At 48.7% G+C, this 55,994-nt stretch carries 61 protein-coding genes and 1 other RNA gene (2 of these 62 cut by a window edge); 36 read left to right on the top strand and 26 right to left on the bottom strand.

The window, feature by feature from the left end:
- The 14 genes from ACFQNF_RS19845 to ACFQNF_RS19780 all read right to left on the bottom strand — a co-directional run.
- Positions 1-221, bottom strand: partial view of a Mu transposase C-terminal domain-containing protein gene (locus ACFQNF_RS19845; protein WP_380189944.1) — the 5' end (the start) only. Its footprint begins 1,708 nt before the window's first position; the window shows 221 of its 1,929 coding nt (coding positions 1-221); its start codon is at positions 219-221; the stop codon falls past the left edge of the window.
- Positions 218-928, bottom strand: a complete 711-nt coding sequence (locus ACFQNF_RS19840) for a PDDEXK family nuclease (protein ID WP_380189942.1) — start codon at positions 926-928, stop codon at positions 218-220. The genes ACFQNF_RS19845 and ACFQNF_RS19840 overlap by 4 nt, the downstream gene beginning before the upstream one ends.
- 255 nt (positions 929-1,183) lie before the next feature.
- The gene (locus ACFQNF_RS19835) at positions 1,184-1,606 is read right to left on the bottom strand and encodes a helix-turn-helix domain-containing protein (protein ID WP_380189940.1); all 423 of its coding nucleotides are present in this window, start codon (positions 1,604-1,606) and stop codon (positions 1,184-1,186) included.
- Between the two features lie 407 nt (positions 1,607-2,013).
- On the bottom strand, positions 2,014-3,027 hold the full coding sequence (locus ACFQNF_RS19830) for a hypothetical protein (RefSeq protein ID WP_380189938.1): 1,014 nt from the start codon (positions 3,025-3,027) through the stop codon (positions 2,014-2,016).
- Positions 3,028-3,310: 283 nt separating this feature from the next.
- Entirely contained in the window at positions 3,311-4,393 is a 1,083-nt protein-coding gene (locus tag ACFQNF_RS19825) for a ribonucleotide-diphosphate reductase subunit beta (RefSeq protein ID WP_046350665.1), read from the bottom strand.
- An 82-nt stretch (positions 4,394-4,475) separates the two neighbouring features.
- A complete protein-coding gene (locus ACFQNF_RS19820; protein ID WP_380189936.1) occupies positions 4,476-5,030 on the bottom strand; it encodes a hypothetical protein in 555 nt (184 codons plus the stop codon).
- Between the two features lie 8 nt (positions 5,031-5,038).
- Complete coding sequence (locus ACFQNF_RS19815; RefSeq protein WP_380189934.1) at positions 5,039-5,596, bottom strand: hypothetical protein; 558 nt, start codon at positions 5,594-5,596, stop codon at positions 5,039-5,041.
- On the bottom strand, positions 5,593-6,621 hold the full coding sequence (locus ACFQNF_RS19810) for an adenosine deaminase (RefSeq protein ID WP_380189932.1): 1,029 nt from the start codon (positions 6,619-6,621) through the stop codon (positions 5,593-5,595). Before ACFQNF_RS19810 ends, ACFQNF_RS19815 begins: the two co-directional genes overlap by 4 nt.
- Positions 6,622-6,852: 231 nt before the next feature.
- Entirely contained in the window at positions 6,853-9,714 is a 2,862-nt protein-coding gene (locus ACFQNF_RS19805; RefSeq protein WP_380189930.1) for a ribonucleoside-diphosphate reductase subunit alpha, read from the bottom strand.
- 475 nt (positions 9,715-10,189) lie between these two features.
- The gene (locus ACFQNF_RS19800) at positions 10,190-10,870 is read right to left on the bottom strand and encodes a hypothetical protein (RefSeq protein WP_380189928.1); all 681 of its coding nucleotides are present in this window, start codon (positions 10,868-10,870) and stop codon (positions 10,190-10,192) included.
- Between the two features lie 62 nt (positions 10,871-10,932).
- Positions 10,933-12,330 (bottom strand): alkaline phosphatase, encoded by a 1,398-nt coding sequence (locus ACFQNF_RS19795; RefSeq protein WP_380189926.1) that lies wholly within the window; start codon positions 12,328-12,330, stop codon positions 10,933-10,935.
- 26 nt (positions 12,331-12,356) lie between these two features.
- Positions 12,357-13,766 (bottom strand): alkaline phosphatase, encoded by a 1,410-nt coding sequence (locus ACFQNF_RS19790; protein WP_380189924.1) that lies wholly within the window; start codon positions 13,764-13,766, stop codon positions 12,357-12,359.
- A gap of 274 nt (positions 13,767-14,040) precedes the next feature.
- Positions 14,041-14,520: an FKBP-type peptidyl-prolyl cis-trans isomerase gene (locus ACFQNF_RS19785; RefSeq protein WP_046350657.1), complete on the bottom strand. Its 480-nt coding sequence runs from the start codon at positions 14,518-14,520 to the stop codon at positions 14,041-14,043.
- A 4-nt stretch (positions 14,521-14,524) separates the two neighbouring features.
- Positions 14,525-14,992 carry a peroxiredoxin gene (locus ACFQNF_RS19780; RefSeq protein ID WP_046350656.1) on the bottom strand — a complete coding sequence of 156 codons (468 nt, stop codon included), beginning with the start codon at positions 14,990-14,992 and terminating at the stop codon, positions 14,525-14,527.
- Between the two features lie 51 nt (positions 14,993-15,043).
- Here ACFQNF_RS19780 and ACFQNF_RS19775 point away from each other — a divergent pair, with 51 nt between their 5' ends.
- The 7 genes from ACFQNF_RS19775 to ssrA all read left to right on the top strand — a co-directional run bounded on the left by ACFQNF_RS19775 (position 15,044) and on the right by ssrA (position 20,699).
- Entirely contained in the window at positions 15,044-16,153 is a 1,110-nt protein-coding gene (locus ACFQNF_RS19775; protein ID WP_380189921.1) for a JmjC domain-containing protein, read from the top strand.
- Positions 16,131-16,622 carry a DUF7931 domain-containing protein gene (locus ACFQNF_RS19770; protein WP_380189919.1) on the top strand — a complete coding sequence of 164 codons (492 nt, stop codon included), beginning with the start codon at positions 16,131-16,133 and terminating at the stop codon, positions 16,620-16,622. The genes ACFQNF_RS19775 and ACFQNF_RS19770 overlap by 23 nt, the downstream gene beginning before the upstream one ends.
- A 121-nt stretch (positions 16,623-16,743) precedes the next feature.
- On the top strand, positions 16,744-17,028 hold the full coding sequence (locus ACFQNF_RS19765; RefSeq protein ID WP_380189917.1) for a hypothetical protein: 285 nt from the start codon (positions 16,744-16,746) through the stop codon (positions 17,026-17,028).
- A gap of 245 nt (positions 17,029-17,273) precedes the next feature.
- Complete coding sequence (locus tag ACFQNF_RS19760) at positions 17,274-18,581, top strand: TRZ/ATZ family hydrolase (protein WP_380189915.1); 1,308 nt, start codon at positions 17,274-17,276, stop codon at positions 18,579-18,581.
- The gene (gene ubiG / locus ACFQNF_RS19755; protein ID WP_380189913.1) at positions 18,581-19,291 is read left to right on the top strand and encodes a bifunctional 2-polyprenyl-6-hydroxyphenol methylase/3-demethylubiquinol 3-O-methyltransferase UbiG; all 711 of its coding nucleotides are present in this window, start codon (positions 18,581-18,583) and stop codon (positions 19,289-19,291) included. Before ACFQNF_RS19760 ends, ubiG begins: the two co-directional genes overlap by 1 nt.
- A gap of 38 nt (positions 19,292-19,329) precedes the next feature.
- Entirely contained in the window at positions 19,330-19,983 is a 654-nt protein-coding gene (locus ACFQNF_RS19750; RefSeq protein ID WP_380189911.1) for an HAD family hydrolase, read from the top strand.
- A 351-nt stretch (positions 19,984-20,334) separates the two neighbouring features.
- Positions 20,335-20,699, top strand: a transfer-messenger RNA (tmRNA) gene (ssrA, locus tag ACFQNF_RS19745).
- A gap of 502 nt (positions 20,700-21,201) precedes the next feature.
- On the opposite strand, the gene ACFQNF_RS19740 is transcribed toward ssrA, so the two are convergent.
- From ACFQNF_RS19740 to ACFQNF_RS19730, 3 genes are all read right to left on the bottom strand, one after another.
- Positions 21,202-23,001 carry a hypothetical protein gene (locus ACFQNF_RS19740; protein ID WP_380189909.1) on the bottom strand — a complete coding sequence of 600 codons (1,800 nt, stop codon included), beginning with the start codon at positions 22,999-23,001 and terminating at the stop codon, positions 21,202-21,204.
- A gap of 327 nt (positions 23,002-23,328) precedes the next feature.
- Positions 23,329-23,562 (bottom strand): hypothetical protein, encoded by a 234-nt coding sequence (locus tag ACFQNF_RS19735; RefSeq protein ID WP_380189907.1) that lies wholly within the window; start codon positions 23,560-23,562, stop codon positions 23,329-23,331.
- Between the two features lie 100 nt (positions 23,563-23,662).
- On the bottom strand, positions 23,663-24,799 hold the full coding sequence (locus ACFQNF_RS19730) for a competence protein CoiA family protein (RefSeq protein WP_380189905.1): 1,137 nt from the start codon (positions 24,797-24,799) through the stop codon (positions 23,663-23,665).
- Between the two features lie 310 nt (positions 24,800-25,109).
- On the opposite strand from ACFQNF_RS19730, the gene ACFQNF_RS19725 reads away from it, so the two are divergent.
- Entirely contained in the window at positions 25,110-26,465 is a 1,356-nt protein-coding gene (locus ACFQNF_RS19725; RefSeq protein ID WP_380189903.1) for a hypothetical protein, read from the top strand.
- 135 nt (positions 26,466-26,600) lie between these two features.
- On the opposite strand, the gene ACFQNF_RS19720 is transcribed toward ACFQNF_RS19725, so the two are convergent.
- Genes ACFQNF_RS19720 through ACFQNF_RS19700 form a run of 5 tightly spaced genes read right to left on the bottom strand, consistent with a single transcriptional unit; the run spans position 26,601 to position 29,457 of the window.
- Positions 26,601-27,080: a hypothetical protein gene (locus ACFQNF_RS19720; RefSeq protein WP_380189901.1), complete on the bottom strand. Its 480-nt coding sequence runs from the start codon at positions 27,078-27,080 to the stop codon at positions 26,601-26,603.
- Positions 27,081-27,088: 8 nt separating this feature from the next.
- Positions 27,089-27,448, bottom strand: a complete 360-nt coding sequence (locus ACFQNF_RS19715) for a site-specific recombinase resolvase (RefSeq protein ID WP_380189899.1) — start codon at positions 27,446-27,448, stop codon at positions 27,089-27,091.
- Positions 27,445-28,815: a recombinase family protein gene (locus ACFQNF_RS19710; RefSeq protein WP_380189897.1), complete on the bottom strand. Its 1,371-nt coding sequence runs from the start codon at positions 28,813-28,815 to the stop codon at positions 27,445-27,447. The genes ACFQNF_RS19715 and ACFQNF_RS19710 overlap by 4 nt, the downstream gene beginning before the upstream one ends.
- Positions 28,812-29,267 carry a DUF2924 domain-containing protein gene (locus tag ACFQNF_RS19705; RefSeq protein ID WP_380189895.1) on the bottom strand — a complete coding sequence of 152 codons (456 nt, stop codon included), beginning with the start codon at positions 29,265-29,267 and terminating at the stop codon, positions 28,812-28,814. The genes ACFQNF_RS19710 and ACFQNF_RS19705 overlap by 4 nt, the downstream gene beginning before the upstream one ends.
- A 10-nt stretch (positions 29,268-29,277) precedes the next feature.
- Positions 29,278-29,457 carry a hypothetical protein gene (locus ACFQNF_RS19700; protein WP_380189893.1) on the bottom strand — a complete coding sequence of 60 codons (180 nt, stop codon included), beginning with the start codon at positions 29,455-29,457 and terminating at the stop codon, positions 29,278-29,280.
- A gap of 1,110 nt (positions 29,458-30,567) precedes the next feature.
- Between ACFQNF_RS19700 and ACFQNF_RS19695 the strand changes: the two genes are divergently transcribed.
- The 12 genes from ACFQNF_RS19695 (at position 30,568) to ACFQNF_RS19640 (ending at position 41,297) form a co-directional block, all read left to right on the top strand.
- Positions 30,568-31,050: a hypothetical protein gene (locus ACFQNF_RS19695; protein ID WP_380189891.1), complete on the top strand. Its 483-nt coding sequence runs from the start codon at positions 30,568-30,570 to the stop codon at positions 31,048-31,050.
- An 891-nt stretch (positions 31,051-31,941) separates the two neighbouring features.
- Entirely contained in the window at positions 31,942-32,445 is a 504-nt protein-coding gene (locus ACFQNF_RS19690) for a hypothetical protein (RefSeq protein ID WP_380189889.1), read from the top strand.
- On the top strand, positions 32,442-33,326 hold the full coding sequence (locus ACFQNF_RS19685; protein ID WP_380189887.1) for an ATP-binding protein: 885 nt from the start codon (positions 32,442-32,444) through the stop codon (positions 33,324-33,326). Before ACFQNF_RS19690 ends, ACFQNF_RS19685 begins: the two co-directional genes overlap by 4 nt.
- Positions 33,323-33,949 carry a hypothetical protein gene (locus ACFQNF_RS19680; RefSeq protein ID WP_380189885.1) on the top strand — a complete coding sequence of 209 codons (627 nt, stop codon included), beginning with the start codon at positions 33,323-33,325 and terminating at the stop codon, positions 33,947-33,949. The genes ACFQNF_RS19685 and ACFQNF_RS19680 overlap by 4 nt, the downstream gene beginning before the upstream one ends.
- Before the next feature lie 9 nt (positions 33,950-33,958).
- A complete protein-coding gene (locus tag ACFQNF_RS19675) occupies positions 33,959-34,414 on the top strand; it encodes a DUF6511 domain-containing protein (protein WP_380189882.1) in 456 nt (151 codons plus the stop codon).
- Positions 34,411-35,148, top strand: coding sequence for a hypothetical protein (locus tag ACFQNF_RS19670; protein WP_380189880.1), 738 nt, complete (start codon positions 34,411-34,413; stop codon positions 35,146-35,148). Before ACFQNF_RS19675 ends, ACFQNF_RS19670 begins: the two co-directional genes overlap by 4 nt.
- Positions 35,145-35,459, top strand: a complete 315-nt coding sequence (locus ACFQNF_RS19665; RefSeq protein WP_380189878.1) for a hypothetical protein — start codon at positions 35,145-35,147, stop codon at positions 35,457-35,459. Before ACFQNF_RS19670 ends, ACFQNF_RS19665 begins: the two co-directional genes overlap by 4 nt.
- The gene (locus tag ACFQNF_RS19660) at positions 35,456-37,729 is read left to right on the top strand and encodes a phage/plasmid primase, P4 family (protein ID WP_380189876.1); all 2,274 of its coding nucleotides are present in this window, start codon (positions 35,456-35,458) and stop codon (positions 37,727-37,729) included. Before ACFQNF_RS19665 ends, ACFQNF_RS19660 begins: the two co-directional genes overlap by 4 nt.
- Positions 37,730-38,184: 455 nt before the next feature.
- The gene (locus ACFQNF_RS19655; RefSeq protein ID WP_380189874.1) at positions 38,185-38,643 is read left to right on the top strand and encodes a crossover junction endodeoxyribonuclease RuvC; all 459 of its coding nucleotides are present in this window, start codon (positions 38,185-38,187) and stop codon (positions 38,641-38,643) included.
- Positions 38,640-39,035 (top strand): DUF6362 family protein, encoded by a 396-nt coding sequence (locus ACFQNF_RS19650; RefSeq protein ID WP_380189872.1) that lies wholly within the window; start codon positions 38,640-38,642, stop codon positions 39,033-39,035. The genes ACFQNF_RS19655 and ACFQNF_RS19650 overlap by 4 nt, the downstream gene beginning before the upstream one ends.
- Positions 39,036-39,748: 713 nt before the next feature.
- The gene (locus ACFQNF_RS19645) at positions 39,749-39,988 is read left to right on the top strand and encodes a hypothetical protein (RefSeq protein ID WP_380189870.1); all 240 of its coding nucleotides are present in this window, start codon (positions 39,749-39,751) and stop codon (positions 39,986-39,988) included.
- Positions 39,981-41,297, top strand: a complete 1,317-nt coding sequence (locus ACFQNF_RS19640) for a DNA modification methylase (protein WP_380189868.1) — start codon at positions 39,981-39,983, stop codon at positions 41,295-41,297. The genes ACFQNF_RS19645 and ACFQNF_RS19640 overlap by 8 nt, the downstream gene beginning before the upstream one ends.
- An 81-nt stretch (positions 41,298-41,378) precedes the next feature.
- On the opposite strand, the gene ACFQNF_RS19635 is transcribed toward ACFQNF_RS19640, so the two are convergent.
- The 4 genes from ACFQNF_RS19635 to ACFQNF_RS19620 all read right to left on the bottom strand — a co-directional run bounded on the left by ACFQNF_RS19635 (position 41,379) and on the right by ACFQNF_RS19620 (position 43,337).
- The gene (locus tag ACFQNF_RS19635; protein ID WP_380189866.1) at positions 41,379-41,672 is read right to left on the bottom strand and encodes a hypothetical protein; all 294 of its coding nucleotides are present in this window, start codon (positions 41,670-41,672) and stop codon (positions 41,379-41,381) included.
- 267 nt (positions 41,673-41,939) lie between these two features.
- Positions 41,940-42,425, bottom strand: coding sequence for a DUF3489 domain-containing protein (locus ACFQNF_RS19630; protein WP_380189864.1), 486 nt, complete (start codon positions 42,423-42,425; stop codon positions 41,940-41,942).
- 67 nt (positions 42,426-42,492) lie between these two features.
- Positions 42,493-42,807, bottom strand: a complete 315-nt coding sequence (locus ACFQNF_RS19625; RefSeq protein WP_380189862.1) for a hypothetical protein — start codon at positions 42,805-42,807, stop codon at positions 42,493-42,495.
- Between the two features lie 284 nt (positions 42,808-43,091).
- A complete protein-coding gene (locus tag ACFQNF_RS19620; RefSeq protein WP_380189860.1) occupies positions 43,092-43,337 on the bottom strand; it encodes a hypothetical protein in 246 nt (81 codons plus the stop codon).
- 279 nt (positions 43,338-43,616) lie between these two features.
- On the opposite strand from ACFQNF_RS19620, the gene ACFQNF_RS19615 reads away from it, so the two are divergent.
- From ACFQNF_RS19615 to ACFQNF_RS19540, 16 genes are all read left to right on the top strand, one after another.
- On the top strand, positions 43,617-44,189 hold the full coding sequence (locus tag ACFQNF_RS19615; protein WP_380189858.1) for an elements of external origin: 573 nt from the start codon (positions 43,617-43,619) through the stop codon (positions 44,187-44,189).
- Positions 44,189-46,150: a phage terminase large subunit family protein gene (locus ACFQNF_RS19610; protein WP_380189856.1), complete on the top strand. Its 1,962-nt coding sequence runs from the start codon at positions 44,189-44,191 to the stop codon at positions 46,148-46,150. Before ACFQNF_RS19615 ends, ACFQNF_RS19610 begins: the two co-directional genes overlap by 1 nt.
- An 85-nt stretch (positions 46,151-46,235) precedes the next feature.
- Complete coding sequence (locus tag ACFQNF_RS19605; RefSeq protein ID WP_380189854.1) at positions 46,236-46,592, top strand: hypothetical protein; 357 nt, start codon at positions 46,236-46,238, stop codon at positions 46,590-46,592.
- A 22-nt stretch (positions 46,593-46,614) separates the two neighbouring features.
- Entirely contained in the window at positions 46,615-47,406 is a 792-nt protein-coding gene (locus tag ACFQNF_RS19600; protein WP_380189852.1) for a hypothetical protein, read from the top strand.
- A 12-nt stretch (positions 47,407-47,418) separates the two neighbouring features.
- Positions 47,419-48,018: a hypothetical protein gene (locus tag ACFQNF_RS19595; protein ID WP_380189850.1), complete on the top strand. Its 600-nt coding sequence runs from the start codon at positions 47,419-47,421 to the stop codon at positions 48,016-48,018.
- Between the two features lie 14 nt (positions 48,019-48,032).
- Positions 48,033-48,251: a phage head-tail joining protein gene (locus ACFQNF_RS19590; protein ID WP_380189848.1), complete on the top strand. Its 219-nt coding sequence runs from the start codon at positions 48,033-48,035 to the stop codon at positions 48,249-48,251.
- Positions 48,251-49,723, top strand: coding sequence for a phage portal protein (locus ACFQNF_RS19585; RefSeq protein WP_380189846.1), 1,473 nt, complete (start codon positions 48,251-48,253; stop codon positions 49,721-49,723). The genes ACFQNF_RS19590 and ACFQNF_RS19585 overlap by 1 nt, the downstream gene beginning before the upstream one ends.
- A gap of 4 nt (positions 49,724-49,727) precedes the next feature.
- The gene (locus tag ACFQNF_RS19580) at positions 49,728-50,996 is read left to right on the top strand and encodes a S49 family peptidase (RefSeq protein ID WP_380189844.1); all 1,269 of its coding nucleotides are present in this window, start codon (positions 49,728-49,730) and stop codon (positions 50,994-50,996) included.
- Positions 50,997-50,999: 3 nt separating this feature from the next.
- Entirely contained in the window at positions 51,000-51,377 is a 378-nt protein-coding gene (locus ACFQNF_RS19575) for a head decoration protein (RefSeq protein ID WP_380189843.1), read from the top strand.
- 11 nt (positions 51,378-51,388) lie between these two features.
- Complete coding sequence (locus ACFQNF_RS19570) at positions 51,389-52,399, top strand: major capsid protein (RefSeq protein WP_380189841.1); 1,011 nt, start codon at positions 51,389-51,391, stop codon at positions 52,397-52,399.
- Positions 52,396-52,701, top strand: coding sequence for a head-tail joining protein (locus ACFQNF_RS19565; RefSeq protein ID WP_380189839.1), 306 nt, complete (start codon positions 52,396-52,398; stop codon positions 52,699-52,701). The genes ACFQNF_RS19570 and ACFQNF_RS19565 overlap by 4 nt, the downstream gene beginning before the upstream one ends.
- A gap of 171 nt (positions 52,702-52,872) precedes the next feature.
- The gene (locus ACFQNF_RS19560; protein ID WP_380189837.1) at positions 52,873-53,295 is read left to right on the top strand and encodes a hypothetical protein; all 423 of its coding nucleotides are present in this window, start codon (positions 52,873-52,875) and stop codon (positions 53,293-53,295) included.
- A gap of 1 nt (position 53,296) precedes the next feature.
- Positions 53,297-53,479, top strand: coding sequence for a DUF7210 family protein (locus ACFQNF_RS19555; protein WP_380189835.1), 183 nt, complete (start codon positions 53,297-53,299; stop codon positions 53,477-53,479).
- Positions 53,457-54,191 (top strand): phage tail tube protein, encoded by a 735-nt coding sequence (locus tag ACFQNF_RS19550; protein ID WP_380189833.1) that lies wholly within the window; start codon positions 53,457-53,459, stop codon positions 54,189-54,191. Before ACFQNF_RS19555 ends, ACFQNF_RS19550 begins: the two co-directional genes overlap by 23 nt.
- Positions 54,192-54,506, top strand: coding sequence for a hypothetical protein (locus tag ACFQNF_RS19545; RefSeq protein ID WP_380189831.1), 315 nt, complete (start codon positions 54,192-54,194; stop codon positions 54,504-54,506).
- Positions 54,507-54,615: 109 nt separating this feature from the next.
- Positions 54,616-55,994, top strand: the 5' end (the start) of a protein-coding gene (locus ACFQNF_RS19540) for a phage tail tape measure protein (protein WP_380189829.1). Its footprint extends 1,942 nt past the window's final position; the window shows 1,379 of its 3,321 coding nt (coding positions 1-1,379); its start codon is at positions 54,616-54,618; the stop codon falls past the right edge of the window.

Below are 55,994 nucleotides of genomic sequence, written 5' to 3'. Positions count from 1 at the left end.
GAACAACCATTCTCAGAAATACCTTCAATATCTTGATTCTTAATTAATAAAGTTTCACTTTCCTGCATCTCGATAAACCGATCATGTGAGATACGAAATGCTTTTCCTCCAATAGCTGCTGCATACCGAACGATTCCAGCATAGATATAAGTCACTTCAAACTCACATCCATGCATGTGAAAACGCAGCCCCACTTTAGGAGAGTAGTAACGCGGCTTCATTGAAGAAACCCCACAGGCATATCCAAGCACACAGGGCGACTTAGATCAACGGCTAACACCCCGTGAAACAGCAAGTAGTCTGCTAAAAAAGGAGACAGAGCAGCCTCAGTTAAAGCTGCATAAACACCCCCCAAGGACATGGGGTTTGATAAGGCAGCAAGCAACTGGCGAGCTAAGGCAAGCTCTTGACTTGACCAAGCGCGAATACTCGAGCGAGAGTAAAAAAGGTAGAGGTTTTCCAAACACTTTTCCGATGGTAAAGCGTTTGAATCAACAATAGAGAAATCAAAATCACACATATTTAATAAATTTTCAATCTCTAAAAAACATAATATATTTTCTTTATCCAAATACTGTTGATTAGGTTTAATTTCACATACTAGCCACTGTTGATTAGCCATTGAAATCAAAAAGTCAGGCGTATATTTCTTACCTTGTCCATGTTGAATATTAATGGCTTGGCAACGATAGCCAATCACCTCGGTATCCCTCTCTAATAGAAGGCAATATGCCAATTCAAGCTGACTTTCCAGCGCAACTGTAATGCCATTTTTTCGGCTAGGGAATAAAGCAGTGCGTCTACCACGCGCACCTTGAGCAATCCGGCGGTGTCCATGCACAACGCCTGATAAATCGGGTAATTTGGCAAATGCATCTTGAACCTGTTGTAAAAGATCTGCTCGCAGATTGAATTGAATACTATTCATACACACCTCATGTCCAACTAATCCCACATTTAGGCGAAGCAGTCCCCTATTGGAATCATTAACCAATTTAAATAGCCCTGTTTTTAGGCGTAAAAAGCCCCGCTAAGAGTGTTTTCTCTCAGAGTCACAGGAAGAAAAAAGATAAATGGGCTTGACGCTGGAGCGCGTGTTGACGATACTCGAACTGTCTATTTTCCAAGTATTAGCCGTTAGGCACGTACGCTCACGGGACAAGCCGCAAGGTTTGTCCCGTTTTTACATTGGTCTATCCTCCTTTTGCTGCATATGCAAATACTTAGGTTTTAACAAAGCATTCTTTGCAAATTCATCCTTAATTCCAATAATTTCTTGAATTAAGCGCACTTGAGCTGGATGTAAAGAATCAAGATGCCTGTGAAGATTCAGCAGCATCCAATGAATGTCCTCAGAAAGGTCAGTAGGGATAATAAACTTACGCTGCGAGGCCTCAACCACCTCATGTAGCTCTGCCTGCTGAAGATCAGATAAAGACAAAGCTTGGATCAACCGCTCGATAAATTCAGATGTCGGCGGGCCTTTGGTTCCTATTTCCAAGGCAGAAATATAACTCTGCTCATACCCTAACAGCTCTGCTAACTCAATTTGACGAATACCATGGGCAACTCGAAGCTGATAAAAGTATTTTGAAAATGGCCTCACAAAAACCCACCAATTAATAAAAATAATCAGATAGAGTAATTAAATTAAAATAAAAAGTCAAAACAAACAAAAACAAAAACATTGTAATATTATTAAATAACACAAAAAATATAGCAATTAAAAAACATCACTTAATTTTTTCTAAAAAATACAAAATGTTTTTCTAAATTTCCAACGTCAGAATAGTTACATTTATATTTCATAGAGAAGGTCACAAGAGATAAGCGTGTAAAATGAATACTACTGGCGTATGACGTTCTGAACAGTTTTTTTACCAGTAGGCTTCTCAGAGGGAATACCCATACGACTGGTACACCATTTTACAGATCCGGAGTATTATAAAACCTATTTAATTAGTGGGTTTATTTTTTTACTGCACACTACAAACCAACAACCATTAGTTGTACTTAAAATATACTTTTCACTTCTTTATTATCAATACATTCACCTTTTTTAGTATATTTTTTCCCATCCAAAGTAAAGACAACAAAACAATTACCTGACTGATAATTGCCTATTTTCAGCCCCTTCAAAACATATGGATAAAAATAAGGAACCACAAACATTGACAACATAAAAACAGTAATAAACACTATCAACAAAGAAACTTTTACACTCCTACTTATTGCCAATCCTTTTTCTACAACTCTATTTACAACCATAGTAAAAAAAGCCAACAAATGAAAAACAAATACTATAAAAAATGGCTTATCTGAACCAACTTCTTTCACAATAAAATCTACCATATAAAATATTGGCAAAAAGGGCAGAATCAACGTAAAACCAGATAAAACAGAGGCTGGAAAGGATTTTTTTCCATAACAGATAAAATCAACATAGGCCAAAGAAAATATACCGATAACGACGCCAGCATTATAAAAAAAAACTTCTGAATTGTTATTTGAAACCAATCCCATTTCGATAAAAAAAACCACACATAAAAACCCAATGGAATTCATGCCAAAAATCTTTAAATACTTCATAGCCAGAGACAAAAAAAGAACAAACAAAGAATATATAAAAAGAAAAATATAATCATTAAAATCATAATTTTTATACAAAAAAATTAAAAAAGCAGCGATACTGACACCGCCTATCAAAGCTAGAGCATACCTATCATTTATTTTAGTTGGCCGATAAATATTATAATTAAATATGGAAGAGCGACACAATGAAGGAATAAAAAAAACAAACGCCAAAGAAAAATAAAGAAAGAAAGATAAAAAAATCGTTGCAATTAAAACTCCACCATTTGAGATTGCCTGAGAAAATAGATCAACACGCTTCTGATCAGACAGAAACTTAAGCAGAGCCAAACTACTAAAAGCAATTGAGAGCGTCACTGATATAGTGATAAAAAATGTAGTCATTTCCATTGCTTTATAAACAAAATCTAATCTTTCTTTTTGAATTTTTTTCATAAATTTCACATATTAAAATTAAAATAAACGCATATGAAAACTAGCTTGTTATTAAGCACTACCCATCTTTTTCTATACGACAAGTGTCATAGCAATGCTCCTCCTATAGTACGCCAATACAACATATTCCAAAGATAATTAACTAAAAAATAAGCCCTGCAGTTGCAGGGCTTATTTTTTAACACGAAATTCAAACACTGCCATTGAATGACAAACTATTCGTCGTTGAATGAAAGACTATCTGTCGTTTTGGAAGAACTATGTGTCGTTCGACGATCAAACACTAATCCCAGCTCAAAGCCCCACCCGTCTGATACTCCGTCACCCTCGTTTCAAAGAAATTCTTCTCTTTCTTCAAATCAATCATCTCACTCATCCATGGGAATGGATTAGTCACGCCCGGGAACATTGGCTCCAAGCCGATTTGTTGCAAGCGGCGGTTGGCGATAAAGCGTAGGTATTCTTTGAATTGCGATGCATTGAGGCCGAGCACGCCGCGGGGCATGGTGTCTTCGGCGTAGGCGTATTCCAGCTCTACACCGCGCTTGAATAGACCGTAAATTTCGGCTTTGAATTCTTCAGTCCAAAGCTGTGGGTTTTCCATTTTAATGGTGTTGATCAGATCAATACCAAAATTACAGTGCATGGATTCATCGCGCAGGATGTATTGGTATTGCTCGGCAGCGCCAGTCATTTTGTTCTGGCGGCCCAACGCCAGAATTTGCACAAAGCCCACATAGAAGAACAGGCCTTCCATAATGCAGGCGAATACGATGATGGAGCGCAGCAGTTGCTGATCTGTTTCCAGCGTGCCGGTTTTAAAGCTTGGGTCGGTCAGGATATTGATAAAAGGAATCAGGAATTCATCTTTATCGCGGATCGAGGCCACTTCGTTGTAGGCGTTAAAGACTTCGCCTTCGTCCAAGCCTAAAGATTCAACAATGTATTGATAGGCATGGGTATGGATGGCTTCGTCGAAAGCTTGGCGCAGTAAAAACTGACGGCATTCTGGCGAAGTGATTTGGCGGTAAGTGCCCAAAACGATGTTATTAGCCGCAAGGCTGTCCGCGGTAACAAAGAAACCCAGATTGCGTTTTACCAAACGGCGCTCGTCATCGGTCAGGCCGTTTGGGCTTTTCCACAGCTCAATATCGCGCTGCATGTTGACTTCTTGCGGCATCCAGTGGTTTGCACACTGCGCCAAGTATTTTTCCCAAGCCCATTTGTGCTTAAACGGCACCAGCTGATTCACGTCGGTGGTACCGTTAATCACGCGTTTGTCTGAGGCATTTACACGCTTAGCGGTGGCCGCTTCAAGGTTGATGGCTACGGCCGGTGTGCTGATTTCATCGTCAAAGTTGAGCATTACTAGTCCTGTCTTACTGATGTTGATACTTACTGATTTAAGGCACTCAGTAGGCGAGTTTTAATATGACTGATATGAATGTTTACTGAGCTGGGCTGCTGAGTAAATGGGTTTTAATATTGCTGGTGTCGGTGATGCCGTACTTCTGGCCTAGGGCGTAAAAATCGCGTTCGTGCTGATCGCTCATTTTTAGGCTGGATTGAAAACTCAGCGCCAGATGGACTTCACCGAGATAAATCACCTCACCCGCTTTTACTTCAAAACTTTGCCCGATTGGCATTTGATCACGGCGCTGCTGTGGCCAGCCTGCGGCGATGTAGCTCCAATCGCCTACCGCGTGCTGTGCGGTATATTGGCCGGGGGCTAAGCTTAATAGATGTAGCTTGCCAATGGCATTTTTATTAGGTGCGGCAATGGTGTCGTGCAAAATGCTGGCGTTTAAATCAATCGGCCCCTTGGAGCCTTCCAGACGCAGCCATGCATTTGCGCCATCCTGATCAAAGGAATTGAGCGTTAGGGCCACAAGCACATAGCCTTGATCCGCTGGCGGAGTCAGCTTGCCTTGCACCACGGCCACAGGTGCGGTGGCGCAGGCGCTTAAAAATAAGACGGTGCTGAGAATTAAACTTTTAAACATCGGAAGACCTAGTGCAGTAAGCGGGTGGTAACAAGGCTGGTGTCTTGCACTCCCCACTGCTTTAGTTGATAAAAATCGCGCGGTGTTTGATCGCTATATGTCAGGGCTGAGGCAAAATTAAGCTGGGCGTTGATCTCGCCTAAATACAGCACTTCGCCTGCGGCAATTTGAAAACGCCGCTCTATTTTAAAGTGTGGCTGCCCGCCCCGTCCGTTCGATCCGTTTACCGCCCATTCTCCCCACGCTTCACTCACCGTATAGCTGCCCGCTGCCAGCGGCAAAACCCATAATCGCCCACGTGTTTCGGCATCTGGCCCGCTAATCACATCGCGGCTGATATCGGCACGCAAGCTGTGCTTACTGTTTGCGCCCACCAATTCCACTTGCAGCTGGGCCCGATCCGATGACAAAGATTGCACGCTTAAAGCCAGCACCACATAGCCCTGCCCTGCGGGTGGTTGCAGGCGGCCGTTTTCAATTTGCAAGGCGGGCTGCGCGCTACAAGCAGCAACAAGCGCACTCGCCACACCGGCTACGCCCCGCACACATCGCGATAAAAAGCTCATTTGGCGATACAGGCGATGCGTAATACTTCGGCACGCCAGCGCGCTTTATCGGCGTCTGGCAACCAAGATGCTTCAAAACTGTGATTCACTAATTGCACCACTTCGCTGGCTGATAAATCCATGGCGGCGCGGCAAGCTAATAAGTTAGCGTTGAGATAGCCGCCAAAATACGCTGGATCATCAGAATTCACCATCGCGCACAGGCCTGCTGCCAACAAATTACGTAAATTATGTTTGGATAGATCATCCACCACGCAAAGCTTTAAATTAGAAAGCGGGCAAACGGTGAGTGGGATCCGCTCGGTAGCAAGGCGTACCACCAAAGTGGCGTCATCGGTGCAGCGCACGCCATGATCGATACGAGACGCGCCGAGCAGATCTAGCGCCTCAGTAATATAAGCAGCGGGGCCTTCCTCACCGGCATGGGCCACGGCAGGCAAGCCCAGATCGCGGCAACGCTTAAATAATTTTTGGAACTTGGCTGGCGGATGCCCCAACTCGCTGGAATCCAGCCCCACGCCGTCAATTTGCGCCAAGTATGGCAACGCCGCATCCAAGGTGGCTTTGCCATCGGCTTCGGATAAATGACGCAAAAAGCACAGAATCAGCTTGGAGCTAATGCCCAGCTTATCGGTGGCATCTTGCAGTGCACGGGTAATGCCACTAATCACCGTGCCAATATCAATGCCACGCGCAGTATGCGTTTGCGGATCAAAAAAGATCTCGGTGTGCACAATATGGTCGGAATAAGCGCGTTCACAATAGGCCCAAGTCAGATCGTAAAAATCTTCTTCGGTAACCAGCACGCTGGCACCGGCGTAGTACAGATCGAGAAAGGATTGCAGATTATCAAAGGAATACGCGGCACGAACTTCTTCTACATTGGCGTAAGGCAGGGTGATGCCATTTTTTTGCGCCAGCTCGAACATCATTTCAGGCTCTAAAGTGCCTTCGATATGCAGATGCAGCTCGGTTTTGGGTAAAGCGAGGATCAGTTGATCGACAGGGTGCAGGGCTTCGGTCATTTGACTCTCAAGGTGTTTTTTTTGGGGGCATTGAAGTGTGTAGGATGGGTGGAGCCGGCCTTTTGGCGATACCCATCATCGGCGAATATTGATGGGTATCGCCGCAAAACCTCGGCTCCACCCATCCTACATATCTCGTTCGCAAGCATTGCATCATTCGTAGGGCGGGTGGAACCCGCCGATTTCATAACATTTCATATCCATAAAGGCGGGTTCCACCCGCCCTACGTTTTACTGACAGCTCTCGCACTCTGGGTTGTCAATCGAGCAGAATTTCATATCTGTTGCAGGTAATTCAGCGTCGATTGCGGCCATGGTTGGCGCGGCGCTGATCGAGTTTGCACCTGCTGCAGAAGCTTGGTTGTACACCCCATCAACCGCAACCGCGTTCAACTCACCACCGCTACCGGTGGATTTTTCTGCTGCTGTGGCGGCCATCGTGCGTAGGTAATAAGTGGTTTTCAGACCACGTAACCATGCGAATTTGTACAGCTCGTCCAGCTTCTTGCCCGATGCGCCAGCAAGGTAGAGGTTGAGCGATTGGCCTTGGTCGATCCACTTTTGGCGGCGCGATGCGCATTCAACCAGCCAGTTTGGATCCACTTCAAACGCGGTGGCGTAGAGATCACGCAGGTCTTGCGGGATGCGTTCTACTTTAGACACCGAGCCGTCAAAGAATTTCAGGTCGGAGATCATCACTTCATCCCACAGACCACGCGCTTTTAGATCACGCACGAGGTATTCATTCACCACGGTGAACTCACCCGACAAGTTCGATTTTACGAACAAGTTTTGGTAAGTTGGCTCGATACACGCCGATACGCCGATGATATTGGCAATGGTCGCGGTTGGCGCAATGGCCAAGCAGTTTGAATTGCGCATGCCGTGGGTGCGAACGCGTTCACGCAGCTGGGTCCAATCCAAGCGTGAGCTGGTATCCATTTCCAGATAGCCACCGCGCTCTTCTGCCAGCAATTTAATCGAATCTTGTGGCAATACACCGCGATCCCACAGGCTGCCTTTGTAACTAGGATAAGTGCCGCGCTCTTGCGCAAGCTCAGTGGATGCCCAGTAAGCGTGATAAGCCACGGTTTCCATCGATAGATCGGCAAACTCAACCGCCGCATCCGAGCCGTAAGGCAGGCGCAACATATGTAAGCAATCCTGGAAGCCCATAATGCCCATACCCACCGGGCGATGCTTCAGATTGGATTCACGCGCTTTACGCACTGGGTAAAAGTTAATGTCGATCACGTTATCCAACATGCGCATCGCTGTGGTGATGGTGCGCGCCAGTTTATTGGTATCGAGTTCGCCATTCTTAATGTGGTTCACCAAGTTGACCGAGCCCAAATTACATACCGCAATTTCGTTCTCGTTGGTGTTCAGGGTGATTTCTGTACATAGGTTTGAGCTATGCACCACGCCAACGTGTTGCTGCGGGCTGCGGATATTGCAAGGATCTTTAAAGGTAATCCAAGGATGGCCTGTTTCAAACAGCATAGAAAGCATCTTGCGCCATAGACCCAGCGCAGGGATTTTCTTGGCGATTTTCATTTCGCCACGCGCGGCTTTCGCTTCATAGGCCACGTAAGCCTGTTCAAAATCTTTACCAAACTTATCGTGCAAATCAGGCGCTTCGGATGGGCTGAATAATGTCCACTCGCCGCCCTGCATCACACGCTTCATAAAGAGATCTGGAATCCAGTTGGCGGTATTCATATCGTGCGTGCGGCGACGATCATCACCGGTGTTCTTACGCATTTCGAGGAATTCTTCGATATCTGCATGCCAGGTTTCAAGGTAGGCACACACCGCGCCCTTACGCTTGCCGCCTTGGTTTACCGCTACGGCGGTGTCGTTAACTACTTTAAGGAAAGGCACAATCCCTTGTGACTTGCCGTTGGTGCCCTTGATATGGCTACCGAGGGAGCGCACAGGCGTCCAGTCGTTACCCAAACCACCCGCGTATTTAGACAGCAGCGCGTTTTCTTTCAGCGCTTCGTAAATGCCTTCCAGATCATCGGACACGGTGGTGAGGTAGCAGCTGGAAAGCTGGCTACGGCGGCTACCGGCGTTAAATAAGGTAGGCGTGGAGCTCATAAAATCAAAGCTGGATAAGACGTTGTAGAACTCGATCGCACGCTCTTCGCGGTTGATTTCATTCATCGCCAAGCCCATCGCCACGCGCATAAAGAAGCTTTGTGGCAGCTCGATGCGGCTGTCTTCGATATGCAGGAAATAACGGTCGTACAGGGTTTGCAAGCCAAGGTAGCCGAATTGGTAATCACGGCTATGATCCAGCGCCGCGCCCAGTTTGGCTAAATCGTATTGGGAGAGGTTTTCATCCAAAAGCTCGGCATCAATACCGCGCTTGATAAATTGCGGGAAGTAATCGGCATACTTAGATGCCATTTCTTCGTGGCTGACTTCTTTGCCTAATACTTCTGAGCGCAAGTTGTTTAGCAATAAACGCGCAGTTACAAAGCTATAGGCCGGGTCTTTTTCAATCAGCTGACGTGACGACATAATCAGCGCACGGCGAACTTCTTCTGCCGGTACGCCGTCGTAAACGTTTTTCAGTGTTTCAGCCAGCATGGCAGCTTGATCTGTGGTGCCTTCCAAGCCTTTGCAGCAAGAAGCGATCAGCTCTTTTAATTGCGCTAAATCGAGGGGGCGGCTGCTGCCATTCGGATACAACACATTGATCGCGTGGTGATGCTCTGGCTCAAAGCGGGAATGACGCTCTTTGCTACGCTCTTCGCGGTATAAAACATAAGCGCGGGCCACATCGTGCTCACCAGCGCGCATCAGCGCCAGCTCAACCTGATCTTGGATATCTTCAATATGAATCGCGCCGCCTTCTGGCTTACGACGCATCAACGCCGATACAACGGATTCAGTCAGCTGCAAGGCTTTTTGACGCACGGCAGCGCTGGAAGCGGCATCACTGCCTAATACGGCGATAAACGTTTTGGTCACTGCTACGGTGATTTTATTCGGTGCAAATGGCACCACAGATCCATCACGGCGAATGGTTTTGTAATCAGCATAGCTGCTGTGCTGCTGAGCAGTGTTAACGCTATCGGTCATAGGGCTCTCATTGAGTTGCGCGTGCGGCTAAGTGGGCACGTCTCGCTGTGGATAATTCTGTGGATTTCTTGTGGAGAAACACTATATGTAGTGTTTAACAAGAAGAGTTAACACAAATACTAGTGTCTTTCAGCGAGATAGGCAAGTGACGGATAGGGATGAAAAGAGAGAAGGTAAAGACTAAAAAAACGAGCTTAAGCAAAGCGAGTATTTATGCGGTTTGGGCGCTGTTGTGCATAAGTAACAAGACAAAAAAGCCGATTATTTACATCGTCAAAAACGGCTAAAAAAGCCTGAAACAAGCCCTTGCTACGGGGCGGGCCTTCAGCCGTTCTTACGATGGCCAATTGCCTAATAAACAATCATTCTGCATTTTATGGCATTTTATGATGCAGCAGATCAGCTAGTAAGCTGGCAAAAAAATGAGCTTTGTTCGCCGAAGAACAAAGCTCTTTTTAATGAAGCACTGCGCTGCTTAATCCAGCAAATCAATATAATCTTTTCGGCTAAAACCAGCCGACTTCAGCCAAGGCATCTCTTTAGGCATGGCTTGCGGCTCCACCGTTACTCGGCTCCAGTTCGCGCCGTTTTCATTGCCTGTTTCAATGATTTTAGGCAGCTGCAATTTCTCTGACCACAGCACCATGGTATACATGCCGCCCTTGCGGCTCTCTAGCCAGACTTCACCGGCAGGCGCAGGCGTGCTGCGTTTTTTCATATTTTTAAGCTGCTTGCGATCGAGCATATAGGCGGTGCTTTCCCAACTGCCATCAAAGCCAACTTCGCGGTAATCGCTTTTGCTCATTTCTACTATCTGCTGCAGCTTGCTCCGCACCAGCTCAAATTTAAGCTCGCCCTTGGCATCCAGCTGGATGGATTTGGCCGCCAGTGCAAAATTCATATTATGGCTATGACCTTCGTGGCCTTGGGGCGCTTTGCTGGCTTCGGGCGCGGCATTCTTTGGCAAGACACGTTCGCTCCAAACCCGCTGGCTAGTACGCAACCATGCTTCCTGAAACCGGGTCGATTTACTCACACCCTCTGGCGTGACTACCCGCGTTTCATAGGTCACCAAAGCGGCAACATCGGGCGTGCCCACCGCACTGGCTGGCCCGACATATACAGCCATCATCAAGACCGGTAGCAAATACTTCATTCATTTATTCCTTACAAAAAACAAGCCGGCAATTGCCGGCCTGTTTTACCAATCAGTACACATTAAAAACCGGCAGCTTGCTTTACCAAACCAAAGACCTTGGTGTTATCCAGTGTGCCTTTAAATGCTTTAGAGCCTGCACCCGCAGCAAACAGCATGACATCTCCGCCGCCGTGCGTTTCATTACCATTGCCTACTTTCACCGCGCCTTCCTGCTGATAATCATCGTGCAAGACCTGTGATTTATCTGCATTGCCCTCAACCAGCATGGTGCGTGTTACCGGGCGATTTGAGCTATTACCAAACACCAGCGCCGTATAGTTATTACCGTCGGCATCTTTCATTTCCTTGCCATCACGATAATTTTTTACCGTGCCCATAATGTCGCTGCCTTTCTTGCCATAGCCATTAATGGTTAAGGTATGGTCGTGATCGGCTGTCACCACGATCAGGGTGTTTTTAAGCTCTGGATCGGTTTTTCTGACTTCAGTGAGTGCGGCTTTAATCGCATCATCAAAAGCAATCGTGTCGTCCATCACCCGCTTGGCGTTATTGCCGTGCAGAGCGTGATCGATGCGGCCACCTTCTACCATCAGGAAGAATCCTTCAGGCTTTTTAGCCAGCACAGCAATCGCTTTAGTGGTCATTTCGCTGAGGCTAGGCTGATCGATGGATTTTTTTACGCGATCAAGCTCGTACTCCATATGGCTGGAAGCAAACAGACCTAATAATTTGTCTGTTTTGCTGGCATCCACATTTTTTAGCTCGCTGCCCTTTTCGGCAAACACATAGCCTTTGGCTTTTAATTCAGCGATCAAATCGCGGCCATCGGTCCTTGCTCCTTTCGCACTACTTGGCAAAAAGTGCTTACTGCCGCCGCCCATCAAAACATCCAAACCATTGCCCAGCTTGGCATTAAAGCCTTTACCGCCCGGCACAGCCTGCTCGGCAATGCTGTTTTCTGCATCACGATGGCAAATATGCGAGAAAGTCGCCGCAGGTGTAGCGTGCGTCACCCTTGTGGTAGTCACTGCGCCAACAGCCTTTCCTTTGGCTTTGGCCAGCTCCAGCAGGGTGTCCACTGCCTTACCATTATTGTCGCCACACTGATTGCTGCCATCTTTGCCCGGCTCTTTGGCCTGTGTATCTGCGCTCATCGAGATGACTTCGTTATTCATCTTAACGCCGGTCATATAGGCAGCCATCGACGGCGCGGAATCGGTGGTTTGGGCGTCGTTAGAAAACGTTTTGATTCGTGCGGTGCGGGACCTGCCCGCATCCAGCGCTTCCATCGTTAAAGCGCCTTCTTCTTTGTATTTATAAATACGCGCGGCAGTGACTGTAGCTGGGCCCATGCCATCGCCTAAGAAGAAAATAACATTCTTGGCTTCACCCGCTGCCTGGGCAGCCTGAGCAAAAGCGAGCAAGCAAGCGCTTGCAATAAGAGTTTGTTTCATCATGATTTTTCCCTTGATTCTACGGTGGCTTACAGGCCAACAGCGTCGCGAATGAGCTTGAACACATTGGTGTTGTCCATCACCCCGTAAAACTGATCGCTGCCCTTGCCCACTGCCCCCAGAAATACATTGGTGCCGCCGTGGGTTTCACTGCCGGCGGCAGTGCGAATCGCAGCTTCCTGATGGTAGCTATTGGCAAACACTACGCTTTCATCCAGCGCTGTTTTTCTATCACCACGGCTTTCACCATTACCAAAGCCAATGATGGTGTAAGGCATGCCGTCTGCGTCGGTCGATAATTTGCCGCTAACCACATCTTTGACTAGCCCCAATACGCCAGGATTAGCCGCAGAAGATTTGCCTGTGCGCTTGGCATAGCCGTTCAACACGAGGGTGTGATCATGATCTGCGGTCACCACGATCAAGGTGTTTTTTAGCTCTGGATCGGTTTTCTTTATTTCAGCCAATGCCGCTTTGATGGCATCGTCAAAGGCAACGGTATCTTGCAAGGCTTTTTTAGCCGTGGTTTCGTGCAGCGCGTGATCGATGCGGCCTCCTTCTACCATCAGGAACATGCCCTTATCGTTTTTCTTCAGGCCTTGGATTGCTTTCACGGTCATTTCAGCCAGACTTGGCTCTTTTGCTGAATCACGATCGAGGTCGTAGCTCATATGGCTAGGTGTAAACAAGCCTACAAATTTGGCCGTTTTACTGGCATCCAGTGCATCAAATTCGGCACGCGTGCCCGCAAATCCATACCCTTTCGCTTTTAATTCAGCCACTAAATCACGGCCATCGGTGCGTTTACCTTTTGCTGCTGTCGGATAGAAAAACTGGCTGCCACCACCCAGCATCACATCCACACCATCGGCCAGTGCTGGGTTATAGCCCTTGCCGCCCGGCACAAACTGCGCAGCAATATCGTTTTCTGCATCACGGTGGCAAATGTGCGCATAGGTGGCTGCGGGTGTGGCATGGGTAACACGGGTAGTGGTAACTACGCCGGTTGCCAGGCCTGCTGCCTTAGCGATTTCTAGCATGGTAGCCACGGGCTTGCCATTATTGTCCCCACAACCATTGCTGCCATCTTTGCCCGGCTCTTTGGCCTGTGTATCTGCGCTCATCGAGATGACTTCGTTATTCATCTTAACGCCGGTCATATAGGCGGCCATCGACGGTGCAGAGTCGGTGACTTGTGCGTCATTTGAATAAGTTTTGATAAATGCTGTTTCTGGCAACGTATCGATAGTGAGCTCACCGTCTTCGCCTACTGCATAAGTGCGTGCAGCAGTTAAAGTGGTCATCCCCATCCCATCACCCAAGAAGAAAATCACGTTTTTAGGCGCTACAGCCACTGGTGCGGCCACAACCGCATTACTCGTGGTATTACACGCAGATAAAGCGCTCGCCAACAGGCCCGCGATAAGAATAATTTTCATTTGCATCTCCCTAAGAGGAAGAATGCACGATAGATGAATTACTTTGCACTTATGTTACATCTAAACTAATTATTTATGACAAGCGCAACTCTGTTTCAATAAGGCTCGTCAAAAAAATATAAAATACCAAAAAGATAAAGAAATTAGCATAAATTAAAACAGCTCATGTCAGCCTGCTTAGGCAGCCATATATTTAAAATGGCAGCACGGCTTTACCCCAACGCAAAAAAAGCGAGCCTAAGCTCGCTTTTCTTCAAATCAAACCCTAATCATCTTAGTGATCGTGGCCGTGCTCACCATGTACATGGCCGTGCTCAAGTTCTTCTTCACTTGCTTCACGAACCGCAGCAACAGTACCCACAAAGCGAATAGTCATACCCGCGAATGGATGGTTTGCATCCACTACTACACGGTTGCCTTCGATTTCAGTCACGCGGAATAACAATACTTCGCCGGTTTCAGGATCATCGGCTTCGAACATCATGCCGGCTTCAACTTCCATCGGGAATGAAGATTTTTCTTCTTCACGAACTAAATCTGCATCGTGTTCACCGAAAGCATCTTCTGCTTCCATAGTCACATCAATGCTGTCGCCAACGTTTTTGCCTTCCAGTGCTTCTTCAACCAAAGGAAGAACATTGTCATAACCGCCGTGCAGATATTCAATCGGCTCTTCGGTTTTGTCGATTTGTTTGCCAGTGGCATCGAACATTTCATAGTTTAAAGTTACAACGGTATTTTTTGCAATTTGCATGGGTTCACCCTAGCTGTTTCACGAGTTTAAGAATTTCCGCCGCATGGCCCTTGGGGACAACGTGATAAAACGCATGGCGGATCACGCCGTCCTTATCGATTACAAACGTGGAACGGTCTATGCCGTATCTTACCACGCCATGTGCCTCCCACTCATGTAGAGCGTAATAGAGCCGGCTTACTTCGCCTGTTGGATCGGCTAATAAATCGAATTCTATCCCCTGCTCGTCTTGAAATTGCTCGTGTGACAAGCAATCATCCATGCTGACGCCAAGGATAACTGTGTCATATTGCCGAAATGCTGCGCAGCGATCACTAAACTCAACCGCCTCGGTAATACCACCGGGCGTGTGATCTTTATTAAAGAAATACAACACCACATGAGACTTCCCACGCAGCTGCGCCAATTGCACATCATCCATTTGAGCATCAGACAAAATAAAATCAGGCGCAATATCTCCAACGTTCAGCATGTGTTCTCCATGCGATAATTGTTGTAATCCATTTTGTTATAGAGCAAAAACATGCAACTTTTAGGCGGGCTCAGTCCCGAAGAATTTTTAAAAGAATACTGGCAAAAAAAACCATTACTGATCCGCAATGCCTGGAGCAACTTTCCCGAGCTGATCGATTACGCACGTTTGGCCGAGCTAGCTCAACATGAGGATGTCGAATCCAGACTCATCGAGTATAAAGGCGGCCACTGGAAAGCCGAATCCGGCCCTTTCCGCCCATCACGCTTTGCCCGCCTTGCCGAAACCGACTGGACCATCTTAGTTGGCAACGTGAATCACCTCGTCCCACATATTGCAGATCTACTCTATCAATTCAATTTCCTGCCTTACACAAGGCTGGATGATTTAATGATCTCTTACGCACCACCGGGTGGCAGCGTAGGCCCACACTATGATTCTTACGATGTGTTTTTATTGCAAGTTGGCGGAAAGAAACGCTGGCAGATCTCGAGCGACGACGCGAGCGGTTTTATTGAAGACGCGCCAATTCGGGTATTAAAAGAGTTTCATCCAGAGCAAGAATGGGTGCTGGAGCACGGCGATATGCTGTATCTGCCGCCGATGTACGCCCATCACGGCGTAGCGCTTGAACCAGGCATGACCTATTCAATAGGCTTTAGAGCGCCAAAAACACAGGAAATCGCCGGTAAGTTTTTAGAATTCTTGCAAGACGAGCTGTGCCTCGAAGGTATGTATAGTGACCCACAGCGCCAGCCCACCGCTAAGCCCGCCGAAATTGATAGCGAATTTGTCGGACAAATCGGCGAAATGCTGAAAAACATCACCTGGAACGATGAAACCATCCGCCGCTTTGTCGGCAGTTATTTCACCGAACCTAAGCCTCATGTATTTTATAATCAGCCTGATGAGCCACTTGATTTTGATGATTTTGCGGCAGAAATCGCCAAAGGCGGCATTATGATCGATGCCAAAGCGCTGATGCTGTACGAAGCTGATCGTGTTTACGCCAATGGCGAAGCACTTGAATTTGAGCCAGAAGCGCTGCCTTGGCTACAAAAACTAGCCGATCAGCGCAAACTGCCAGCCGCAAATTACCCAGAAAGCCTCATTACTATTCTTTATGAATGCTACGAATATGGCTATTTACAGCTCTCCTGAAGCACAAACTTTTGACGCCTACGCGGCTTATCCGCAAGCCGTGGCGCAAATCATGGGCTCGGCGCAACAAGAATTGCTCCTTTGCGAACGCAACTTTTCACACTGTGATCTGGGCAGCCGGGCTATTTTTGATGCCTTATGGGCGTTTTTTACAGCTAATCCACCGGGGTATTTGCGCCTGATTTGCTTTGATATTCACTACCTTAGCCAGCGCTGTCCGCAATTTTTACAATTGACAGAAAGGTTCCCACAAAGAATTGAGTTACGGCTTGCACATGAATCTTGTTCTAACTGGCAACAAGGCTTTATTCTTGCCGATAAAACATGCTTGTTACATCGTTATCATTTTGATTGGCCAAGAGGCGAAATAACCACTGATTCACGCATTGTTGCGATGATGCAACAGCAATTTAATGCCCTTTGGGAGCAATCCAGCCCAAGCAATGAATGGCAGCGCTTATATTTATAGATATTTAACATGTTGTTACATGGCGTTGCAGAATTCTTGCCTAAATAGCAGTATTCATAATCTGTTGGACTGTTCTTTCAAATAAAACGTGATATTATTTGCGCTGTCGGTCGGTCACTGAATGATTGCAGTTTTTCAGCATCGATCCACGGTTGATTGCACCTATTTAATTTCGTTTGTCCCATTCGTCTCTGTCAAAGGTAAGTTCATAATGAAAAAGTCCCTGCTAGTTGCTGCTCTGATCGCTGTTGCTCTGTCTGCTTGCGGCAAAACTGAAGCTCCTGTTGAAGCAGCTTCTGCTGTTGTTGAAGCAGCATCAGCTGTTGTTGAAGCAGCTTCTGCTGTTGTTGAAGCAGCTCCAGTTGCTTCCGAAGCTGCTGCTTCCGAAGCTTCTGCTGCTAAGTAATTTGCAGGCAGTACCGCTTTAAAAAAAGCCGACCGCAAGGTCGGCTTTTTGTTTTTCTAAATCAAACAATTCAAAAGTCATATAAAAAATATCAATTGCAAAAAATGACAAGCAGATTACATACGCTTAATTAAATTAACTATACCTTTATAATCAATGCTTAAAGCAGATTCAGCGACTGCAATTATGGCTATTCAATAAAAAATAAAAACCACTATTCTGATCGATTAATTCGAGATCATTCCATGCAGATTATTGCTCCGCGCTGGCTTATTCCAATCGAACCTCATGCTACTGTACTCAGCGATCATGCTGTTATTACTGATCATGAACGCATTGTGCAAATTATGCCGCTCAGTGCCGCGCGTATCGCCTACCCTAGCGCCAAAGAAACCTTACTCGCAGAACATGTGCTACTACCCGGCCTGATTAATACCCACACCCATTCGGCCATGAGCTTATTGCGCGGCTATGCCGATGATCTAGCGCTTATGACCTGGCTGCACCAGCATATCTGGCCCGCCGAAACCGCTCATGTTTCTGATGATTTTATTTTTGATGGCACCACGCTCGCCATTATGGAAATGATTGCTGGTGGCACTACCTGTGCCAACGATATGTATTTTGAGCACAGCGCCGTAGCCCGCGCCGCCGTTTCTTGCGGATTTCGGATGGGCATTGGTTGCAGCATTTTAGAATTTCCCACGCCCTACGCCTCTGATGCGGATGGCTATATCAAAAAAGCGCTCGCCTCACGCGCCGAATTTAGCGGCGAGCCCTTGGTGCATTTCACCCTAGCCCCCCATGCGCCCTATACGGTGAGCGACGACACCTTTAGCCGAGTCATTACGCTGGCCGATGAGCTTGATCTAGGCTTGCACAGCCATATCCATGAAACGCAGGATGAAATCAAAAATAGCCTGAAACAATACGGGGTGCGCCCGCTAGAACGACTCGCTGCGCTGGGTTTTTTAGGATCAAATTTAGTTGCGGCACACATGGTGCACACCAGCGATACAGAGATTGCCCTACTTGCTAAGCACGGCGTGAATATTGCACATAATCCAGCCAGTAATTTAAAGCTCGCCTCCGGCATCGCCCGTATTCATGCCATGCAGCAAGCAGGCATCAATGTAAGCATTGGCACCGATGGTGCCGCCAGTAATAATAAAATCGATCTATTTGCCGAAATGCGCCTTGCTGCACTACTCGCCAAAGCCCAGGCAAATAATGCCGAAGCTATCCCCGCTTGGCAGGCTTTAGAAATGACTACCCTAAACGCTGCCAAAGCCATGCGCCTCGATGATAAAATAGGCAGCATTAAAGTAGGCAAACAAGCAGATCTGATCGCCGTTGATCTATCTGCAGCTGCAACCCAGCCCTGCTACGACCCCATTTCACAACTTGTCTATGCAGCAGATCGCTCACAAGTTAGCCATGTATGGATTGCCGGACGCTGCGTTTATCAAGCCGGACAACACCTCAGCTTAAACACTGGCGAAACGCTAAACCGCGCTCGCCGCTGGCAACAACGCATCAAAAAGGAAGCCTGATGACTGAAGCAAATATCAATGTTGACCCTTCCGAGATCGCCAAATTCTCTGCCCTTGCCCATAAATGGTGGGATACCGAGAGCGAATTCAAACCTCTGCACGAGATCAACCCGCTACGCATCGATTTTATGCAAAAGCACGTTGAGCTGGCTGGCAAAAAAATCCTCGATGTAGGCTGCGGCGGCGGCATTCTAGCCGAAGGCTTAGCTCGCCATGGCGCGAACGTCACCGGCATTGATCTGGCAGAAAAATCGCTAAAAGTCGCCAAACTGCACTTATTTGAATCAAAACTGGAAGTCGATTACCGCTGTGTGCCAGTGGAGCAGCTCGCCACGGAAGAGCCGGAAAGTTACGACATCGTGACCTGCATGGAAATGCTAGAGCACGTACCCAGCCCGGCCAGCGTAGTAGCAGCCTGCGCCCGCCTCGTCAAACCCGGCGGCTGGGTGTTCTTTTCTACCCTAAACCGCAATGCCAAAAGCTATCTGCTGGCCGTGGTGGGCGCTGAATACGTCTTAGGCATGCTGCCACGCGGCACGCACGACTACGCCAAATTTATCAAGCCGTCCGAGCTTGCCCGCATGACTCGAAACGCAGAAATCGAAACCGTATCACTGAGCGGCCTAAGCTATAACCCGCTCACCAAAATCTATAAGCTCGATGACGATGCTGCCGTGAACTACCTGATTGCCACAAGGAAAGCCCCTTAAATCAAGCAAATCCATTTAAACCTCACAAGGAAAACTCCATGATTACCGCAGTCCTGTTCGATCTTGACGGCACGCTGGCTGACACCGCACCTGATTTAGGCGCCGCACTCAACCGTCTGCTTGCCGAAGAAGGCCGCAAACCGCAGCCTTACTCCGCCATCCGCCCACTGGCATCTCACGGCGCACGCGGCCTGATCGAGCTGGGCTTTGGAGTTATTCCGCAAGACGAGCAGTTTGCCGCGCTGCGTGAGCGTTTTCTAGCCCTGTATGAAACCGGTCTCTGTGAAGAAACCGCCCTCTTTGAAGGCATTCACGCCCTGATCGAAAAAATTGCCGCCCGTGGCCTGCAATGGGGCATCGTCACCAATAAGCCCGCCCGCTATACCGACCCGCTGATCGCCCAACTCCCCTTCCCCAGCCGCCCCGGCGTAGTGGTTTCGGGGGACACCGTCGGCGTGGCCAAGCCAGACGCCAAACCCATGTATTTTGCAGCCGCCCAACTCGGCGTTGATCCGGCCCACTGCATCTATGTAGGGGACGCCGAGCGCGATATCGAAGCAGGCCGCAAGGTAGGCATGCGCACCGTATTGGCCGATTATGGCTATATCAGCGACAACGACAAACCCCATGAATGGGGCGCAGACCACCGCATCGCCCACCCGCTTGATCTACTTCAACACCTGCCAAACTAATTTAAATAAAGGGCGGCAATACGCTACGCCCTAATCCCGTTCACCTAAGGTTTTTGACCTTAGCCTTCCCCTTGATAAAAGGGGATTGAGGTAATGCCGTTCACCTAAGGTTTTTTGCCTTAGCCTCCCCCTTTGTAAAAGGGGATTGAGGGGGATTTAACACTGTTTCAGCGACAACAATCGCCCCAATAGTACAAACTCCCCTAACCCCCTTTATCTAACCCCACATAAGCCTTTGTTATCTCTAGAAAATTAAGCAATCACAGACAGCAAGCTTCACTAGAAACAAGCGGTAACAAAGGCAATCGTTGTGCAAGAGCAGGCTTACGCGTATAATCAGAGATCTTCATTGGGGCCGCCATGGTTTCGACGGGGGTTGCAAAGTGGATGAGGGCATACCGGGGTCTCAGATTCCCGTAAAACACTGAATTTATATAGTCGCAAACGACAATAACTACGCTCTAGCCGCTTAATCGCGCTAGACTCTGCACTACAGGGCCCATCGGGTAGGTCGCCTAAAAACGATACGCAGAGTCATTAAGATGGGATCGCTTTTGCTCGGGTTACTTGGGCAGAGGCTAAATCTAAGGTAACTCGTTCTCTCCAAGCCTGTCGGTCGGCGTGGTCGGGAATTAAAACCAAATGACATGACTAAGTATGTAGAACTCACTATAGAGTGCTTCCGGACGCGGGTTCGACTCCCGCCGGCTCCACCAGTACACGAAGCCCCAACAGTTATCTGTTGGGGCTTTTCATTGTCCGTAAACCCAACAACGGAGCGGCTTTCAGGCTTTTTACCTCACGACCTACCCCCCATACTTCAAGCCCATTTTGGCCTATTTCTCTCTGTTTTTCTCCCTTTTTCTCTCTCTGTTCTCTGCTACCCTCAGGACCGATCCTGAGGCAGGCCCCAGCATTTATGCGGGTTTGCGGGGAGGTGGTTCGAAAAGTAAATCACTTAGCATTCTGCGACTGAGAACAGAGAGACTATCCGACCAATGGTTACTCTTCGAAACAGAACCCTGTGTTTATGAGGGTTTATGCCCTAATTGGCTAAAGAGACCCCATTCAGCCCTAGCCATCAGATTTACGATATCCAGCCAAAACGGCCATGACGTCTACTTAAATATTAAGCACAGAGAATAAATTTTCGCTTATAAATACCCTATTTCCAAGCACGTGACCTTCCCCATGAGTACATAATTTTACTCAGCAAACTCAATCATTACTGTTTAAACGTGCTCTAGCTGCAATAGCATATTCAACCAACGTATCGATCCGCCAATCTCCATACTCCTCAGCTAGCTCACGTAAAACCTCATCTGGAGCTAATGGATATCTTTCCATGAATATTTGTTGTGAATGATCAGCGTTACGAGCAAGATGCTTATTAAGTAATTTTTTCCATGTCTGTCTAGGAATATGGTTAAAACCTGCATCATTTTCGCTAGGAAGTATGATGTCGAATAGTGCTTGGGTCACCGCACTCTGAGGAAGGTTCTTGATTCGACCCCATGATTTAATTTTGCTTCGTGGTTGCTTGGCTAAGTTCACGATCTTAGATGGGATAATGTTAGTTGCATGTGATTTAGAATTACACGCTTTGGTCTTGCTAAATGCAGCAGCATTCATATAGGCCACTGAAATCATGTACCAGATTTCAGCTACGCTAAAATCATCCAATAATCCAAGAAAAATTTCTCGCAATTTATCCTGATTAGGAATGTCGAGATTGTAATGCTCTGCGCGTTCTTCCACATAAGCAATAGACTCATCAACACCAATGTCTTTCCAAACGGGTAATAGCTCCTCCGTCCAACGGGACTGCCAAAAACCTTTCCGGAATTTATCCACTAGGGCAGAGAGTAGTTCTGCGGGCTCACAAGCAGTTTCTTGATTCAAGGTAACATTAAGAGCATAGACAACTCGACTCATGAAATACGAACTGATATCTTCTTCTTCGAATGCATTTAGTGGCGACTTTTCCGCATCCACATAGATAACTGATTCCTTTGTTAATAGCCGCATCCAATCCCACTTATTGTGATCCCCCGGCGTCAGCGGCATTCGCTCTATATTTGAAGAAAGTAATATATCTGGGTTATCTTCAGAAGTACGACTCCACAGCATGCCGAGCAAACATACTATTTGATGCAATGAAAGATCCTGAATATCAACAAGGACTTTGGGTTGCTTATAGGTGTTCAGAATAATCTGACGACGGTTCTTAGGATCTCGATTACGCTCTGCTTTGCATTGTTTACATTCGCATTGCGGCATGCCTTTTATTGTTGTGTATTCAACAGCGACAAACGATAAACCATAATTTTGATCTTGAGGTGTGCCATAGCGCTCAATATCCACTCGAGCCTGATGCTCACATTTTGTACAGATAACATGGCGCTCAGTAACACCTTCACAGTACTCCCCTTGACTCAAGGCCACGTCAGAATAACTCTCGCTACAATGACGACATTTTCCGTACTTCATAGTGCAATTGAGGTCTTTTGCAAACTCAACAGGATTGAGATTGATCTCATAAGATTGCACCAGTTTTGCACAGTCTTCCTGCGAGTAATAAGCTTCGACTAGCTCATCAAGCTGAGTGCGTGTTAAGTGACCTAGTACCCATTTACCACTAGGGTCCAAAGGTTTGTGCTTACTCGCGCACTCTTTACAAAAGCCATCTTTGTCTAGTTTCATTGATACTCGACTTCCGCAGCGTTGATAATCAGAGCGGTTTCTTATCTCAGGGGCAACTCCACAATTAATACAGGTCAGCTCTTCCCGTCCTAATGTTACCGACACAGATAACCTATCTAGCCAAACAGATACTTTGCTGCTTGCAATACCATGTGATTTAGCAATTTCTTGGACAGTTTCTGCAAACTTGCCGTCCTTTCGTGTCCAGTAGCGAACTAATACGTCTAAGTCTTTAGATGTTATGCCATCTTTCTGATAAACAAGATATATGTCTTCGGGCATCTCTAAATACTCAAATTTATCATTCCCTTCCATTTACTTTCCTTTGTTATTTTTGCAAAGTACACCATTACTATTCTATAGACTTACCCGGCACTGTTTAAAATATATCATCAACCCATAGCTAATATGTATACGAACTCAGAAGTGTAAATACAAAGCATGAAAAAAAATATTAATAATTAATTTTAAATAATTAATAATGCATTTTTATATAAAGTTGCATACTAACAATAATCATTTAGGGACATAAGAAAATAAATTATCTTTGTCTCGTTAAATCATCCATATCTAAAAAAAAAATTTTATTAGGCATAAAAAAACCCAGCCAGCGATGGTTGGGCTTCACTTTTTAAAAACATATTACCCACTAATTTTTTTCAAATGGCTAACTAAATTCGCCCATCCAGAAGAGCCCATTATTTCAGGGGCAATAATAGTGCAGAGATCCTCTCCAGCTTCCAGAACACCTTGTTCATTACCATAGATAGTACAATATAGTAATGCCACTTTTCCAAGTTCTTGAAGTGCAATATTTTTCAACTCTTGATTAATCGATTCACGCTGATTAATCAGTAATTTAATATTTTCTTCCATAATTATTTATTAATTTCCTTTTTAACTTTAATATAAAAATATATTTTTATATCCGAATTTAAAATATATTATTTACTAAAACCATCACACTAATGGGCGGCTATTTAAGTAAAAATTCCAATTTCTGCCTATCGAACCACCAAAGATTCACTTGGGAATCCTCCCACTCTTCAGGCTGCACGAGTGAATCATGTAAAACAGAATTTATAGTGTAAAGTTTTTCAGCATCATAGCAATAATCATGGTCAAAAAAACGCCCCATAAGTGCATCACAATGGAAACAGCCATTGGACATATAAGCTTCGCCCTGAGTTTTACTATATCGAGGTTTTATGCTTCCAATCTGATGCTGTGCACGAAGATCCTGTGGAAAAAGCTCTTTAAGTAATGGACTAGTATTATCCTCTTCTGAAAAATCATAAATGGAAACTTCCACTTCTTGATGATCAGGAAAAACTTGTCCAACCTGATAATAAATACCAGTGATTAAGGTTGTCTGCTTGTGGCATCGCCAACATTCTGCACTGGAGCCATGAATATCAACTGGCATTGACACACCTAGTGCAGGTGCAAACTTCAGGCAACCATGCAAAGCACCAAAAATAAAGTCTTGAAGACTAATACTTTGCTGCCAATAGATTGGGTCGTCTTTATTTCTAGCATTTAGGAAGACCCTACTTTTAATAGAAGGAAGTAAAACGGAAAAATTATTTTCCGCTTCTTCATAACAGAGTCTGAATGCGGGCGTAGCTTTTTCAAGAGGGAAGGCATATTGACGCATCAACCAAAGAGCTCTTACTCCTGATTCTCTGTATCGTTCTTGCCTTCTCAATGTTTCAATATCATCTTGGCGAGACCATTGAACTTCAAACGCTATTTTTGCTTTTTCACTTATAGCAATTACGTCCGCAATCCATTTTTCACCAGCAGCAGTTTGTCCTGCATGTTCAATATCAACAATCCAACCCGCTTTTCGAATTGCACACGCAATAATATTTTTTGCATGTAAATGCTCTGCTGTTTCTTTCTGAACAAAGCAATCCCCCCCTTTAGCATGTGCAAAAAACTGAGTTCCTAATTTAGATGTCTTGAGGATTGTATTAGCACCGCAGCAATGCATATTTAAGTGTTTTATTTTTTTGTTTTTTTCTTTAAGTAAATTCCAATCCTCGATGATGTAATCAAATGAAAATATAACTTGGTTATCTTCATCATTACGTATGCATTTAAGAGGCATTACAGTTTTTTCCCTTATTTACTTACAGATTATTATTAATTAACCCAGTTAATTTACTAGCCTACCTCGATCAAGCGTAGCATGCCAGCAACACCACTATCTGTAGTTGAGGCTACCATATGGCGCTTCGGCTTTTCTACCCAAGCTAATTCTCGACAACGATATAGAACCCAATACTGAAAATTGCAACAAAATACAACAGTAAGTTTGTGTTCATGGTTAGCATTGATTACTAGCAAACAGAGTCAGCGCAGCACTTCCACCGTATTTTATATTGATATTGGAGCATGAAAATGATGTGGTACAAAAAATGCAGCTAAATTACCTATTAGCTTTGGCATTTATGGTAAAAAATGACCCGCAGTTACTTAATATTGCACAGCAAGAATCTACGTTTCTCGACATTGAACAAAACATAGTTACATTAATTGCCAATGCGAGTTCAGTTAGCGAAGCACTACTTGCCTATGAAAACTTTCGGAGCCTGATTCCTGATTGGAAATTCGTGCTTGCTTCAGATAAAGGCGCAATACCTGGATTATCCGTGAATCGAGTATTTTCAGATGGTTCTGCCGTGCGAAGCCTTTTCGCAAAAGAGCGAATACTAGTACTTGATGGGGCCACACGAAGTGAGATGATCTCCGACGGAAAAGCGGTATTTCCAATTGATTATTCAATCTCGTTAGACACTCAAGCATTAAGCTATCTTGCACCTTATCTTGAAAACAAAAGGAGCAGGCTTCCAGAAGATTTTCATGAGATTTTTGCATTCATCTCACAAAGCAATGTCTTTGTGGATCCAGGGCCATACATTACAGAAAATTTGACCAATGTATTAGATTCAAAAAATTTAAATGACATTCGCAGGCGCTTAAATGGATATGAAACTCTGAGAAGTATAGATGAGATGCATTTCAAAAAAACTGGTGAAGTACGTTCAACAATATTGCAAAATGAGCAAATTATTAGAGTCGATGACACTCTGAACATGATGATCAAGAATGCATCGGACCCTAAAATACTGAAGGCTATGTTATATAGACATACTTTGATGTATTGCCTACTACTGAAAATGTCAATAATTCAATTACGGAGACCTCAATCTAAATTTTCAGCAATAAAACTTGTTGAATTTCTCGAATTCATGGATCAGCGTTTGCATACTATTTTTGCCCGTGAAACTATAGTAGCTGCTGAGTATTTTGTTAGAGGGCAAAGTAAGTTTGGGTTTTTTGGGAAAATTCAAAAAAAACAACCTGAAAATCTGGTACTACTTAAAAATATGGCTTGGGACTTATGGCATATACGCCATATTGAGGAAGCCACAACAACACACGAACAATTTCTCTCTGGTATTCAAGCACCTAGATATCGCTACTTCTTCCCCTCGCTATTAACGTGCGACAAGGACTTTATTGAAGTTATTGACTTATATCCTTTAAAATCATATGCCTACCAAAAAAACAAATACAGCCCAATGCCATTTTCAGAAATTGATTGGATTGCAAAGGTCGCAGGTAGTAAAGAGGCTGAGCACGGTTTCATTCAGAAATATTATTCAAAGGATGCGATTATACGTCGCGATAAAATGCGTATTAACGTTGATGAAAATATCGATACGATTAAACATGAATTGGAAGAAGAGCTTTGCAAAATTGCTCGATGAGCCAGGGTATATGTTAGGCTATGAATATAGGTCGCGATTAATGGTACTAGCGCTAAATAAACAGATAAACACTATAAAGCTGAAACGTGGATATAGTAAAAAATCACCCAAAGATGGCTAGTAGTTAATAATCAATTAGAGGTGTTTTATAAACAACGCTTCCTGTTCTTGCCAGTCCATTGATATTTTCTGCCGTAGAATAAACGCCAGATTAATATGCCGCTGCTCCCCCCCCAAGATCATTTCGAGGATACTTGGAGCCAGCAAAGTGAGGCGCAGCAAGCGGCGCACATAACTCACATCCAGTGCTTCAAGCTTGGCGATCTCAGCGGGAGTTTTTACCTTGTTGCTATCCAGCAATTTCTGCCAATAAAATGCCCGGCCCAGTGCACGAATCAGCGGGGTGTTCTCTGCTGCTTTACGCGCTTGACGCTCCTCTGCCGCCTCGGCCATAAATTGCTCAGGAGCATCGATGGGGGTGATGATCTCTTTCTTCATTCCGCGCTTGATCAATTTAAATGGAATAAACGTGGTGAGCAGAACAGGGCCTGCTGGGCTGGCTTGGTAGCTGTGTACTGGTTCACCGTTGAGCAGCAATGTTTGCTTATTTGGCATGGGATCTCCTAATCGAACTGCGCAATAATGTCTCGCTGGACCTGCCAATCCACCGGCAAACGATTCCTTTGAAACCACATCAAGGTGAGTCGCCTTGGTTGTCTGCCTGCCATTAACATTTCGATAATATCTGGTGCCAGTAAGGTGAGTCGCAGCAGCTCGTTCACCGTTGAATGATGAAGGCCTTCGGCTTTGGCAATCTCAGAGCCGCTTTTCATAAGCCCACTATCGAGTAATTTCTGCCAGTAAAAGGCACGACCTAAGCCCTGTAAAAACACGCAATCAAAGGCAGGAGCCGAGGTGCTGGCCAGCCGCTGCACGCCACGCCGCGTAATGGTAAGTGGAATAAAACTCTGCAGATTATTCATGCGGCTTCCTGCTCAAGCAGTTCGGCTCCAATGCTGCCCGCTGCAAACTCACCGATTAATCCCTGCCAGCCTAATTCATGCCATTGCACTTGTAAGCCATCCGCGACCAGATCGATGCGCTGAATCATGAGTTGCACAATCCGGTGGCGCTCAGCGGGAAACAATTGTTCCCACACATCTCCCAATCTCATCATCCCCAGCACCGCACTGGCTTCATCAAGCGGAGTGCCATTTTTTTGAATATGCTGGCACACCGCTGCAATCGACTCAGGACTGGCTAAAACGCTTTTAATTTGCGCGATCGTAGCCGCCTCTATGCCATTGGCAGCAATCCGCTCGCATGTTTTGCCCTCGGTACCAAAACGGATTTCTGATTTGGAAATATAGTAAAAATACGCTTTTCCCTTCTTTAAAGTGTAAGTCGAGTACATCGGATCTCCCGCAGCGTTAAATAATAAGCCACGTAGCAGTACATCATTGCGGCTGCGAGTTTTGCTGAGCACTGATCTATCGTGGGCATGATTGGCCAGCACAGCGTGGACCTGCTCCCATAATTCAATGCTGATAATGGCCGGATGGGCCGCAGGAAACCATTGACCCTTGTGTGATAACTCCCCAAGATAAATGCGATTACGCAGCAACTTATATAGATACTTTTTATCGATCCGTGCGCCCTGTCGCGTTAAGCCTTTTTGCGTGGTCCAGACCTTGGTGCTAATGCCTTCATCACTAAGTATTTGTGCAATTCTTGTTGGTGAACCGATGGTGAGCATCTCGCTGAAGACACGCTGCACGACCGCCGCCTCAGCAGCATTGATCACCAACTGGCGCTGATCAACGTCGTAGCCCAGTGGCGGCACACCGCCCATCCACAGGCCTCTTCTCTTACTGGCTGCGATTTTGTCGCGGATGCGCTCACCGGTAACCTCACGTTCAAATTGGGCAAAAGACAGCAATACATTCAGCATCAGCCTACCCATCGAGGTGGTGGTATTGAATTGCTGGGTAACAGAAACGAATGACACGCCATGTGCCTCGAACACTTCGACCATTTTAGAAAAATCAGCCAAGCTGCGCGTCAGCCGGTCGATTTTATACACTACGACGATATCGATCTTGCCCAGCTGGATGTCGGCCAATAGCCGCTTTAAACCAGGTCGCTCAATATTTCCCCCTGAAAAACCCGGATCATCATAATCATCGGCAACCGCAAGCCACCCCTCCGTGCGCTGGCTGACGATATAGGCCTGCCCTGCTTCCTTTTGAGCATCAATCGAGTTGAATTCCTGAGCCAGTCGCTCATCCGAAGAGACGCGACAATAGACGGCACAACGTTGCGGAGGCTTGCTAGGCGCAGAGATGTTCATTTCGCCCCCTGCTGGCGTAGTCCAAAAAATAAGGGCCCTGACCAAGGCGTACCGCAAATATGCCGAGCAATGGCCGATAGGCTTTTAAATTGACGGCCTTCGTATTCAAACTTTCCTTCGGCGGTAACCATCACTTTATGGTCACGCTCACCCCATTCACGAGTCAGTACGGTACCCGGCGCAAGGTGAATCTCTGGCCGCTTAATACGCGGTTTGATCTGCGAATCATGGCTACCAATGCCTTCCAATCGTCGCTGTGTATTGGAGGCGAGACCACCTAGGGCTTGCTCTTGCAGCTTATAAGCGAGGCGCGATTCCAAATGGCTGCGATTTGGGTTTTCTGGGCGACATGGAAAGTATTGATCCCATAGCAACCAGAGCTTTGCACTGGGGAGTGAGGCCAGCCCTGCAATCTGGGCGGCAAGCGAGACCGTGGCTTCTGCATTTTTCATGACAAACATCCTACTGAGAGAGGTTTGTATGAACGCTCTGCTCGGGCAGAAAGCCAAGTCCTAAATGGCGTTCTGGCAGTTTATTTGCGAGCTGGGAACGCATAAGGGCAGCGGCGAGAATAACCGTGATTTCTGCTGCCCGCTGCTGGGGAGACATCTCAGTGGGCGGGATTAGTTTGGTCATTTTCATGACAGCTCCAACCGGTGGCAACTGTCATCAAGCATGCGCCAAGTGTTGATAAGTATCTGGGGCAAGGCGGGTAATACAGGGTAATGGAGTCCATTCCTCCTTACCATTCATCAGATGTAGGCCCAGAGCCAACACCTCAAGTCGCTCGTTTATATACTCGCCCTTATCAAAAATCTAGGCGCAAGCTGGTTTTGCCTTGCCATCGCTCCGCACACCTCTTACCGAAAAACCATCCCCATGATCCGCCGCCAAGACGGCACTGTGATGCAAGCCGCTGAGTGTGCATTGCATCAATTGATCATTGCATTTTAGAACAATCGTTCTATCGTTGAAAATCAACGCAAGTACTGGAGTAGAGGTCGCCAGCAACTGAGCACAGATTGAGGTCAAAAAAGTTTACTAATGCGATTAGAAGGCGACATTTTCACGGTGAAATTTCGACATTTTTGTAAGGTAATGTTTTTCAATTATATTAATTGACATTGTCAACACTTGAAATATCAATTAAATTATTTTAATTTTGTAAGTATATTATTATCAAATAAAATATGTCTACAAAAAAAATACAATACTGCATACCAGTTAAAAGAGTACTCCTACAAAAAACACAGCACTGCATATAAACAAGACAAACTACATTATAAAAAAAGTAAAATATTGCATACCAATCGAACAAAAATTTGTCTACAAAAAAACGACAAAACTGTAAAAAAAAGTGATCAACATTTCATGTTTCCCTGACGTAAATTTGAAATACTTACAGTACAAATTTATTTATTGACATTGACAATATTAATTTTCAATATTAATTTTGTTTATATTGTAAGTATTTAATTATTTTACTTCCTAGCATATGGAGTACATATGTCGTGAATATTTTTTCCGTATACACTCTGTTTCGATACTAAACGGGGATTGTAATTTTTTTCAGCATCAATCACGCAGCGGCCGTTTATCATAAAGCAGCAGAAGTAAGTAGAAATTAAAATGGAACTAGCTATATTTTTTATTCGAACACCAAGCACGAACATCACGCAATAAAAACTTAAACAACAAGTCAATATTGCGTAATTAATACAACTTACTATGCGTACTAGAAAGGAATTGATCGTGACTGATTTTGATGATGATTTAAACGAAGGAATGGCTCATCTTTTCAATATGGCGCGTAAATCAAAATGCGATGGCATGACGGTGACTATATCTCTTACTCCACAAACCAAAGCGGCAGAGTTTGATATTAAGCCTCCAATTAAAGACCATGATTCTGCTGGATATGGGGCTACCAGAGGAGAAGAGACCGGCACTCCATTAGGTGAAATATCACTGTGCGATCTGAAGCAAAATGTCATTTGGTTCGATGGCCTACCTTGCAAATTAAGCGACCAAGAAACCAATCTTATACAGACGATGCAAATGGCACCACATCATGCGCTTAACAAAGATCAGCTAAAAAGGGCCGTAGGTAGTCATTCCCACTATTTTAAACCCTGCACAGTGTTTAAACACCACCCACAAATATATGACCGCCTCTTTTACTACAATACTGACCTCCAACTCTATGAACGACGAAACACAGAAGACTGGCAATAAATCCCCTTCCGCTTTTGTACATCTTTTGCACGAAAATTAAGCGAATCCTAGTCAAACACGATTCGCTTTTTACCTTCTTGAGTGCATTTTCTTGGCCAGCTCTGCCATTTTCAATCATCTATTTTTCTGCCCACCGGTGGGCAAGCCACGGCCTACCGCATTACCTTGCATCTGCTATTCTCATCCTTTCGTCTTATTTCCTCTATCGAATCACCTTCAAACTCCTGCTTGTGTGACCGTATGCCTGTTAATTTGCCCACCGCTGCCCACCGGTTTGACCGTACCTCTGTCATTTTCGTCCATTTATCTGCTTATTTGCCCACCGGTGGGCAACGATCTGCCCACTGCTTTACCTTTTACTTGCATTGGCACAGTTTTTGTTGACTGTAATTAGCCTTGCATATTGATAAATAATGAACTTCAGCTTCAAAAACTCAATTTTCTTTATAGAAAAATCCATTTTTTAACCGCTCATACGCAAATTATCAACGCCCATCGACAAAGTAATCTTCTGCCTACCGACTTGCCCACTCTGCCCACCGGTTTGCCCACCACCCCTAGCACAGACTTCTCCTTCACGACAGCAACCCATGCTCAGTCGTTTTGAAAGGAGTCACATCAAAATGCAAGTTCAAAACAAAGCCAAACATTCCACGCAAAATTTCCCACTCACTCCCAATCAACCTCGCCTTGCCCTTAATGAGTACGAACTCGCAGCTCGGTGGGGTCTGTCGGTCAAGTCCCTACGCCGTTGGCGACAAGAGCAAATTGGCCCTCTCTTCTGCAAATTCGGTAGTCGTGTTTGCTACCTGATTTCCGAAGTTGAAAACTATGAACAGCTCGTTTCACGCCGTTCAACTTTCGCTCGTGCTGACTCACAGGGAGCCAGTCATGAATAAGCTCCCTTCTGCCGCCGCCTTTACCGTTTTCCCCTCCGACCTTGCTGAGATGTCGGTCTGCCAATTGGCCAGCCTGCTACCCGAGCAAAAACACCAAATTGCCCTCAATCTCGTTGAATTAGGTAACTGGCTGAAGCAGGCCAACGCCAAGTTCGATACGGCCTTGGAATACAGCTATGGCGAACGAGCCCGTATTGCACTTCGTGATTCTGACCGCGATTTTGGTACCAACCACCTCACAGATGGCCCGCTCAAAATTGCTTTTGTGCTGCCTAAAAAAGTCACATGGGATCAAGTGCAGCTGGCTGCCATCGCTGCTCGCATCTCAGAGTCTGGCGAAAAAGTGTCTGACTACATTGATTTTAAACTCTCAGTCAGTGAATCGCATTACACCAATTGGCCACCGGCATTGCAGGCGCAATTTACCGAGGCCCGCAGCGTGGAACCCGGCAAGCCCTCATTCACCCTGACTTTTGATGCAGGGGATGCGCCATGAGCTTGCCTATTATTTCTGCCGAGCAGCGTATGAAAGAGCACCGCTGCGCCAAAATTGTGCTCGTTGGCATTCCGGGTGTAGGCAAGACCAGCCAACTTAAAACCCTCCCTGAATCGGAGACGATGTTTGTTGATCTCGAGGCCGGTGACATCGCCGTGCAGGATTGGCATGGCGACACCATCCGCCCTCGATCATGGCCAGAGTTTAGGGATCTGGTAGTATTTTTAGCGGGGGCCAATCCTGCGGCAGCGGCGGATCAGTCCTTCTCACAAGCCCATTTTGATGCCGTCTGCCAGCACTATGGCGACCCGGCTCAGCTGGCCAAATATCGCTATTACTTTGTCGACAGCATCACGGTGTTGTCCCGCCTGTGCCTCGCTTGGGCCAAAACCCAGCCTCAAGCTTTCTCTGAAAAAACCGGCAAACCCGACACCCGTGGCGCTTATGGCTTATTGGGCTCGGAGATGATTGCTGCGCTGACGCATTTGCAGCATGTGCGCGATAAGCACGTGGTGTTCGTGGCCATCCTCGAAGAAAAATCCGACGACTACAACCGGCGCTATTTCGCCCTGCAGCTGGAAGGTGCAAAGACGGCGCTCGAATTACCCGGCGTAATTGATGAGGTCATTACGCTGGCGTTTCTGCCTGCGGCCGCGAGTGAGGAAGAGGCGCTGCCTGCCTTACCTTATCGCGCTTTTATTACCCACACTGACAATCCATGGGGCTATCCGGCCAAGGATAGATCCGGTCGTTTGGATATGGTCGAAGAGCCGCATCTGGGCAAGTTAATCGATAAATGTGCGGCCCGACTCGTTGCCAATGTTGAATACATCCCCGCAAAGGCCGCCAAAAAGGCTGCCGCTAAGGAGCAAACATCATGAGTGATCACACATGGAATGATTTTAACGATGCCGATGCTCAGCAATCGGGCTTCGATCTGATTCCAAAAGGCACGATCGTGCCACTGCGCATGAGCATCAAGCCCGGCGGCCACGACGATGCTGAGCAAGGCTGGACCGGCGGCTATGCCAGCGAGTCATTTGATACCGGTTCGATCTATTTAATGTGCGAATTTGTAGTGACGGCGGGTCCCTACGACAAACGCAAGCTGTGGAGCTTAATTGGCCTGTATTCACCTAAAGGCCCAACTTGGGGGCAGATGGGGCGCAGTTTTATCCGCGCAGCGCTGAATAGTGCTCGCAATATTCATCCGATCGACAACAGCCCAGAAGCGTGTGCGGCACGGCGTATTAGCGGTTTCGACGAATTAGATGGGCTGGAGTTTCTGGCTCGAGTTGATATCGAAAAAGATCAAAAAGGCGAAGACCGCAATGTGGTCAAGATCGCGGTAGAACCCGATCACGCCGACTACGCCGAGCGGATGGGTTTGGGCATTTCAGCGCCTGCGCAGGGAAAATCAGCGGCGGCAAGCCCTGCTGCCAAGCCCGAGAAAGCCCCCAAAGCAAAGCCCGCTCCCCCCGGTAAACCGTCTTGGGCCCAATGAGGCCTACCCATGAAATGCTGGGTATGTAAGCACCAAGCGAGAGGAGCTGGGCATCGCAATAATGCCCAGCGCCAGCTTGACCATGTGTTTTGCTCGCAACGCTGCCAGGACGTGTTTTACAAGATGTATGGCGAGCCAACTGAGATTCCGACGATGAATGCAATCGATTTTGAAATGGCGGCCATGCGCTCTTGCCTGAAGGCCTTCGGCCAAGTAGCAAGTGAAATCGGCTTTAAAAAAGCACTGGGTCTGTATAGCGAAGATGAGGCTATGCGGGTGATTGACGCCATTGTGCTGTGTTACACCCGCCATATGTTTGCCAGTGAGGACTCGAGAATTCGGGCAGAGAGCGAGGCGGCGGAAGCCGTGATTAAACCATCTGCTGTGCCAATCTCTGCGGCCAAGTCGGCCAAGCCAGATTTATTTGATGTGGTCAGCGATTTACCGTGGGAGCCAAGGAAATGATCGATTTTAATTCATCAAGCGCCATTTCTGACCGGCTCACAGCCCTTATCGATATTGGTTTGTATAAAGCCCACGCACGAGAAACCAAACGCCAATATCTCGGTGCATCAAGGCTGGGGGCCACTTGCGAGCGCCAATTGGAATACGAATACGTCGGCGCAGCCATCGATGCGGGGGCGCAAATCGAAGGCCGTATCCTGCGTATTTTTGCCCGCGGCCACATCATGGAAGACTGCATGGCCAAGTGGCTACACGATGCCGGTTTCGATTTACGCACCCATCAAAGAAATGGCGAGCAGTTCGGCTTTTTAACGCTAGATGGCCGCGTGCAAGGCCATATCGACGGTAAGTTTGTTGATGGCCCAGAAGGCTTTGCCTATCCGGCACTTTGGGAGTGCAAAGCTTTAGGAGCGAAGTCGTGGAACGCACTGCTTAAGCAAGGTTTAGCCATATCCAAACCCATCTATGCGGCACAAGTGGCGATCTATCAAGCCTACCTGGAGTTGCATGAAAACCCAGCCATTTTTACCGCGCTCAACGCCGATACGATGGAAATCTATACCGAGCTCGTGCCATTTAATGCGGCACTGGCGCAGCGTATATCAGACCGTGCCGTAAGGGTCATCAGCGCCACGGCCGCAGGCGAATTACTGCCTCGTGCCTTTGTCGATCCAAGCCATTTTGAATGCAAGATGTGCGCTTGGCAGAATCGCTGCTGGACGGAACGGCCATGAAAACCGCCTGCAAGCACTCACCCCAGATCAGTGCAAAATCCATCGAAAAAATACTCCTGCGCCACAGTATCGGCAACTTCCCCGAGGTGAGATTGGTCGTGGCCATGCTGACTCGCACCATCCTCGATGCGAGCAATCATCAGCGTGATGCCTGTGATTTTATGCGTAGCAAACGCCTCGATGACTGGGCCAATCATGTGGGTATCGAGCCAGAGTTTGTACGCGAAGTCGCCAGTAAAGCCTTTATCCTCACCATCGAGCCACTTGCCGATCTCCCCACGCCCAATGCCCATGATCCGGAGGTCTTATGATGGACTTTAATGCGGATCATCCCCGCCCATCTCCCCAACATGATCGGGACGAGATTCTTGCTGAGCTACTGGCGCGACTAGAGTCAGTGCTCTTTACTCTTTTTCCAGCAGGCAAGGTTCGTAATGGCACTTTTTATATTGGCGATCTTTCAGGTGCTGCGGGAGAAAGTTTAAATGTGGCGCTGCATGGAGAGAAACCTGGACTCTGGCGAGACCATGCCACGGGTGAAGGTGGGGATCTTTTTAAGCTGATCGCAGCCTGCATCGGCGTCAATACGCAGACCGATTTCCCCAAGGTATTAGATAAAGGTGCAGACCTGCTAGGGCGGCTCACTCAGCACGCGTTATCTCCTCCTCCAACTCGCAAAACGCAGCCAATTGACGAACTCGGCCCCGTGACAGCGAAATGGAATTACCTCAATGCACAGAGCAAGCTCATCGCCGTGATGTACCGCTACGATCCACCCGGCGGTAAAAAAGAATTTCGGCCACTGGATGTGCTGCGGCACAAAAAAACAGCGCCCAACCCACGCCCTTTATATAACCAGCCCAATTTAATCAATGCTTGGCAGGTCGTCTTAGCCGAAGGTGAAAAGTGTGCTCAGGCGCTGATCGATGTGGGGGTGATCGCTACTACCGCCATGTTCGGTGCTAATGCCCCGATCGATAAAACTGACTGGTCGCCGCTGAAAGGCAAGGCCGTCTTGATCTGGCCAGATAAAGATCAGGTCGGCATGGACTACGCCCGCAACGCAGCTCAAGCTATCTTGCAAGCAGGCGCAATCTCCTGCGCCATTTTGACGCCACCCGCCGATAAACCCGATAGCTGGGATGCGGCCGATGCCCTTTTCGAAGGCTTTGATATCACTGGTTTCTTGGCCGCAGGTGAGCGAACACCGGTACTGCGGAGTGCTGAGTTAACCGATGATCTATTCCAAGCGCTTGATCCAAGTACCGAAGATGGTTTGGCCACGGCCTTCACCCGGCATTATGGCGAGGACTGGCGCTATTGCACGCAGTGGGGCAAATGGCTGGTGTGGAATGGCCAGCGCTGGAATCAAGATTATTTGCATTTCATCGGTCATCTGATCCGTGAAATTTGCTGCCAAGGCGCCTCCCTCAGCAGCAATGCCAAACTCAAACCGCGCTTGACCAGTGCCTCGACCACCTCTGGCGTAGAGAAATTCGTGCGTGCCGACCCAATACATGCGATCAGCACCTCAGCATGGGATGCCACACCTTGGCTGCTGAACACACCCAGTGGCGTCGTTGATTTACGCAGCGGCACCCTGCGCGAGCATCGGCGCAGCGATCAAATCACCCGCATGGCCACCGCGTCTCCACAGCAGGAATGCCCAACCTGGCGACAATTTCTACTGGATATCACCGGCGGTGATACTGAGCTAATGGCTTATTTACAAGTGATGGCGGGCTATTGCCTGACCGGCATCACCAGTGAGCATGCGCTGTTTTTTTTGTATGGCACAGGTGCAAATGGCAAGTCGGTGTTTGTGAATGTACTGGCCACCATCATGGGCGACTATGCGGCCACCGCGCCCATGGATGCTTTTATGGAATCAGTCGGTGATCGACACCCAACAGAAATGGCCGGTCTACAAGGCGCTCGATTAGTGACGGCCACCGAAACCGAACAGGGTCGGCGCTGGAATGAGGCCCGCATTAAAACCATCACCGGCGGCGATAAAATCAGCGCCCGCTTTATGCGCCAAGACTTCTTTGAATACAGCCCGCAATTCAAACTCATGATTACCGGCAATCACAAACCGACCCTCAGAAATGTCGATGATGCGATGAAGCGGCGGCTGCACCTCATCCCTTTTACCGTGACCATTCCACTAGAAAAACGCGATCAGCAGCTCACTGAGAAGCTGCTTAAAGAGCGTAATGGCATCTTATATTGGGCCGTCCAAGGGGCATTGCTTTGGCAGCAAAACGGCCTGCAATTACCCGATAAAGTGATCTCTGCGACCGCTGATTATTTCGCCGAAGAGGACGTGGTCGGTAACTATTTAGAGGAAGAAACACAGCAACATCATCAAGCCAGAACGGCTATTTCTGATCTCTATCAACGCTGGCAAGAGTACAGCAACAAGCGCGGCGAGTTCGTCGGCACCATTCGCTGGTTCACTCAGCAACTTATTAATAGGGGATTTGAGCGGATTGTGATGGCAGGTGGTGCAAGAGGCATACGTGGGCTGATGCTCAAAGCACGCGATTATGGCGAGCGGCTGCCTTACAAAGATAACTAACGCTGAATAGATGATTACAAAACACGTATGACTTACATCATCTGTTTTAACTGACGAAGTGGCTCAATGTTGCCGAAATACTGATTCGATTGAGCTGACAGAGTGGCCGAATGTTGCTGTAGTTTTATTGATGTTTTGCATTAACAAAGCCATCGGAAGATACATGTCTGCTTACTTTGAAAAAAATAGCCGCCTCTTACTCAGTTCAATGCTTGCCATATTGTGGCCAGTAAAATTTACAACAAATATAAGTGTTGCCGAAAGAGTTGTATTCATTCCAAAAGACAAAGCTTACATAGTTGCTGAATGTTGCCGAAGTTCTGTATCAATTTATAGGCCCGCGCGTGAGGGGATAATAGTTATATTCGGCAACCTTCAGCAACTATTGCCCCGCAGGCCGCATGTTTACTGGGTTTTAGATCGATCGAAACGCTTGTTTATAGGTGATAACCATTATGATCATTTTGACCGTTGATCTGGGAACACAGACAGGTTGGGCCTTACAGACCCGCGAAGGCCACATTTTAAGCGGCTCAGAATCGTTCAAACCACATCGCTTTGAAGGCGGCGGCATGCGATTCCTGCGCTTCAAACGTTGGCTCACCGAAGTAAAGGGGGCTGATGGCCTCGATGCCGTGTTCTTCGAAGAAGTGCGTGCCCATGCTGGTGTTGATGCGGCACACGTTTATGGTGGCTTTATGGGACAACTCACCGCTTGGTGCGAGCACCACCAGATTCCCTATCAAGGAGTGCCGGTGGGCACGATCAAAAAACATGCTACCGGTAAAGGCAATGCCAGCAAAGCCAATATGCTCGAAGCCGCTCGCCAACGTGGCTTTACGCCAGTCGACGACAACGAAGCCGATGCGTTGGCCTTGCTGCAATGGGCAATTTCTCAGGAGCAAACATCATGACTCTCCCTGTCTGGGACACCGAAGCCGTGGCCGAACGGCTTCGCAGAGCGGCACGAATTGCTGAGTACATGCCCAACGACCAGCCATTTGGCTACCACACATTATGGCCGCAAATCGTGCGTCAGCCTTGGGAGGAGCTAGGAAGAGGCAATAGCGACCGGCCCATATTCAGTGCAGCTTTGCTCGAAGAAATGCTGGAAGTGAACAGCTGGATGCAGCTGATTGAAGTCGAACAACGCCACCTGCTCTGGATGCGAGCCAAGCGTTATCGTTGGGATGAAATTGCAAGACAATATGGTTGTTGCGAAAGGACTATACAGCAACGCTGGAAACGCGATTTACAACGACTGACCGAATGCTTAAACATGAAAAAAGCCGACCGTTTGTCTTAAAAATATATTAACGGATTGAGCTATAGCTAGATTCCTGAAGATCGATCAATAAAAAATCGTATTTTTATGAAAATAAGCATTCGATCTTTTGACGAAAAAGGAACAAATTAACTCTAGTTTCTTTTTTTTATGCAACGCGGAAGTGGCATCAGAAATTACACGGAAGCGATCAGAAATTGAACCGTGATGATCAGAGATACAGCTAGGACACAAGGACTGACAAAACATATTACGGCCACCTGTCTTTTTATGGGTCCTCCCTGTCTAAAAATGTAATACGGGGGGGAGCAGCGCAAGGCTTCGCTACACACAGAACTAAAAAATGGGTTTGCACCTAGGTTTGCAGTTTGCACTAGCCCACTGAAGGTCCAAGCCCATCAAGCCGCCAAGCCAATCAATACACGGCTTTAGCCCGTTAGACCAAGTGGATCATTTAATCGTTAAACACTGCAAACCCTAACATGAGGTTTGCAGCTAGGTTTGCACTTCGTAGGGTTGCAGTTTGCACCCATTAGCCCCCAAAACATTCGCATCCGTTTTTAAATTTCAAGTGAATTTAATCATCTTTGTGGCAAGCTCCGTGGTGAGTTAATCCACCGGTTTCCACTCTTTGCTTCTAAGCAAAGGCCCAACACCCTCCCCGCTCCAGGCATCAGCCTCGGCGGGTTTTTTTATGGGCGCTGCTTTGGCTGCACACAACAACAGGATTCATCATGCGAGTTTCTTTATTGGGTGTGCCGCTGATGGTCGATTTTTACTTTCAGCCCGCCGAACGCCCAAGTGAATTTTATCCCGGCTGCGAAAAAGAGCTGGTGTTAACGAAGGCACGATTGAGTGAGCCGGAAGATTTGATTGAATTGCTGATTAAGCTAGATCTAGTGGCACAGGTGGAGGTGACCATGCTGGCGCGGTTGGCGGCTTTAAACAGTGATGAAGGATCTTTCCATGCTTGAAAATCATCCAACGTCCCCCTTAAAATTTGAACTCTGGCCCATTGCCCGCCTGCATGAATACGCCCGTAATCCACGTAAAAATGACCATGCGGTTGAGCAGATGGCCGCAGCGATTCTGGAATTTGGGTTTCGGATTCCTTGTATTGCTCAGTCTGATGGCTTACTGGTGGATGGCCATTTACGCTTGAAGGCAGCACGTCTGCTGGGATTGGAAACCGTACCCGTCATTTTGGCCGATGACCTGACTCCGGCACAGATCAAAGCATTTCGGCTGTTGGCAAATCGCTCGGCAACGTGGGCGCAATGGGACGAGGAGTTGCTGCGACTTGAGCTTGAAGAATTACAACTTGAAGATTTCGATCTATCCCTCACTGGCTTCGATCCAGACGAGTTGGCCGAGCTCTTGGCCGCAGAGGAAAGCGAAGGGCTAAGCGAAGACGACGCGGTACCCGATGCTCAAGAAGTAGTGATTTCACAGCGAGGTGATATTTGGCTGTTGGGCGAGCACCGGTTGCTGTGTGGTGATGCGACGGATGCGGATGATTTTGCGGCGCTGGTGGCGGGAGACTTAGCCGACATGTGCTTTGTCGATCCGCCTTACAACGTGAATTACGCCACCACACCTAAAGACAAGCTGCGCGGTAGCTACCGGCCTATTCTCAACGACAATTTAGGTGATGATTTTGCAGGCTTTTTAACCACCGCCTGCACGCACATTCTGCAATACACCAAGGGTGCAATCTATATCGCCATGTCGTCGAGCGAGCTGGACACCCTGCAAGCCGCCTTTCGTGCTGCCGGTGGCAAATGGTCGACCTTTATCATCTGGGCCAAAAATCACTTTACGCTGGGACGGGCCGATTACCAGCGCCAATACGAACCTATCCTCTACGGCTGGAAAGAAGGCATTGATCACTTCTGGTGCGGCGACCGCAATCAAGGTGACGTGTGGCAAATCAACAAGCCCAATAAAAATGACCTTCATCCAACGATGAAGCCCGTGGAGCTGGTCGAACGGGCCATCCGCAACAGCAGCAAAAGCCGCGATATCGTGCTCGATTGCTTTGCAGGCTCAGGCACCACCGTCATCGCCTGCGAAAAATTAGGTCGCTATGCAAGACTGATGGAACTGGACCCGAAGTACATTGACGTTATTATCCGGCGCTGGGAATTATTTTCAGGCAAGCAAGCGAGCCGTCAATCTGATGGGCTGCTATTTGCTGACTTACAAGCGGCCAAGCCAACAACGAATCAGCCCTACCCAGCGCCAGTAAAGGCTTCAGTGCGTTTGAATGAGTTGGACGCATAATAATGCCGCGTGCCAAGGAAGGAAGCACAGCCGAGGCTAACTCGGCAGTGTTTGAGGATGGGGGCCGAAGCCCCGAGTGACTTATTCGTCTTCGTCTTGTGTCCCAAAATATTCGGCAAACAAATCTGAAACCAACCAGTTGTTTGCAACAAATTTAATCCCTTCTTCGCAAGTTTTTCCCTCTTTGATTTCTTCGATGACATCTAAAGCAAAAAAATGGCCGTAGGTGCTATCGATTAATGTTCGGGCCGCTTCGTCTTGCTGCCCAGCAACATCCGCGATGGTGTCTACCGCCAGCACTAAAGCCGCGATTGGGTTTTCTGTGTGCTTGCTGATGGTGTTGCAAAAACAAAGGGGTAGCTTGGCGGTTTTCATGGTGTGGCTCCGTGTATTGCGTTGGGGTGACACCACATTCGCTCTTATCCAAAACTACATCAAGTCTTATATCGATGAGTTTTAATCTATTTTTTAGACATAATAAACCAGGTAAAACGCCCCACAAAACGCTGAGAATTCATCGCATAACTCGCGCCACAAACCGCTTCAGTTGCCTTCGGATTAGCGTGTGTAATAAGGCTCGGTGCTGGCCTTTAACGACGCAACAAAACCCAGCCAGTGGGCTTGTTGGCAAGGCTTGAAACCTTAAGTGAGGTGATAGACGCGCTTACCGCCAGCGGCCTTGTCGGATTCGATGATCAGGCCAAGTTTTTTGCTTAGCGTGCCGTAAAAAACACTCCGTACCGTATGTGGCAACCAGCCGGTGGCGGCTTGCAGCTGCTCGACGGTTGCGCCTTCGGGGCGCTGCAACATCCGAATAACGATGGCCTGTTTGCTGTTTTCTCGGCGGCGGGTTTCGGTGGCGGTTTGGGCAGGCTTGGTTCCTTCCACCGGCGCTTCGCTCACTGGGCTAGGGGCCAGTTCCATTTCTAAACGAGTCAAACCAAGCGCTTGGTAGGCTGCATCGGTGACCAAGCCATCTGCGCTAATTAGGCCGCGATTAAGTAGCCCATTCACCACGCGCTGGCGAATGATGCCTTGGACCTTGGCTGGGAACCACTCCAGCTTGTCGGCGGTATTTTGAATGGCGTGGCTTAAAACGGCGTGTTGGGTAGCGGTTAGCGTGATCATGATGGTCATCCTTTGGTATCTCTAGCGGCTTAATCTGGCGGTAGCGATGGGGCCGAAGCCCCGTTGCTTAAGCCATCCCAACGTAGCGGGCGTAGTTGCTGCCTGATGGGTCAACAAACAAGGTGGCCCGCTTAGGTGCGCTGACCGCGATGACGTTGCGTTTGTTGTTAGCGTGGCCGCCAAGGCCAGCCATCCAGCCATAGTCGGCTAGCATGTTGTTTGTAAAAGCATCGTACTCTTGGCTGCTTAATTCTTTTTGCCATTTAATCGTGGCCGTTTCAGCTTCGCCGTTTTTTTTCTCATGGCTGATTTGCTCGCGCATTTCATTCAAATCTAAAGGCTTGCGAGCAAAATAGAGGTTTGAGGCGGTGGCGGTTTTCATGGTGTGGCTCCGTGTATTGCGTTGGGGTGACACCACATTCGCTCTTATCCGCAACTACATCAAGTCTTATATCGATGAGTTTCAATCTATTTTTTAGGCATAAGCAGCAAGCCAAAATGGGCCTACTAGCGCCCACTGAAACGATGATAATTCATCGTACCGCTGGCCCCACAAACGGCTTCAGTTAGCTTCGGAATTGGGGTCCGCGTAGTAATGGGCATGGGCTTGGCAAAGGCTGTGGACGTAAAAAAGCCGGAGGCTAATCCGGCGGGTTTGGTTTAGTTTTAGCGGTAGTTGTCATTTGTGAGGCTATTAGCCTCAGCTAAAAGCCCTTTGAGTTCATAAATTTTTTCGTCGATGTAAATGGTGGCGGCGATAAGTTTTGCCCTTGCTGCTTCGTTTCCATGTTTGCTTACAATTTGGTTTAGCTTGGCGTTTTCAAGAAGAAGGCATTTTCTGGCGTTTTCGGTAATGATGATTTGGATTTGAGCTTCGTTTTGGGTTTCAGGGATTACAGTGGCGTTTTTCATTTTGTTGCTCCGTGTATTGCGTTTGGATGACGACACATTGCTCGATGTTCGGAACGTCATCAAGTCTTATATGGATTATATTTAAACTATTTTTTAGGCATAAAGAACACCCTACTAGCGCCCACCCAAACGCTTAGAAACTATCGCACCGCTGGCCCCACAAACGGCTTAAGTTGGCTTCGGAATTGGGGTCCGCGTAGTAATGGGCATGGGCTTGGCTGGCTTGGCGCTAGTCGATTATTTAAATCACGTAGACGAATATTGAGAGAGGCGGTTTTAATGGGTATGTCGATTCGTGCCTACGCTCGCTATCGTGGAATCTCTGATACGGCGGTGCATAAAGCGATCAAAGTGGGGCGTATCGGCACAGAAGCAGACGGCAGTATTGATGCGCAGCTGGCCGATATCGAGTGGGCCAAGAATACCGTGATGGCCAACGAGACTCCGCCCATTGCCCACGGATTAAAACGAGCAACTACACCCCCCCCAACTACACCTAACGCTGCTCCAGCAGCAACAAACAATGACCGCGATACCACAACAGCTCCCCTTTCTGCCGGAGGGACTTCCCTGCTGCAGGCCCGTACCGTCAATGAAGTGGTCAAGGCACAAACCAATAAGGTGAAACTGGCCCAGCTCAAGGGCGAGTTGGTGGATCGTTCGCAATCCATCGCCCGTATTTATCAGCTGTCTAGAATCGAGCGTGATGCTTGGCTGAATTGGCCCGCCCGCATTTCAGCCCAAATGGCGGTCAGCTTAGGAGTCAATGCTCACTTGATGCATGTGACGCTAGAAACCGCCGTTCGTGACCATTTGCAGGAGTTAGGCGAGCATAAAATAGAGTTGAATTAATGATGCCACGCGGCGAGGGTGAAGACGGCTTACTGGATATTGAACAGGCTTGGTACGACGGTCTGCTGCCTGACCCACTGCTATCCGTTTCTGAGTGGGCAGACCAGCATCGGATGTTGTCCAGCAAAGCCTCTGCCGAGCCGGGGCGTTGGCGAACCAGCCGCACGCCTTATTTAGAAGCGATCATGAATTGCTTATCGCCGATGTCTTCCATCGAGCGCGTGGTGTTCATCAAAGGCTCACAACTGGGTGCCACGGAATGCATCAATAACGCAATTGGTTATGTGATTCATCAAGCGCCGGGGCCGATGATGTTTGTCTCGCCAACGGTAGAAATGGCCAAGCGCAATTCTAAGCAACGTATCGATTCATTGATTGAAGAGTCGCCCGCACTGGCCGAGTTGATTTCACCGGCCAGAAGCCGCGATTCTGGCAATACCATTCTGACCAAAGAATTCAGGGGCGGCGTATTGGTGATGACCGGAGCCAATAGCGCAGTGGGCTTACGCTCCATGCCAGTACGGTATTTATTTTTAGATGAAGTCGATGCCTACCCACACGATGTGGATGGCGAAGGCGATGCGATTGCTTTGGCCGAAGCCCGTACCCGTACCTTTGCCCGGCGTAAAATTTTTATCGTTTCGACCCCGACCATTGCCGGAGCCAGTGCGATTGAGAGGGAATATGCAGCCTCAGATCAAGGACGTTATTTTCTCCCCTGCCCCCATTGCCAACACCGCCAGCACTTGCGTTTTGAGCAATTACGCTGGCAAAAAGGCGATCCCACCAGCGCCGCCTATTATTGCGAAGCCTGTGAGCAAGCCATTAACGAGCAACACAAGACATGGATGCTGGAGCACGGCGAATGGCAGGCAATGGCTCCAGAACATGCAGGCAAGACGGCAGGCTTTCACCTCTCATCCCTATATAGCCCGGTGGGCTGGCGCAGTTGGTGCGATATTGCTGCCAGTTGGGAGGCTGCGCTAGAGAAAGAAACGGGCTCAGCGGCGGTGATTAAAACCTTTAAGAATACTGATCTGGGCGAAACGTGGGTTGAGGAAGGCGAAGCACCTGATTGGCAACGGCTACTAGAGCGGCGCGAAGATTACCCCATCGGCATGGTGCCACTGGGTGGCCTGCTGTTAGTGGGTGGAGCCGATGTGCAAAAAGACCGTATCGAAGCCTCGATCTGGGCCTTTGGTCGAGGTAAAGAAAGCTGGCTGATTGAGCATCGCGTCATGATGGGCGATACCGCCCGCGATACGGTTTGGAAAAATCTAGCCAGTCTGATCGCCGAAACATGGAGCCACAGCTGCGGTGCACAGATGCCCTTAGTACGCTTTGCCATCGACACCGGCTATGCCACGCAAGAAGCCTACGCCTTTGTGCGAGCTTGCCACGATCCACGCATCATGGCGGTTAAAGGTGTCGCACGTGGTGCAGCATTGATCGGCATTCCCACGGCGGTAGATATTAATCAAGGCGGTAAACGCTTACGTCGAGGCATCAAGCTGTACGCCGTCACCGTTAGCATCGCCAAGCTCGAGCTGTACAACAACCTACGTAAAAGCGTCGATGTCGGAGATGACGGCAGCCTTAGTTATCCGGCGGGTTATGTGCATTTACCTAAGATTGACGCGGAATATATCCAGCAACTATGCGCTGAACAGCTAGTGACCCATCGTAACCGTAACGGCTTCCAAGTCAGGGAATGGCAGAAGATGCGCGAAAGAAATGAGGGCTTGGATATTTTTTGCTATAGCCGAGCTGCAGCGATGAATGCCGGACTGGACCGCTTTGAAGAGCGACATTGGCGGGAGTTGGAACGACAACTAGGCGTCAGCTCCGATCCTGCTTCTCAAGCAGCCCTCAATAAGGCCACCAAGCAAGGTGGCCTTGCTGTTTCTGGAGGACAGAAAACACCAAGGCGGGTGGTTAAGAGTCGATGGATGTCATCTTAAGTGCCCGACTAAATTTTAAATCTGAAGAGCAAGGGACTCGCGCTGATTCAGAGGGAAGGCCCCTTGGTAAGCAGAAGGCAACATCATGTCGCTCTACCTTAAAATTTACAGCCTGATTGATCGTGTGACCGAGCGGTTTTTAGTGATCGATCAGCAAATAGGCACCCTCAGTTATTTACAGACTTCGGCCAAGAGCAATTTGGTGAGTGCGATTAATGAGCTGACGACACACAGCGCCGCCAATAGTGGTGTGGCCTATACCCACCAGCAATTCGTGCCCGCAGCGCTTTGGACCATTAACCATAACCTTGGCATCTGGCCCGCCGTGTCTATTTTTGATACGGGTGGCAATGAAATCGAGGCCGATATTGCGCATCAAAATAGCAATCAACTGCTGATTCGCTTTGCCATTCCAGTCGCGGGCTTAGCTCGTCTGACCTGATCACTTCAAGAGCGCTTATACCATGTCACGCAAACAACTTTCTGATCTGGACTTCGGCGGCGTTGCCCGTCTTCGTAATCTGCCTGCCCCAGTGAATCCAGATGAGCCGGTACGCCAGCAAGATCTGAATTCCGCCATTGAGGGCTTGGCGTGGAAAGATGGCTGTCGGGTGGTCAGTCAGGCCAATCTGAATTTATCGTCTCCGGGAGCGGCCATCGACGGCATCAGCCTGCAAGCTGGGGATCGTGTGCTGATCAAGGCCCAGACCGCTGCCAGCGAAAACGGTATTTATATCTGGAATGGCGCAGCCGTGGCGATGACCCGCAGCTTAGATGCCTCGAGCAGTGCCGAGCTGGAACAAGCCATCACAACCATCGAAGAAGGCACCTCGGCAGGCACCAGTTGGCGGCAGTCGGTGGTTAATTTTACACTCGAGACCAGTACCGTCACTTGGCTGCAGTTTGGTGGCTCTATCGGTGCCGCATCCGAAACCAGTTCAGGCATTGCCGAGATTGCCACGCAGGCCGAAACCGATGGCGGTACAGATGATTTGCGTTTTATTACGGCCTTGAAACTGAATACTTGGACGAATAAAACCCGACGTGCGCAGGCCACCATTGGTGATGGCAGCAGCACCCAGTTCGACGTGAATCATAACTTTGCCAGCCGCGATGTGCTGGTACAGGTCTATCAAACTTCGGGAAATTATGAGCAGATAAATTGCGATATCAGCCTGCCAACCACGAACACCGCAAGGCTTAATTTTGCAGGTGCACCCGCCAGTAATGCTTACCGTGTGGTAGTGATGGGCTAAATACAAAGGCTGATGATGAAAGATTTATCCTACCGCGCAGCTCCACTCCTCAGCACCCTGCCCGTCATCACCGCCTCAGCCGAATTAGGCGGGGTCACCGTGCGACTCATGACGGATAACAAACCCTATTGGTGCAACGGCTCAGTATGGATTGATTTATCTGCAACGGCGGACAGCCGTTTGACTAGCGCCCGGATGAGCAGCGACGTGAGCAATAACACCGTGACGCTCAGCAATGCGACCGGCCTAATGATCGCGCTCGCCGCCAATAGCCACTACGCGCTGGAGGCGAAGGTGATGTTCCAAACGGCCGCGCTCACCACTGGCATCCGCCTGAGCCAAACCGTTCCGGCAGGGGCAACTGTTGCGGCGCAGTGGAATATTCCGATTTCGCTCACCGCTAGCGCTCTCAGCAATCAACGGGCTGCCGACACGGGAACAGCCAGCACCGCCGTTGATGCAATTAACGCCAATACGCTAGCGACCGCGTCGATCTTGGTCATCACAGCGGCTACCGCAGGCAATATCCAAATCCGCTTTGCCTCCGAAGTCGCTGCATCCAATGTGGTGATCAAGGCCGGTAGCCATCTTGTGGCAACGAGAGTTATTTAATAGCGAGAATCACCATGCATACCCAAGAACAACTGACGCTGCTCGAAGACGCGCTAGCTAAGGGTGAAAAGCGGGTGAGCTTTGCCGATAAAACCGTTGAATATCGCTCGGTCGATGAAATCAAAACCGCCATTCGACTGATCAAAGCAGATTTAATGGCGCAAGCCGTCGCAACAGATCTTTGGCCGCGTGCACCACGGCAGATTCGTATCATCACGAGGAAAGCCAGTTAATGTGGCTGACGAATCTAAAACGCTATTTATTTGGCGGATCTACACCGACTTATGATGGAATCGGCTCGGGCCGTCGGGCCATGGCTTGGCAGGTGGGCAATCCCAGTGCCATTGCCGCGCTGGCCTATAGCCAAAACGAGCTATGCGCTAAAAGCCGCGATCTAATCCGGCGCAACGCTTGGGCCGCTGCAGGTGTGGAAGCTTTTGTGGCGAACGCCATCGGCACCGGCATTAAACCGCAATCGATGCTGATCGATACCGTTCAACGTGAAGCCATTCAAGCGCTGTGGCGCGACTGGTGTATCGATGCTGATGCCGCAGGGCTGACTGATTTTTACGGTCTGCAAGCGCTGGCTTGCCGAGCCATGTTGGAAGCTGGCGAATGTCTGATTCGCCTGCGCTACCGTCGCCCAGAAGATGCGCTGGCGGTGGCTTTACAATTGCAGCTGCTTGAACCTGAACACTTGCCCGCCACCCTGAATCAAGTGCTCAGTTCGGGCAATGTCATCCGAGCAGGCATTGAGTTTGATAGCTTGGGGCGGCGAGTCGCTTATCACCTGTATCGCAACCATCCTGGCGATGGGGCTTTTGCGCCGATGTCGGGTATGGGCGCTTCACTAGCAAGCGAGATAGTACGCGTTCCGGCCAGTGAAATCATCCACCTCTTCCGCCCATTACGCCCCGGTCAAATCCGTGGCGAGCCATGGTTGGCAAGAGCGCTGGTTAAACTCAATGAGCTGGATCAGTACGACGATGCCGAGCTGGTGCGTAAAAAAACGGCGGCCATGTTTGCTGGCTTTATCACTCGCCTCGCCCCTGAAGATAATCTAATGGGCGAGGGTCTGTCTGACGCCAATGGCGTGTCGTTTGCCGGACTCGAGCCGGGCACTTTACAAATTTTAGAGCCGGGAGAGGATATTAAATTCTCCTCACCGGCGGACTTAGGCAATTCCTATGTCGAGTTTATGCGTCAGCAGTTTCGCGCTGTAGCAGCAGCCATGGGGATTACTTATGAAATGCTCACCGGCGATTTGTCCCAAGTAAATTACTCATCAATTCGTGCTGGGCTACTGGAATTTCGTCGTCGCTGCGAGGCGCTTCAACACGGGGTGATTGTGCATCAGCTCTGCCGCCCGATTTGGTCGGCTTGGATGGAGCAGGCGGTATTAGAAGGCGCGCTCCAATTGCCCAACTTTGCCCTCAACCGACGTAGCTGTTTAGCGGTGAAATGGATACCACAGGGCTGGCAATGGGTAGACCCGAAGAAAGAATTCGACGCCATGCTCACCGCCATTCGCGCCGGACTGCTCTCCCGCTCCGAAGCCATTTCAGCCTTTGGCTACGACGCCGAAGACATCGACCGCGAGATTGCCGCTGACAACCAGCGGGCTGATGAGCTTGGGCTGGTGTTTGATTCAGATCCGCGCCACGACCAGCCGACGGCACAACGGCCTCCGCCACTACAGGATTAATTCCATGCAGCTTATCCATTTAGCATCCCGTCTCTACGGGGTGCCGCTATTGATTGCCCGCTCGAAACTGGATGTGATTCTGTCGGTATTGGGTTCGCGCATTGGGCAAGTGCAAAGCTTGATCCCTGAAACCACCGCACAAAACTTGCAGAACCCACGCAATATGGTCGCCCTCTTATCGAGTGAACGCCATATCGCCATCATTCCTATTTATGGCACGCTGGTACGGCGCAGCATGGGACTAGAAGCAGCGTCGGGCTTGCTCTCCTATGCCGAAATAGCGGCCCGCCTCGATGCCGCCATGAGCGACCCACAAATACAAGGCATCTTGCTGGATATTGACTCCTCAGGGGGCGAGGCTGGTGGGGTATTTGAGCTGGCACAGCAGATCCGACTGGCTAGCCAAGTTAAACCGATCTGGGCACATGCCAATGACTCGGCCTATTCAGCGGCCTATGCACTGGCCGCTGCGGCATCCCGTTTAACCCTCTCGGCCACAGCGGGCGTGGGATCCATCGGCGTGATTGCCCTGCATGTCGATCAATCACTGAAAGACGCCCAAGACGGCTTGAAGTACACCGCGCTCTATGCCGGTCATCATAAAAATGACTTCACACCTCACGCGCCCCTTTCCCCCCATGCCGCTTCGGCTTTGCAAGCTGAGGTAGAGCGGATTTACAGCCTGTTTATCCATCAGATGGCCACCATGCGGGCCTTGGATAGTGAGGTGATTCGGGCCACCGAAGCGGGTCTGTACTTTGGGCAAGATGCCGTGGCGGCGGGCTTGGCCGATGCCGTACTCAGTTTTGATCAGCTGCTCATTGATTTTGAAAACTCACTCTCGGCAACGCAGAAATTGAGCAATCCCCGTGCTTTATCTGTGATTTCCCCTTCTAACCTCGCTCAGCAGGAGCACGTCATGGACGGCATCGAAGAAACACTTACTCCACCCACTGCCACGCCGAAGATGAGCCCACCCACGCCGCCACCAACGAGCAATGTCCCACCTCTTACTCCACCTGCACCTGCAACCACGGTGCCGAGCGAAGCACAGGCCATCGCCGAGCTGTGTCTGATTGCCGGTGCTTCCACCCGCACCGTGGAATTCTTAGCTGCTGGCATGAGCGAGGCGCAAGTTCGCCACATCTTGCTCGATGCCCGCGCCGAGCAGCCGGAGATTAGCTCTCGCATTAGCGCCGATGCAGGTACCAGCAGCCCCGTTGAAAGCAGTGCCATCGTCAACGCCGTTAAAAAACTCATTCATCGGGAGTAGCTCATGTCCGCCATTATGGAATCCCTCAATCTGGGCGATTGGCTTAAGTACGAAGCGCCCAATCTTTATTCCCGAGAAGTCGCGACGGTGGCAGCCGCTCAGAATTTGCCTGCTGCAACGGTCGTGGCGCGTCTAACGGCCTCTGCTCAGTTGGTGGCCCTGAATCCAACGGCAAGCAATGGAGCCGAAGTCGCCGTCGGGGTCCTTGCACACGCGGTCAATGCCACATTGGCGCTAGAAGACGATGCGCTGCTGATTGCGCGGCACGCCATTGTGGCCAGCACCGTCATCGTCTGGCCCGCCACGATTACGGCTCCCCAAAAAGCCATCGCCATTGCTCAGCTTGAACAGCGCGGTATTTTAATTCGCGCTGCAGCCTAGGAAGAACCGTCATGAATAATCCCTTTAACAATCCGGGCTTTTCGATGGCCGCGCTGACCACGGCCATCAATCTGATCCCCAATCGCTATGGTCGTTTGGAAGCTTTAAACCTGTTCCCAGCCAAGCCCGTGCGCACTCGGCAAATTATTATTGAATCACGCAATGGCGTGTTAAACCTGCTCCCCACCCTGCCGCCAGGTTCTCCGGGCACCGTTGGATCGCGGGGCAAGCGAGCCTTGCGCTCTTTTATTATTCCGCATATTCCCCACGACGATGTGGTGCTTCCCGAGGAAATACAGGGCATCCGTGCTTTTGGCTCAGAAACCGAAATGGAATCGATCGCCAGTGTGGCGGCCCAACATCTGGAAACCATGCGGAATAAGCACGCCATTACGCTGGAGCATCTGCGGATGGGCGCACTCAAAGGGGAGATTCTGGATGCCGACGGCAGTACGATTTACAACCTGTTTGACGAATTTGATTTAAGCGCTCAAGTCGTCAATTTTGTGATCGCTAATCCAGCCAGCGCGACCGATGTCAAAGCAAAATGCCTCGAAGTAGTGGGCATGGTTGAAGAGGCCTTGCTCGGTGAATTTATGAGCGAGATGCATTGCCTGTGCTCTCCCGAGTTTTTTGCAGCATTGACCAGCCATAAGGACGTTAAAACCGCCTTTACCAATTGGCAACAGGGGGCGATCTTAATTAACGATATGCGCCGAGGATTTACCTTTGCAGGCGTCACTTTTGAGGAATACCGAGGCAAGGCCAGCGATGCCATGGGTAATGTGCGGCGCTTTATTGCCGCAGGCGAAGCGCACGCTTTTCCACTAGGCACGATTGACACCTTTAGCACCTACTTTTCTCCGGCTGATTTTAATGAAACGGTGAATACACTGGGGCTGCCGCTGTATGCCAAGCAGGAACCTCGCAAGTTTGATCGAGGCACTGATCTGCATACCCAATCCAACCCACTACCGATGTGCCACCGTCCCGGCGTGCTGATCAAGCTGACCATGTCATGAGCGGCATGATTGAAATGCTGTATCAGGCGGCACAACGTGCTGGCCTACTTAAAGTTGCGGTTTGGACTCCATCGTCAGGAGCTTCAGGCGGCAGCGCTTGGGTGGATTTTAGAGCACCTGATAGTGAGATTTTGAACCACTTCCAGCTCAATACCGACTATCAAATCCATTGTCCCTTATCAGCCATGCCGGGAGTTAGCGCGGCAGATCAGCTGCAGATCGACGGTATTGAGTATCGCGTGCAAGCCGTGCGGGCGATTGCGGATGGAAGCGAGTTGGAAATCAGATTATGCAAACCTTAAGCGTATGGCTCGAAATATGGCCCCAAATGGCGCATTCAATAAAAGCGTCATCCCCGAGTGTTTTTGTTGGAGATCCAGCAGCGCTACTGAATTCCCGATTAAAGCATTCGGGAATGATGGCTAGCTCATTGATAGATATGAATATGAAGCAAGTCATAAGCGGTATTTCAAATGCCATCGATCCGTGAGCGCATTCTCAATGCCCTTCAGGCCAGACTAGATGCCGCACTGACGGTGCCCGTGTATCGCGCCCCCATTTTAGCGGCCAGACGAGAAAACATGCCGCTGCTGATTTTGGAGCCACAGGCCGAGTCTGTAGAAAGCATTGCGGGTGAATTATCCGAGCGGCAATTAAGCGTGGTTTTGCATGTTTTAACGCGGGGAGATCTCGCCCATCAGCAGGCCGATGAATTACAAGTCAGCGCCAATCAAGCCATGCTCGCGCTGAGCCATCTCCCAGAACCGGCCTTTTTAATTCATGAAGTGGATTGTGATTGGGATTTTGAAGACGCCGATTCGATCGCCGAGCATCTGGTGACGCGCTATCAGATCCGCTATTTGTGCAACAGGCAGGATCTTTCACAAGGGAATTAACATGCTCGCTGTGATCTTAACATCGCCACATATCCATGAAGGCCAGCTGTATCCAGCAGGCAGCACACTGGATTTACCCGATGCGCTGGCGAATTGGCTCATCAGCCAAGGCATCGCCAATCTACTGAAGTTTAAAAAAAACCTGAATGACAAGGAGCAAGATGATGGCCTTCCAAAAACGTAGTTTCGTAGGTAAGGGCAAGGTTTACCTCGGTCGCTTTCAGCAAAATAATCTGCAGCGCATCGGTAACACTTCCAAATTATCGCTCACCATCGACGATGAATCGAAAGAGCTCGCCGATTATGAAAACCCCGGTGGCGGGATTGCCGATGCCATCACCCGCATCAAAGAGGTAAAGGTCTCATTGACGCTGCACAATCTCAATGCAGCCAATCTGGCCATCGCGTTGTTTGGCAATGCCAGCAGTATCGCCAGCGGCACCATCACTGCTGAAAGCCACACTGCTTATAAAGGCGCCTTGATCCGTCTGGATAAAATCGGCGCTAGCGCAGTCGTCGTCAGCAATAGCGGCGCAACCATTACCTATGTGGCCGGTAGCGATTATCAAGTCAGCGGTGCGGGGATTTTAATTCCCGATGGCAGCAGCATCGCCGACGCCACCACCATCAAAGTGAGCTACGCCTTTGGCCTGCAAAATATGGTCGAGGCCATTACCGCGACCGGTGAAGAATACACACTGGCGTTCGATGGGCTGAACGAAGCCGATTCAGCCAAGCCCTGTGCTGTGGATTTGTGGCGGGTGCGTTTTTCACCCTTAAAATCGCTGGATCTGATTGATGATGATTTTTCTAAAATAGAGCTCGAAGGCAAGCTATTAAAAGACGAATCGCGCCCCATGGGCACCTCGTCCTATTTCCGCTATGGGTTTATTTAAATGCGGGCCGTTAAAACGCTCACGGTCGGCGACATCTCGTTTGAAGTGCGCGAGCTGACCGTGGCGGATATTCGGCTGTGGCTGCAAGAGCTGATCAACAGCGCCGAACCCGATTTAGTCGCCGAAGCTTTATTTAATGACATTTCGCTGGCCGACATACCCCGCTTATCCAGCCTGACGATGGCTCAAGTTGAAACCATGACGCCCTCCGAGCTACGCCAAGTAATTGATGCCGCCAAGGGAGTGAACGCGGATTTTTTTACGCTGCGGAACAAGCTGATTCAGGCGGCGCGTGTCCTGCCCGCCGCAGCCTAAAAACCTTGCTCCACGCTGCCTGCACCTTGGCTCGATTAGGTCATAGCCAAGTATGGAGCTATCCCTATACGGTGTTTATTGCTGCGCTGGATGAATTAGGGCAGAACCAATGAGCAACGATGTTTCCCTCGCGATCAAGATTGGCTTTGACGGTTCTGCCGTGCAAAAGGGCATGTCACGTCTGTCGGAGCAGTACCGGGCATCGTTGCAGGAAATGCAGACCACCTCAGGCAAGCTTGATTCTTTCGGCCCCATGAAGCGGCAAACCGATGAGGCGCGTAAAGCATGGCAGGCGGCGCAGGCTGATGTCGCTCGATTGGCGCGTGAAATTAATAATGTCGATGCGCCCTCTAAAGCATTGACCTCACAGTTTGCTGCCGCAAAAAAGGAAGCTCAGGGTAGCAAGCAGGCGTTTAAAGAGCAGCAATTGGCGCTCGAAGTATTACGGCGTGAGTTGCAAACAGCGGGCGTAGCCGCCGGTAATACCAATACAAGTCAAGCTAAGTTACGAGCAGGGATCAGCGCCACTACGGCGGTTTTATCTCGACTTAAAACCGCCGATTCGGCGCGTGACATACTGGGTATTCGGGGCAATGATGAGATTAACGCCGAGATCAATCAAGCCAAAGCAGCTTATAACGCACTTAAAGAAACGGGGCTGGCTTCTACCTCGGAGTTAGCGCGTGCCGGTCTGGCCTTGACCCAGCAAGTTGGTGAATTAAAGGGCGAACTCTCTGGCGTGCCGACGGTACTGGATCAGATCAAGGAAGGCGCTGCGGGCCTGATTGCAGCGGCAGCGGGGATTGGGCTGACGATACATCAAGCGATCTTGTTTGAATCAGCGATGAGCGATGTTAAAAAGGTCGTCGATTTTGATAGCCCAAAAGGCTTTATCCAGCTGAGCCGTGAGCTTAAAGATCTATCGCGTGAGATGCCAATCACCGCCGAAGGCTTGGCCAGAATCGCCGAGGCCGGTGGGCAAATGGGGACGGCCAGCGAAGATATCAAAGGCTTTGTCACCGTGACCGCCAAAATGGCTTCGGCCTTTAAAATGCTGCCGGAAGAAGCAGGCAAGGCCGTGGGTGAGCTGATGAATCAGTTCGCGCTGTCGATTCCACAAGTGGTCAAGCTCGGCGATACACTCAATCAGCTGGGCAATAAAACCAATGCCACAGAAAAAGATATTATCGCCGTCTTAACGCGCACCGGCGGCATGGCGAGACAATTTGGACTCACTGCCGAGCAAGTCGCCGCCTTAGCCACCACCATGCTCAGCCTAGGCAAGACCCCTGAAATCGCCGCGACCGGCATTAATGCGCTGCTGCTCAAATTACAAACGGGTAAAACACAGAGCAAAGAGTTTCAAGATGCACTGGCGAATATTGGCTTATCGAGTCGGCAATTAGCCACCGATATTGCCGCCAATCCGCAGGTGGCCTTGCAAAAATTTCTCGCCACCATCGCGCTATTAGATAAGCAAACGGCGGC

The sequence above is a fragment of the Iodobacter arcticus genome, assembly GCF_042664895.1.
Lineage (GTDB): Bacteria > Pseudomonadota > Gammaproteobacteria > Burkholderiales > Chitinibacteraceae > Iodobacter > Iodobacter arcticus.
Note: the sequence above shows the minus strand (reverse complement) of the source record. Positions and strands in the feature narration are given on the sequence as shown.

What these genes read in the sequence shown, in the direction of transcription:
- ACFQNF_RS19840 (WP_380189942.1), bottom strand. Translation starts at nt 928, where the DNA reads ATGAATAGTATTCAATTCAATCTGCGAGCAGATCTTTTACAACAGGTT.
- ACFQNF_RS19830 (WP_380189938.1), bottom strand. Translation starts at nt 3,027, where the DNA reads ATGAAAAAAATTCAAAAAGAAAGATTAGATTTTGTTTATAAAGCAATG.
- ACFQNF_RS19825 (WP_046350665.1), bottom strand. Translation starts at nt 4,393, where the DNA reads ATGCTCAACTTTGACGATGAAATCAGCACACCGGCCGTAGCCATCAAC.
- ACFQNF_RS19820 (WP_380189936.1), bottom strand. Translation starts at nt 5,030, where the DNA reads ATGTTTAAAAGTTTAATTCTCAGCACCGTCTTATTTTTAAGCGCCTGC.
- ACFQNF_RS19815 (WP_380189934.1), bottom strand. Translation starts at nt 5,596, where the DNA reads ATGAGCTTTTTATCGCGATGTGTGCGGGGCGTAGCCGGTGTGGCGAGT.
- ACFQNF_RS19810 (WP_380189932.1), bottom strand. Translation starts at nt 6,621, where the DNA reads ATGACCGAAGCCCTGCACCCTGTCGATCAACTGATCCTCGCTTTACCC.
- ACFQNF_RS19805 (WP_380189930.1), bottom strand. Translation starts at nt 9,714, where the DNA reads ATGACCGATAGCGTTAACACTGCTCAGCAGCACAGCAGCTATGCTGAT.
- ACFQNF_RS19800 (WP_380189928.1), bottom strand. Translation starts at nt 10,870, where the DNA reads ATGAAGTATTTGCTACCGGTCTTGATGATGGCTGTATATGTCGGGCCA.
- ACFQNF_RS19795 (WP_380189926.1), bottom strand. Translation starts at nt 12,330, where the DNA reads ATGATGAAACAAACTCTTATTGCAAGCGCTTGCTTGCTCGCTTTTGCT.
- ACFQNF_RS19790 (WP_380189924.1), bottom strand. Translation starts at nt 13,766, where the DNA reads ATGAAAATTATTCTTATCGCGGGCCTGTTGGCGAGCGCTTTATCTGCG.
- ACFQNF_RS19785 (WP_046350657.1), bottom strand. Translation starts at nt 14,520, where the DNA reads ATGCAAATTGCAAAAAATACCGTTGTAACTTTAAACTATGAAATGTTC.
- ACFQNF_RS19780 (WP_046350656.1), bottom strand. Translation starts at nt 14,992, where the DNA reads ATGCTGAACGTTGGAGATATTGCGCCTGATTTTATTTTGTCTGATGCT.
- ACFQNF_RS19775 (WP_380189921.1), top strand. Translation starts at nt 15,044, where the DNA reads ATGCAACTTTTAGGCGGGCTCAGTCCCGAAGAATTTTTAAAAGAATAC.
- ACFQNF_RS19770 (WP_380189919.1), top strand. Translation starts at nt 16,131, where the DNA reads ATGGCTATTTACAGCTCTCCTGAAGCACAAACTTTTGACGCCTACGCG.
- ACFQNF_RS19765 (WP_380189917.1), top strand. Translation starts at nt 16,744, where the DNA reads ATGATTGCAGTTTTTCAGCATCGATCCACGGTTGATTGCACCTATTTA.
- ACFQNF_RS19760 (WP_380189915.1), top strand. Translation starts at nt 17,274, where the DNA reads ATGCAGATTATTGCTCCGCGCTGGCTTATTCCAATCGAACCTCATGCT.
- ubiG (WP_380189913.1), top strand. Translation starts at nt 18,581, where the DNA reads ATGACTGAAGCAAATATCAATGTTGACCCTTCCGAGATCGCCAAATTC.
- ACFQNF_RS19750 (WP_380189911.1), top strand. Translation starts at nt 19,330, where the DNA reads ATGATTACCGCAGTCCTGTTCGATCTTGACGGCACGCTGGCTGACACC.
- ACFQNF_RS19740 (WP_380189909.1), bottom strand. Translation starts at nt 23,001, where the DNA reads ATGGAAGGGAATGATAAATTTGAGTATTTAGAGATGCCCGAAGACATA.
- ACFQNF_RS19735 (WP_380189907.1), bottom strand. Translation starts at nt 23,562, where the DNA reads ATGGAAGAAAATATTAAATTACTGATTAATCAGCGTGAATCGATTAAT.
- ACFQNF_RS19730 (WP_380189905.1), bottom strand. Translation starts at nt 24,799, where the DNA reads ATGCCTCTTAAATGCATACGTAATGATGAAGATAACCAAGTTATATTT.
- ACFQNF_RS19725 (WP_380189903.1), top strand. Translation starts at nt 25,110, where the DNA reads ATGCAGCTAAATTACCTATTAGCTTTGGCATTTATGGTAAAAAATGAC.
- ACFQNF_RS19720 (WP_380189901.1), bottom strand. Translation starts at nt 27,080, where the DNA reads ATGCCAAATAAGCAAACATTGCTGCTCAACGGTGAACCAGTACACAGC.
- ACFQNF_RS19715 (WP_380189899.1), bottom strand. Translation starts at nt 27,448, where the DNA reads ATGAATAATCTGCAGAGTTTTATTCCACTTACCATTACGCGGCGTGGC.
- ACFQNF_RS19710 (WP_380189897.1), bottom strand. Translation starts at nt 28,815, where the DNA reads ATGAACATCTCTGCGCCTAGCAAGCCTCCGCAACGTTGTGCCGTCTAT.
- ACFQNF_RS19705 (WP_380189895.1), bottom strand. Translation starts at nt 29,267, where the DNA reads ATGAAAAATGCAGAAGCCACGGTCTCGCTTGCCGCCCAGATTGCAGGG.
- ACFQNF_RS19700 (WP_380189893.1), bottom strand. Translation starts at nt 29,457, where the DNA reads ATGAAAATGACCAAACTAATCCCGCCCACTGAGATGTCTCCCCAGCAG.
- ACFQNF_RS19690 (WP_380189889.1), top strand. Translation starts at nt 31,942, where the DNA reads ATGAATAAGCTCCCTTCTGCCGCCGCCTTTACCGTTTTCCCCTCCGAC.
- ACFQNF_RS19685 (WP_380189887.1), top strand. Translation starts at nt 32,442, where the DNA reads ATGAGCTTGCCTATTATTTCTGCCGAGCAGCGTATGAAAGAGCACCGC.
- ACFQNF_RS19680 (WP_380189885.1), top strand. Translation starts at nt 33,323, where the DNA reads ATGAGTGATCACACATGGAATGATTTTAACGATGCCGATGCTCAGCAA.
- ACFQNF_RS19675 (WP_380189882.1), top strand. Translation starts at nt 33,959, where the DNA reads ATGAAATGCTGGGTATGTAAGCACCAAGCGAGAGGAGCTGGGCATCGC.
- ACFQNF_RS19670 (WP_380189880.1), top strand. Translation starts at nt 34,411, where the DNA reads ATGATCGATTTTAATTCATCAAGCGCCATTTCTGACCGGCTCACAGCC.
- ACFQNF_RS19665 (WP_380189878.1), top strand. Translation starts at nt 35,145, where the DNA reads ATGAAAACCGCCTGCAAGCACTCACCCCAGATCAGTGCAAAATCCATC.
- ACFQNF_RS19660 (WP_380189876.1), top strand. Translation starts at nt 35,456, where the DNA reads ATGATGGACTTTAATGCGGATCATCCCCGCCCATCTCCCCAACATGAT.
- ACFQNF_RS19655 (WP_380189874.1), top strand. Translation starts at nt 38,185, where the DNA reads ATGATCATTTTGACCGTTGATCTGGGAACACAGACAGGTTGGGCCTTA.
- ACFQNF_RS19650 (WP_380189872.1), top strand. Translation starts at nt 38,640, where the DNA reads ATGACTCTCCCTGTCTGGGACACCGAAGCCGTGGCCGAACGGCTTCGC.
- ACFQNF_RS19645 (WP_380189870.1), top strand. Translation starts at nt 39,749, where the DNA reads ATGCGAGTTTCTTTATTGGGTGTGCCGCTGATGGTCGATTTTTACTTT.
- ACFQNF_RS19640 (WP_380189868.1), top strand. Translation starts at nt 39,981, where the DNA reads ATGCTTGAAAATCATCCAACGTCCCCCTTAAAATTTGAACTCTGGCCC.
- ACFQNF_RS19635 (WP_380189866.1), bottom strand. Translation starts at nt 41,672, where the DNA reads ATGAAAACCGCCAAGCTACCCCTTTGTTTTTGCAACACCATCAGCAAG.
- ACFQNF_RS19630 (WP_380189864.1), bottom strand. Translation starts at nt 42,425, where the DNA reads ATGATCACGCTAACCGCTACCCAACACGCCGTTTTAAGCCACGCCATT.
- ACFQNF_RS19625 (WP_380189862.1), bottom strand. Translation starts at nt 42,807, where the DNA reads ATGAAAACCGCCACCGCCTCAAACCTCTATTTTGCTCGCAAGCCTTTA.
- ACFQNF_RS19620 (WP_380189860.1), bottom strand. Translation starts at nt 43,337, where the DNA reads ATGAAAAACGCCACTGTAATCCCTGAAACCCAAAACGAAGCTCAAATC.
- ACFQNF_RS19615 (WP_380189858.1), top strand. Translation starts at nt 43,617, where the DNA reads ATGGGTATGTCGATTCGTGCCTACGCTCGCTATCGTGGAATCTCTGAT.
- ACFQNF_RS19610 (WP_380189856.1), top strand. Translation starts at nt 44,189, where the DNA reads ATGATGCCACGCGGCGAGGGTGAAGACGGCTTACTGGATATTGAACAG.
- ACFQNF_RS19605 (WP_380189854.1), top strand. Translation starts at nt 46,236, where the DNA reads ATGTCGCTCTACCTTAAAATTTACAGCCTGATTGATCGTGTGACCGAG.
- ACFQNF_RS19600 (WP_380189852.1), top strand. Translation starts at nt 46,615, where the DNA reads ATGTCACGCAAACAACTTTCTGATCTGGACTTCGGCGGCGTTGCCCGT.
- ACFQNF_RS19595 (WP_380189850.1), top strand. Translation starts at nt 47,419, where the DNA reads ATGATGAAAGATTTATCCTACCGCGCAGCTCCACTCCTCAGCACCCTG.
- ACFQNF_RS19590 (WP_380189848.1), top strand. Translation starts at nt 48,033, where the DNA reads ATGCATACCCAAGAACAACTGACGCTGCTCGAAGACGCGCTAGCTAAG.
- ACFQNF_RS19585 (WP_380189846.1), top strand. Translation starts at nt 48,251, where the DNA reads ATGTGGCTGACGAATCTAAAACGCTATTTATTTGGCGGATCTACACCG.
- ACFQNF_RS19580 (WP_380189844.1), top strand. Translation starts at nt 49,728, where the DNA reads ATGCAGCTTATCCATTTAGCATCCCGTCTCTACGGGGTGCCGCTATTG.
- ACFQNF_RS19575 (WP_380189843.1), top strand. Translation starts at nt 51,000, where the DNA reads ATGTCCGCCATTATGGAATCCCTCAATCTGGGCGATTGGCTTAAGTAC.
- ACFQNF_RS19570 (WP_380189841.1), top strand. Translation starts at nt 51,389, where the DNA reads ATGAATAATCCCTTTAACAATCCGGGCTTTTCGATGGCCGCGCTGACC.
- ACFQNF_RS19565 (WP_380189839.1), top strand. Translation starts at nt 52,396, where the DNA reads ATGAGCGGCATGATTGAAATGCTGTATCAGGCGGCACAACGTGCTGGC.
- ACFQNF_RS19560 (WP_380189837.1), top strand. Translation starts at nt 52,873, where the DNA reads ATGCCATCGATCCGTGAGCGCATTCTCAATGCCCTTCAGGCCAGACTA.
- ACFQNF_RS19555 (WP_380189835.1), top strand. Translation starts at nt 53,297, where the DNA reads ATGCTCGCTGTGATCTTAACATCGCCACATATCCATGAAGGCCAGCTG.
- ACFQNF_RS19550 (WP_380189833.1), top strand. Translation starts at nt 53,457, where the DNA reads ATGATGGCCTTCCAAAAACGTAGTTTCGTAGGTAAGGGCAAGGTTTAC.
- ACFQNF_RS19545 (WP_380189831.1), top strand. Translation starts at nt 54,192, where the DNA reads ATGCGGGCCGTTAAAACGCTCACGGTCGGCGACATCTCGTTTGAAGTG.